The 55292-nt window shown below is 72.1% G+C and carries 52 protein-coding genes and 3 pseudogenes (1 of these 55 running past the window's edge); 24 read left to right on the plus strand and 31 right to left on the minus strand.

All coding sequences use genetic code 11. The annotated features are described in order from the left end of the window. Nucleotides 1–1089: XRE family transcriptional regulator (locus tag BZZ08_RS14265; protein ID WP_104632576.1), on the plus strand; the 1089-nt coding region annotated here is incomplete at its 5' end. Nucleotides 1090–1342: 253 nt separating this feature from the next. Continuing rightward, nucleotides 1343–4543 (plus strand): M28 family peptidase, encoded by a 3201-nt coding sequence (locus BZZ08_RS14270; protein ID WP_104632577.1) that lies wholly within the window; start codon nucleotides 1343–1345, stop codon nucleotides 4541–4543. A 91-nt stretch (nucleotides 4544–4634) separates the two neighbouring features. Here the strand turns inward: BZZ08_RS14270 and BZZ08_RS14275 are convergent, their stop codons facing one another. Further along, a complete protein-coding gene (locus BZZ08_RS14275; protein WP_104632578.1) occupies nucleotides 4635–6149 on the minus strand; it encodes an MFS transporter in 1515 nt (504 codons plus the stop codon). A 141-nt stretch (nucleotides 6150–6290) separates the two neighbouring features. Between BZZ08_RS14275 and BZZ08_RS14280 the strand changes: the two genes are divergently transcribed. Next, the gene (locus BZZ08_RS14280) at nucleotides 6291–6746 is read left to right on the plus strand and encodes an RpiB/LacA/LacB family sugar-phosphate isomerase (RefSeq protein ID WP_104632579.1); all 456 of its coding nucleotides are present in this window, start codon (nucleotides 6291–6293) and stop codon (nucleotides 6744–6746) included. Between the two features lie 15 nt (nucleotides 6747–6761). On the opposite strand, the gene rocD is transcribed toward BZZ08_RS14280, so the two are convergent. The 3 genes from rocD to BZZ08_RS14295 form a co-directional block, all read right to left on the minus strand. After that, a complete protein-coding gene (rocD, locus tag BZZ08_RS14285; RefSeq protein WP_104632580.1) occupies nucleotides 6762–7985 on the minus strand; it encodes an ornithine--oxo-acid transaminase in 1224 nt (407 codons plus the stop codon). Continuing rightward, nucleotides 7982–8830, minus strand: coding sequence for a dimethylargininase (gene ddaH / locus BZZ08_RS14290; protein WP_104632581.1), 849 nt, complete (start codon nucleotides 8828–8830; stop codon nucleotides 7982–7984). Before ddaH ends, rocD begins: the two co-directional genes overlap by 4 nt. A 125-nt stretch (nucleotides 8831–8955) precedes the next feature. Further along, on the minus strand, nucleotides 8956–9459 hold the full coding sequence (locus BZZ08_RS14295) for an Lrp/AsnC family transcriptional regulator (protein WP_104632582.1): 504 nt from the start codon (nucleotides 9457–9459) through the stop codon (nucleotides 8956–8958). 77 nt (nucleotides 9460–9536) lie between these two features. On the opposite strand from BZZ08_RS14295, the gene BZZ08_RS14300 reads away from it, so the two are divergent. From BZZ08_RS14300 to BZZ08_RS14315, 4 genes are read left to right on the plus strand one after another with little or no spacing between them, the layout of a single operon-like run. After that, complete coding sequence (locus BZZ08_RS14300) at nucleotides 9537–10298, plus strand: LytR/AlgR family response regulator transcription factor (protein WP_104632583.1); 762 nt, start codon at nucleotides 9537–9539, stop codon at nucleotides 10296–10298. Nucleotides 10299–10301: 3 nt separating this feature from the next. After that, nucleotides 10302–10661: a hypothetical protein gene (locus tag BZZ08_RS14305; RefSeq protein WP_104632584.1), complete on the plus strand. Its 360-nt coding sequence runs from the start codon at nucleotides 10302–10304 to the stop codon at nucleotides 10659–10661. A 28-nt stretch (nucleotides 10662–10689) separates the two neighbouring features. Next, the gene (locus tag BZZ08_RS14310) at nucleotides 10690–12483 is read left to right on the plus strand and encodes a sodium/solute symporter (protein WP_104632585.1); all 1794 of its coding nucleotides are present in this window, start codon (nucleotides 10690–10692) and stop codon (nucleotides 12481–12483) included. A gap of 8 nt (nucleotides 12484–12491) precedes the next feature. After that, nucleotides 12492–13718, plus strand: coding sequence for a sensor histidine kinase (locus tag BZZ08_RS14315; RefSeq protein WP_198601476.1), 1227 nt, complete (start codon nucleotides 12492–12494; stop codon nucleotides 13716–13718). Here BZZ08_RS14315 and BZZ08_RS14320 read toward each other — a convergent pair. The 5 genes from BZZ08_RS14320 to BZZ08_RS14340 form a co-directional block, all read right to left on the minus strand. Further along, nucleotides 13684–13854, minus strand: coding sequence for a hypothetical protein (locus BZZ08_RS14320; protein ID WP_104632587.1), 171 nt, complete (start codon nucleotides 13852–13854; stop codon nucleotides 13684–13686). The genes BZZ08_RS14315 and BZZ08_RS14320 overlap by 35 nt on opposite strands. Before the next feature lie 92 nt (nucleotides 13855–13946). Beyond that, nucleotides 13947–14897 (minus strand): cytochrome c oxidase assembly protein, encoded by a 951-nt coding sequence (locus tag BZZ08_RS14325; RefSeq protein WP_104632588.1) that lies wholly within the window; start codon nucleotides 14895–14897, stop codon nucleotides 13947–13949. Between the two features lie 202 nt (nucleotides 14898–15099). Next, on the minus strand, nucleotides 15100–16125 hold the full coding sequence (locus BZZ08_RS14330; protein ID WP_104632589.1) for a 6-phosphofructokinase: 1026 nt from the start codon (nucleotides 16123–16125) through the stop codon (nucleotides 15100–15102). 244 nt (nucleotides 16126–16369) lie between these two features. Continuing rightward, entirely contained in the window at nucleotides 16370–17098 is a 729-nt protein-coding gene (locus BZZ08_RS14335) for a type 1 glutamine amidotransferase (RefSeq protein WP_104632590.1), read from the minus strand. 23 nt (nucleotides 17099–17121) lie between these two features. After that, a complete protein-coding gene (locus BZZ08_RS14340; protein WP_087810636.1) occupies nucleotides 17122–18360 on the minus strand; it encodes a Mur ligase family protein in 1239 nt (412 codons plus the stop codon). Nucleotides 18361–18538: 178 nt separating this feature from the next. On the opposite strand from BZZ08_RS14340, the gene def reads away from it, so the two are divergent. Continuing rightward, nucleotides 18539–19078 carry a peptide deformylase gene (gene def / locus BZZ08_RS14345; RefSeq protein WP_198601470.1) on the plus strand — a complete coding sequence of 180 codons (540 nt, stop codon included), beginning with the start codon at nucleotides 18539–18541 and terminating at the stop codon, nucleotides 19076–19078. Nucleotides 19079–19121: 43 nt separating this feature from the next. On the opposite strand, the gene BZZ08_RS14350 is transcribed toward def, so the two are convergent. Continuing rightward, on the minus strand, nucleotides 19122–19778 hold the full coding sequence (locus BZZ08_RS14350; protein WP_076973255.1) for a TetR family transcriptional regulator: 657 nt from the start codon (nucleotides 19776–19778) through the stop codon (nucleotides 19122–19124). Nucleotides 19779–19948: 170 nt separating this feature from the next. Here BZZ08_RS14350 and BZZ08_RS14355 point away from each other — a divergent pair, with 170 nt between their 5' ends. Then, nucleotides 19949–21175 (plus strand): acyl-CoA dehydrogenase family protein, encoded by a 1227-nt coding sequence (locus tag BZZ08_RS14355; RefSeq protein WP_104632591.1) that lies wholly within the window; start codon nucleotides 19949–19951, stop codon nucleotides 21173–21175. On the opposite strand, the gene BZZ08_RS14360 is transcribed toward BZZ08_RS14355, so the two are convergent. From BZZ08_RS14360 to BZZ08_RS14395, 8 genes are all read right to left on the minus strand, one after another. Beyond that, on the minus strand, nucleotides 21172–21705 hold the full coding sequence (locus BZZ08_RS14360) for a cupin domain-containing protein (RefSeq protein WP_104632592.1): 534 nt from the start codon (nucleotides 21703–21705) through the stop codon (nucleotides 21172–21174). The two genes, BZZ08_RS14355 and BZZ08_RS14360, sit on opposite strands and share 4 nt — an antisense overlap. Continuing rightward, on the minus strand, nucleotides 21702–22916 hold the full coding sequence (locus tag BZZ08_RS14365; protein WP_104632593.1) for a cytochrome P450: 1215 nt from the start codon (nucleotides 22914–22916) through the stop codon (nucleotides 21702–21704). The genes BZZ08_RS14360 and BZZ08_RS14365 overlap by 4 nt, the downstream gene beginning before the upstream one ends. Further along, complete coding sequence (locus BZZ08_RS14370) at nucleotides 22913–24115, minus strand: 1,3,6,8-tetrahydroxynaphthalene synthase (protein ID WP_274543268.1); 1203 nt, start codon at nucleotides 24113–24115, stop codon at nucleotides 22913–22915. Before BZZ08_RS14370 ends, BZZ08_RS14365 begins: the two co-directional genes overlap by 4 nt. An 89-nt stretch (nucleotides 24116–24204) precedes the next feature. Next, entirely contained in the window at nucleotides 24205–24441 is a 237-nt protein-coding gene (locus BZZ08_RS14375) for a DUF6213 family protein (RefSeq protein ID WP_007388168.1), read from the minus strand. A 25-nt stretch (nucleotides 24442–24466) separates the two neighbouring features. Then, nucleotides 24467–25852, minus strand: a complete 1386-nt coding sequence (locus tag BZZ08_RS14380) for an NADP-dependent succinic semialdehyde dehydrogenase (protein ID WP_104632595.1) — start codon at nucleotides 25850–25852, stop codon at nucleotides 24467–24469. A 96-nt stretch (nucleotides 25853–25948) separates the two neighbouring features. Further along, entirely contained in the window at nucleotides 25949–26410 is a 462-nt protein-coding gene (locus tag BZZ08_RS14385) for an NUDIX domain-containing protein (protein WP_104632596.1), read from the minus strand. Beyond that, a complete protein-coding gene (locus BZZ08_RS14390) occupies nucleotides 26407–27945 on the minus strand; it encodes an ATP-dependent DNA ligase (protein WP_104632597.1) in 1539 nt (512 codons plus the stop codon). The genes BZZ08_RS14385 and BZZ08_RS14390 overlap by 4 nt, the downstream gene beginning before the upstream one ends. Before the next feature lie 105 nt (nucleotides 27946–28050). Then, entirely contained in the window at nucleotides 28051–29016 is a 966-nt protein-coding gene (locus BZZ08_RS14395) for an NAD(P)/FAD-dependent oxidoreductase (RefSeq protein WP_104632671.1), read from the minus strand. A gap of 77 nt (nucleotides 29017–29093) precedes the next feature. On the opposite strand from BZZ08_RS14395, the gene BZZ08_RS14400 reads away from it, so the two are divergent. The 6 genes from BZZ08_RS14400 (at nucleotide 29094) to BZZ08_RS14425 (ending at nucleotide 34339) form a co-directional block, all read left to right on the plus strand. Continuing rightward, complete coding sequence (locus BZZ08_RS14400; protein ID WP_104632598.1) at nucleotides 29094–29669, plus strand: helix-turn-helix domain-containing protein; 576 nt, start codon at nucleotides 29094–29096, stop codon at nucleotides 29667–29669. An 84-nt stretch (nucleotides 29670–29753) separates the two neighbouring features. After that, a complete protein-coding gene (locus BZZ08_RS14405) occupies nucleotides 29754–30734 on the plus strand; it encodes an NADPH:quinone oxidoreductase family protein (protein WP_104632599.1) in 981 nt (326 codons plus the stop codon). Beyond that, nucleotides 30731–31912 carry an acyl-CoA dehydrogenase family protein gene (locus tag BZZ08_RS14410; protein ID WP_104632600.1) on the plus strand — a complete coding sequence of 394 codons (1182 nt, stop codon included), beginning with the start codon at nucleotides 30731–30733 and terminating at the stop codon, nucleotides 31910–31912. Before BZZ08_RS14405 ends, BZZ08_RS14410 begins: the two co-directional genes overlap by 4 nt. Beyond that, a complete protein-coding gene (locus BZZ08_RS14415) occupies nucleotides 31909–32997 on the plus strand; it encodes an acyl-CoA dehydrogenase family protein (RefSeq protein ID WP_104632601.1) in 1089 nt (362 codons plus the stop codon). The genes BZZ08_RS14410 and BZZ08_RS14415 overlap by 4 nt, the downstream gene beginning before the upstream one ends. A 168-nt stretch (nucleotides 32998–33165) precedes the next feature. Next, nucleotides 33166–34029, plus strand: a complete 864-nt coding sequence (locus BZZ08_RS14420) for a phosphatidylinositol-specific phospholipase C/glycerophosphodiester phosphodiesterase family protein (protein ID WP_104632602.1) — start codon at nucleotides 33166–33168, stop codon at nucleotides 34027–34029. A 115-nt stretch (nucleotides 34030–34144) separates the two neighbouring features. After that, nucleotides 34145–34339 (plus strand): hypothetical protein, encoded by a 195-nt coding sequence (locus tag BZZ08_RS14425; protein ID WP_030181846.1) that lies wholly within the window; start codon nucleotides 34145–34147, stop codon nucleotides 34337–34339. Between the two features lie 46 nt (nucleotides 34340–34385). On the opposite strand, the gene BZZ08_RS14430 is transcribed toward BZZ08_RS14425, so the two are convergent. Next, nucleotides 34386–35861: an MDR family MFS transporter gene (locus BZZ08_RS14430; protein WP_104632603.1), complete on the minus strand. Its 1476-nt coding sequence runs from the start codon at nucleotides 35859–35861 to the stop codon at nucleotides 34386–34388. 102 nt (nucleotides 35862–35963) lie between these two features. Between BZZ08_RS14430 and BZZ08_RS14435 the strand changes: the two genes are divergently transcribed. Beyond that, nucleotides 35964–36533, plus strand: a complete 570-nt coding sequence (locus BZZ08_RS14435; RefSeq protein WP_104632604.1) for a TetR/AcrR family transcriptional regulator — start codon at nucleotides 35964–35966, stop codon at nucleotides 36531–36533. Nucleotides 36534–36557: 24 nt separating this feature from the next. On the opposite strand, the gene BZZ08_RS14440 is transcribed toward BZZ08_RS14435, so the two are convergent. Further along, entirely contained in the window at nucleotides 36558–36926 is a 369-nt protein-coding gene (locus BZZ08_RS14440; RefSeq protein WP_104632672.1) for a DUF779 domain-containing protein, read from the minus strand. Between the two features lie 125 nt (nucleotides 36927–37051). Between BZZ08_RS14440 and BZZ08_RS14445 the strand changes: the two genes are divergently transcribed. Together BZZ08_RS14445 and BZZ08_RS14450 are read left to right on the plus strand one after the other, a co-directional pair. Then, the gene (locus BZZ08_RS14445) at nucleotides 37052–37525 is read left to right on the plus strand and encodes a MarR family winged helix-turn-helix transcriptional regulator (protein ID WP_104632605.1); all 474 of its coding nucleotides are present in this window, start codon (nucleotides 37052–37054) and stop codon (nucleotides 37523–37525) included. A 73-nt stretch (nucleotides 37526–37598) separates the two neighbouring features. Further along, nucleotides 37599–39200, plus strand: a complete 1602-nt coding sequence (locus BZZ08_RS14450) for an MFS transporter (protein ID WP_104632606.1) — start codon at nucleotides 37599–37601, stop codon at nucleotides 39198–39200. Here BZZ08_RS14450 and BZZ08_RS14455 read toward each other — a convergent pair. From BZZ08_RS14455 to BZZ08_RS14475, 5 genes are all read right to left on the minus strand, one after another. Further along, entirely contained in the window at nucleotides 39163–39588 is a 426-nt protein-coding gene (locus tag BZZ08_RS14455; protein ID WP_104632607.1) for a luciferase domain-containing protein, read from the minus strand. The genes BZZ08_RS14450 and BZZ08_RS14455 overlap by 38 nt on opposite strands. A 126-nt stretch (nucleotides 39589–39714) precedes the next feature. Next, the gene (locus tag BZZ08_RS14460) at nucleotides 39715–40806 is read right to left on the minus strand and encodes a lytic polysaccharide monooxygenase auxiliary activity family 9 protein (protein WP_104632608.1); all 1092 of its coding nucleotides are present in this window, start codon (nucleotides 40804–40806) and stop codon (nucleotides 39715–39717) included. Between the two features lie 142 nt (nucleotides 40807–40948). Beyond that, the gene (locus BZZ08_RS14465; protein ID WP_104632609.1) at nucleotides 40949–42103 is read right to left on the minus strand and encodes a GH12 family glycosyl hydrolase domain-containing protein; all 1155 of its coding nucleotides are present in this window, start codon (nucleotides 42101–42103) and stop codon (nucleotides 40949–40951) included. Between the two features lie 210 nt (nucleotides 42104–42313). Beyond that, nucleotides 42314–43339, minus strand: a complete 1026-nt coding sequence (locus BZZ08_RS14470) for a LacI family DNA-binding transcriptional regulator (RefSeq protein WP_104632610.1) — start codon at nucleotides 43337–43339, stop codon at nucleotides 42314–42316. A gap of 375 nt (nucleotides 43340–43714) precedes the next feature. Beyond that, complete coding sequence (locus BZZ08_RS14475) at nucleotides 43715–44839, minus strand: DNA polymerase III subunit beta family protein (protein ID WP_198601471.1); 1125 nt, start codon at nucleotides 44837–44839, stop codon at nucleotides 43715–43717. Between the two features lie 131 nt (nucleotides 44840–44970). Between BZZ08_RS14475 and BZZ08_RS14480 the strand changes: the two genes are divergently transcribed. Then, nucleotides 44971–45729: a YqjF family protein gene (locus BZZ08_RS14480; protein ID WP_104632612.1), complete on the plus strand. Its 759-nt coding sequence runs from the start codon at nucleotides 44971–44973 to the stop codon at nucleotides 45727–45729. On the opposite strand, the gene abc-f is transcribed toward BZZ08_RS14480, so the two are convergent. Beyond that, nucleotides 45661–47406 carry a ribosomal protection-like ABC-F family protein gene (abc-f, locus tag BZZ08_RS14485; RefSeq protein WP_104632613.1) on the minus strand — a complete coding sequence of 582 codons (1746 nt, stop codon included), beginning with the start codon at nucleotides 47404–47406 and terminating at the stop codon, nucleotides 45661–45663. The two genes, BZZ08_RS14480 and abc-f, sit on opposite strands and share 69 nt — an antisense overlap. A 377-nt stretch (nucleotides 47407–47783) precedes the next feature. On the opposite strand from abc-f, the gene BZZ08_RS14490 reads away from it, so the two are divergent. Next, the gene (locus BZZ08_RS14490) at nucleotides 47784–48440 is read left to right on the plus strand and encodes a hydrolase (protein WP_104632614.1); all 657 of its coding nucleotides are present in this window, start codon (nucleotides 47784–47786) and stop codon (nucleotides 48438–48440) included. A gap of 154 nt (nucleotides 48441–48594) precedes the next feature. On the opposite strand, the pseudogene BZZ08_RS40095 reads toward BZZ08_RS14490, so the two are convergent. Next, a pseudogene (locus BZZ08_RS40095) lies at nucleotides 48595–48813 on the minus strand (hypothetical protein); the annotation flags it as partial. A 129-nt stretch (nucleotides 48814–48942) separates the two neighbouring features. Beyond that, nucleotides 48943–49278: an ArsR/SmtB family transcription factor gene (locus BZZ08_RS14500; protein ID WP_104632615.1), complete on the minus strand. Its 336-nt coding sequence runs from the start codon at nucleotides 49276–49278 to the stop codon at nucleotides 48943–48945. A gap of 170 nt (nucleotides 49279–49448) precedes the next feature. Between BZZ08_RS14500 and BZZ08_RS14505 the strand changes: the two genes are divergently transcribed. Beyond that, complete coding sequence (locus BZZ08_RS14505) at nucleotides 49449–50591, plus strand: FAD-dependent monooxygenase (protein ID WP_104632616.1); 1143 nt, start codon at nucleotides 49449–49451, stop codon at nucleotides 50589–50591. Between the two features lie 72 nt (nucleotides 50592–50663). Next, the gene (locus BZZ08_RS38590) at nucleotides 50664–50954 is read left to right on the plus strand and encodes a hypothetical protein (protein WP_133169197.1); all 291 of its coding nucleotides are present in this window, start codon (nucleotides 50664–50666) and stop codon (nucleotides 50952–50954) included. Nucleotides 50955–51038: 84 nt separating this feature from the next. Here the strand turns inward: BZZ08_RS38590 and BZZ08_RS14510 are convergent. Together BZZ08_RS14510 and BZZ08_RS14515 are read right to left on the minus strand one after the other, a co-directional pair. Next, nucleotides 51039–51677, minus strand: a pseudogene (locus tag BZZ08_RS14510) (LLM class flavin-dependent oxidoreductase); the annotation flags it as partial. A gap of 210 nt (nucleotides 51678–51887) precedes the next feature. Next, nucleotides 51888–52355 (minus strand): MarR family winged helix-turn-helix transcriptional regulator, encoded by a 468-nt coding sequence (locus BZZ08_RS14515; protein ID WP_104632617.1) that lies wholly within the window; start codon nucleotides 52353–52355, stop codon nucleotides 51888–51890. A 184-nt stretch (nucleotides 52356–52539) separates the two neighbouring features. Between BZZ08_RS14515 and BZZ08_RS14520 the strand changes: the two genes are divergently transcribed. Then, complete coding sequence (locus tag BZZ08_RS14520) at nucleotides 52540–52848, plus strand: GNAT family N-acetyltransferase (RefSeq protein WP_104632618.1); 309 nt, start codon at nucleotides 52540–52542, stop codon at nucleotides 52846–52848. A 200-nt stretch (nucleotides 52849–53048) separates the two neighbouring features. After that, nucleotides 53049–53727, plus strand: a pseudogene (locus BZZ08_RS14525) (thiamine pyrophosphate-dependent enzyme); the annotation flags it as partial. 63 nt (nucleotides 53728–53790) lie between these two features. On the opposite strand, the gene exaC reads toward BZZ08_RS14525, so the two are convergent. Then, nucleotides 53791–55292, minus strand: partial view of an acetaldehyde dehydrogenase ExaC gene (exaC, locus tag BZZ08_RS14530; RefSeq protein WP_104632619.1) — the 3' portion only. The gene runs 22 nt beyond the window's last position; 1502 of the gene's 1524 nt are visible here — the last part of the coding sequence; its start codon lies beyond the right edge, outside the window; the stop codon is at nucleotides 53791–53793.

Here is a 55292-nt window from a genome sequence, read left to right on the forward strand (position 1 = left end):
GACGCCCGGCTGTGGCCCGCGCGGCTGCCCGCCGAGGGGCTGGCGTGCCCGCTGCACGGCACCGCGGGGTGCGCGGTGCCCGACCCCGGTGAGTTACCGGCGCTGCTCGACGGACCTGATCCGGCGGGCGGTCCGGGCCCGGCGTGGGGCACGGGCGGCACGGCGGCGGTCGCCGAGGCGGAGGTGCTGCACGGCCTCACCGCCGTCCTGGCCTGTCTGATCCGCGAGGCGTTCCGGCGCGAGGGCCGGGTGGCGGCCGTCGAGGGACTGCTGCGGGCCCTGGCCCGCTGGGCCGGCGAGGTCAACTCCGCCGGGCGGCTGCCGTACGGGCAGTTGCGGCTCGCCGCGCAGTACGCCCAGGTCGCCGGCCGGCTGCGGATGGAGCGCGGGCAGATCGGCGTGGCGATGGCCTGGTTCGGCCACGGACTGCGCTGGGCGGACGCCGTCCGGGACGCCTCGGCCCGCGCGACCCTGCTCAGCGACATGTGCACCCTGGTCCGGCTCGACGGAGACCCCTCGTTGATGCTCGGGTACGCCCAGGGCATCGGCGCGGTGGACGCGAGACGCCGGTGGATGGCCACCCTGTCCGACCTGTACCAGGCGCGCGGCCACGCCCTGGCGGGCGACGCGGCGGAGTGCCGGCGTCACATCTCCCTGGCCCGGCGGGGCTTCACCCGTCTCGGCCCGCGGGACCACCTGGAGGCACCCTGGATGGCCGGGGCCGAGGGCGCGATGCGGGTCGACTCGGCGATCGGCGGCGCCCTGCGCGACCTCGCCGTGGCGACCGGGGACCGGATGGCGGCCCGGCGCGCGGTGGACGCCACCGCCCGCTCGCGCGCGCAGGTGCCGCCCCAGATGCGGGGCGCACGCCTGCTGCTCACCCTGCGTCTGGCGGACAGCTGGGCGTGTGCCGGTGATCCCGGCGCCGCCGTCGCCCTCGCCTCCGAGGTCCTGCCGGAGGCGGTGCGCTCGCGCGAGTCGATGGTCACCGCCGAACTGCGCGGCCTGCACAGCCGGCTCACCGGTCGGTGGGCCGACCTGCCGGAGGTCAGGGCGTACCGGGAGCGGCTGCTGGACGCGGGGGAGTGAGACGCGGGACTCCGGTTCCACGGGGGCGGCCCTCTCCCGGGGGCGCATCCGCACTTGCCGGATTTTGACAGGACCGTACCGCGCCCGCGGAGCCGTTGAATCCGGGGCGGCGGGGTGTGAGGGTTCCGCCAGCCCGCGACATGACATGCAACTGACACCCGAGGGACGCGTCTCCGCACCCCAGGCTGCGCGTCCGGCATGTCACGGCCCGGGCCGGCCCGCAAGGAGCCCCCCACTCTCACAAGGAGCCACGATGCTCAGACAGACCGCGGTGGCCGGGACAGTCCTGGCCATGACACTCGCAGGGGTGGTGGTACCGGCCTCCCTCGCCTCGGCCTCGGAGCGGTCCGCACCCCCAGCGGCGGAACCCAGCCCCGTCGAGAGGGCCGTCGCCGCCGCCGACCAGGCCGTACGCAGCGGCCTCGACGCCCTCGCCGCCGGCGGCCCCGACGAGCAGTACGACCGCCACCAGGTCACCCCCTGGGACAAGGACCTGTTCTCCGTCGCCTACGAGCGCACCTACAACGGTCTGCCGGTGGTCGGCGGCGACGCCGTCGTCCTCGCCGACGGCAAGGGCAGGGTCCGCGCCGTCCAGTCCGCCACCGAGGCCGCGATCGCCGTGCCCACGAAGGCCGCGATCAAGGCCGAGCAGGCGGTGCGGACCAGCCGCGAGCGGCTCGCCAAGGTCGACAAGGTCGACTCCAGGCGGCTGGTGGTCCGGGTCGAGGACGACGTCCAGACCCTCGCCTGGGAGACCGTGCTCGTCGGCACCACCGCGGAGCACGTGCCCAGCAGGCTGCACGTCTTCGTCGACGCCCGCACCGGCAAGGTCGTCGACAGCTACGACGACGTGAAGGCCGGCACCGGCCACAGCGAGTGGAACGGCCCCGACCCGCTGACCATCGACACCTCCCGCTCCGGCAGCCAGTACGCCCTGCGCGACACCACCCGGCCCGGCCTGCAGTGCTCGGACTACAACGGCGGCCTGTTCACCGGACCGGACGACGACTGGGGCACCGGCAACGCCGCCGGCAAGGAGACCGGCTGCGTCGACGTCATGTACGCGGCGCAGAAGGAGTCGGACATGCTCCGCGCCTGGCTCGGCCGCAACGGCCACAACGGCAACGGCGGCAGCTGGCCGGTCCTCGTCGGCCTCAACCAGCTCAACGCCTACTGGGACGGCTCACGGGTCACCATCGGCCACAACAGTGCCAACAAGTGGATCGCCGGCATGGACGTGGTGGGCCACGAGTTCGGCCACGGCCTCGACAGCTTCACCCCCGGCGGCGCCAACCACGAGAGCGGCCTGGGCGAGGCCACCGGCGACATCATGGGCGCCCTCACCGAGGCCTACGCGAACCAGCCGGCCCCCTACGACACCCCCGACTACACCGTCGGCGAGGAGATCGACCTCCAGGGCCGCGGCCCGATCCGCAACATGTACAACCCCCGGCTGGTCAACAACGACCCCAACTGCTACTCCTCCGCCATACCGAACACCGAGGAGCACGCGGCCGCCGGGCCCATGAACCACTGGTTCTACCTCCTCGCCGAGGGCTCCGACCCCGGTGGCGGCAAGCCCGCCAGCCCCACCTGCGACGGCAGCCAGGTGACCGGCATCGGCATCCAGAACGCCGGAAAGATCTTCTACGGCGGAATGCTGCTCAAGACCAGCGGCATGACCTACAAGCGCTACCGCACCGCCACCCTCACCGCGGCCAAGAACCTGGACCCGTCCTGCGGCCTGTTCGACGCCACCAAGGCGGCCTGGAACGCGATCGACATCCCGGCCCAGAGCGGCGACCCGACCTGCGCCCGGCAGGAGACCGACTTCTCACTGGCCCTGCGCCCGGCGAGCGGCGACGTCGAGGCCGGCTCGGCGGTCAACGCCACGGTCAACACCACCACCGTCACCGGCAGCGCCCAGCAGGTGTCCCTGACGGCCACCGGCACCCCGCCCGGCGTGAGCGTCGCCTTCAGCCCCTCGACGGTGACCTCCGGCTCCAGCTCGGCCATGCGGGTCTCCACCACGGCCGGCACCGCCGCGGGCACCTACTCGATCACCGTCAAGGGCACGGCCGGCAGCAAGAGCCACACCGCCCAGTACACCCTCACGGTGGGTGGCGGCACCAACCCGGGCACGCCGCCCGACGTCGACGTCGCCCAGGTGCAGGCCCATCTGGCGCAGTTCGGCTCGATCGCCGCGCAGAACGGCGGCAACCGCCGGTCCACCGGCTCCGGGTACGACGCCTCGCTCGCGTACGTGAAGGGCAGGCTCCAGGCGGCCGGCTACACCGTCACCGAGCAGACCTGCGCCTCCGGCTGCTCCGCCGGCGCGGGCAACAACCTGATCGCCGAGTGGCCGGGGGGCGACGCCGACAGCGTCTACATGTACGGCGCCCACCTCGACGGCGTCTCGGCAGGACCGGGCATCAACGACAACGGCTCCGGTTCCGCCGCGCTCCTTCAGACGGCACTCACCCTGGCCGAGAAGAACCCGGCCATGAAGAACCGCGTCCGCTTCGCCTGGTGGACCGACGAGGAGCAGGGCCTCAACGGCTCCGACTTCTACGCCCGCACCCTCTCCTCCACCGACCGCGCCAAGATCAAGGCGTACTACAACTTCGACATGGTCGCCTCCGTCAACGGCGGCTACTTCATCAACAACCTGACCTCCTCGGCCTCCGCCCCGATGCGGGAGTACTGGACCTCCCTCGGCCTCGCCCCGCAGGAGAACGTCGAGGGCCAGGGCCGCTCCGACGACTACTCGTTCCAGCAGGTCGGCATCCCCACCTCGGGCTACGCCACCGGCGCCTCCGCGGTCAAGTCGTCCACGGAGGCCGCCAAGTGGGGCGGTACCGCGGGCCGCTCCTACGACCCGTGCTACCACTCCGCCTGCGACACCACCTCCAACATCAGCGCCACCGCGCTGAACCGCAGCGCCGACGGCATCGCGTACACGATCTGGAAGACCGCGGTCGGCGACGCACCGAACCCGCGGGACGACTTCTCGATCTCCGCGAACCCGTCCTCGGGCACGGCCGAGCCGGGCGGCTCCGCGACGGTCACCGTGAACACCGCCACGACCGGCGGCGACGCCCAGACCGTGCGGCTGTCCGCGTCCGGCGCGCCGACCGGCGTGAGCGTCGGCTTCAGCCCGGACTCGGTCTCCTCCGGCCAGTCCTCGACCGCCATGGTCCGGGTCGCCGCGGGCACGGCCCCCGGCACCTACACCCTGACCCTCACGGGCACGGGCACCGTCACGCACACCACCACGTACACCCTCACCGTGTCCGGCGACGGCGGCGGCGAGACCACCTGGCAGCTGGGAGCCACCTACGCGGCCGGTGACGTGGTGAGCTACGACGGCGTGAGCTACCGGTGCGTCCAGGGCCACACCGCCTACCCCGGCTGGGAGCCGCCCAACGTCCCCGCCCTGTGGCAGCGCCTCTGACACCCGGCCGGCAAACGCCCGACACGCCGACGGGCGGTGGGGTTCGCACCGAACCCCACCGCCCCTCGGCACGCGCGCACGACGCCGGCGGTCAGAACTTCGGCGTCGGCACCTGCGCCTCGACCAGCTCCACGGCCTCCTCCTCGGTCCCCACCGACGGCGGGGAGCCCGCCAGCGGCTGCTGGGCCGTCTCCTTCATGCAGGCCACGGCCACCACACCGACGAGCGCGGCGGCCATCGAGTAGTAGGCGGGCATCATGTCGGAGCCGGTCACGCTGATCAGCGCGGTGATCACCAGCGGCGTGGTACCGCCGAAGAGGGACGCCGACAGGTTGTAGCCGACCGACAGGGACCCGTACCGGACGTTGGTCGGGAACATCGCCGGGAGCGCCGCCGACATCGTGCCCAGCAGGCAGACCAGCGACAGGCCGAGCATCAGCATGCCGCCCGAGACCGCGAGCAGACTGCCCTCCCGCACCAGCACGAAGGCCGGGGCGGACAGCACGAAGAAGCCGATCATGCCGGTCATCAGAACGGGCTTGCGGCCGAAGTGGTCGGACAGCCGGCCCACCTGGTTGATGATCAGCATCAGCAGCACCATCGTCGCCACCAGGATCATCAGACCGTGGCTCTCGCTGTAGTCCAGCTCGTCCGACAGATACGTCGGCATGTACGACAGCAGCATGTAGTCGGTGATGTTGTACGCGCCGACCAGCGCGATGCACAGCAGCAGCGACCGCCAGTGGGTGCGGAAGATCTTGGCGAGGTCGCCCCGCGCGGTGGTCTCCACCGCGGTCGCCGCCTCCGAGATGTGGACGTTGGAGTCCTCCAGCTTCAGGAAGGCAGGCGTGTCGTCCAGCCTCAACCGCAGATAGATACCCACGATGCCGAGCGGCGCCGCGACCAGGAACGGGATCCGCCAGCCCCAGGCGTCCATCGTGTCGCTGCCGAGACCCGCCGTCAGCGCGGTGACGAGACTGGCGGCACCCGTGTACCCGGCCAGCGTCCCCAGCTCCAGGAAGCTGCCGAAGAAGCCGCGCCGCTTGTCGGGCGCGTACTCGGCGATGAAGGTGGACGCGCCGCCGTACTCGCCTCCGGTGGAGAAGCCCTGGAGCAGGCGGAACAGGATCAGCAGCAGCGGCGACCAGAAGCCGATCGCGTCGTAACTGGGGATGAACCCGATGGCGGCCGTGCCGATCGCCATGAGGATCATGGTCAGCGCCAGCACCTTCTTGCGGCCGATCTTGTCGCCCATCGGGCCGAAGACCATGCCGCCGATCGGCCGCACCAGGAACGCCACGGCGAACGTGGCGAACGAGGAGAGCAGCTGCGCCGTGTCACTCCCGGAGGGGAAGAACACCCGGCCGATCGTGCCCGCCAGATAGGCGTAGATGCCGAAGTCGAACCATTCCATGGCGTTGCCGAGAGAGGCCGCCTTCACGGCTCTCTTGACCGCGGCCTCGTCCGTCACGGTGATGTCCGACCGGCGCAGTCGGGGGTTCTTCCGTCGCTTGATCGCCCGGAACAGGGCGGGGTGGCGGCGGACCGCCGCGACGTCGGTCTCCGGTCCGTTCTCGGTGGGGGACGTGGCGGCCTCCCTTTCCACGCGCAGACACTCCGTGCGGAGTCCTGCTCGGTCGTACGTCTTTCAGCTCGTACCCGTTCCCCCGATCATGCTGGGTATGGTCGTGACTTCGGTCATGTGGTTGAGCCGGTCAGGTGACTGGGCGGTGAGTACGCTTCGCACATGCGTATCTCCGTCTCCTCCGACATGGACGAACCCGTGGCCCGGCTCCTCGTCGAGGAACTGCGCGCCCGCGGCCACGAGGTGCGCGCGCACGGCGCGCTGAGTCCCGGCGCGGACCCGCGGTGGGCGGTCTGCTCCGAGCAGGCGGCGCGCGAGGTCGCCGAGGGGCGGGCCGACCAGGCCGTCGTGTGCTGCTGGACCGGCACCGGCGCGTCCATCGCCGCCAACAAGGTGCCGGGCGTCCGCGCGGCCCTGTGCGCCGACGCGTACACCGCCGACGGGGCCCGCCGCTGGAACGACGCCAACGTGCTCGCCCTGAGCCTGCGGCTGACGTCCGGGCCGCTGCTGCGGGAGATCCTCGACGCCTGGTTCGCGGGCGGGCCGAGCAAGGACGCCGAGGACCGGGACAACGTCACGCACGTCGAGCGGCTCGACCGGGGCCGAGCCGCTCGGTGAACCCCGGCCGGCGGGTCAGGTGGTCAGGACCTTCTCCAGCGTCCCGAGGGCGCCCGCCAGCTCCTCGGCCGTGACGGTCAGCGGCGGAGCCAGCCGGATCGTGGAGCCGTGGGTGTCCTTGACGAGGATGCCCTCGCGCATCAGCCGCTCACTGATCTCGCGTCCGCCGCCCAGCGACGGGTCCACGTCCACGCCCGCCCACAGCCCCCGCGCCCGGAAGCCGACGACGCCCCTGCCGACCAGGGCGGCGAGCCCCTCGCGCAGCACCGTGCCCAGCTCGGCCGCCCGGCGCTGGAACTCGCCGGTCTCCAGCAGCTCCACCACCGCCGTGCCCACCGCGGCGGCCAGCGGATTGCCACCGAACGTCGAACCGTGCTCGCCCGGGTGCAGCACCCCCAGCACCTCACGGCTGCCGACCACCGCCGACACCGGGACGATGCCGCCGCCCAGCGCCTTGCCGAGCAGCACCACGTCCGGCACCACCGACTCGTGCTCGACGGCCAGGGTGTGGCCCGTGCGGCCCAGACCCGACTGGATCTCGTCCGCGACGAACAGACAGCCCTTGCGCCGGGTCAGCTCCCGCACCCCGGCCAGATAGCCGTCGTCCGGGATCAGCCCCCCCGCCTCGCCCTGGATCGGCTCGATCAGCACGGCCGCCGTCGTCTCGTCGACGGCCGCCTCCATCGCGGCCAGGTCGTTGTAGGGAACGATCCGGAAGCCCGGGGTGAAGGGGCCGAAGCCGGAGCGGGCCGTCTCGTCGGTGGAGAAGCTCACGATCGTCGTCGTACGGCCGTGGAAGTTGTCCGCCGCCACCACGATCGTCGCCCGGTCCGCCGGGACGCCCTTGACGTCGTAGGCCCACTTGCGGGCCACCTTGATGCCGCTCTCCACCGCCTCCGCGCCGGTGTTCATGGGCAGCACCATGTCCGTGCCGGTCAGTGCGGCCAGCCGCTCGGCGAAGCCCGCGAGCCGGTCGTTGTGGAAGGCGCGCGAGGTGAGCGTGAGCCGGTCCAGCTGCCGGTGGGCGGCCTCGACCAGCGCAGGGTGGCGATGGCCGAAGTTGAGCGCCGAGTACCCGGCCAGCATGTCCAGGTAGCGGCGGCCCTCGACGTCCTCGACCCAGGCACCCTCGGCGCGGGCCACCACGACGGGCAGCGGGTGGTAGTTGTGCGCGAGGACGGGCTCCTCCGCGCGGATCAGTTCCTCGGAGCCGCGGTCGGTGCGGGCGGGTGCGGTCATGAGCGGGTCTCCCGGATCTCCTGGGTGCAGCACTTGATGCCGCCACCGGCCTTGTGGAACTCGGACAGGTCGACGGGGACCGGTACGTAGCCGAGACCGCCGAGTCGCTCGGCCAGCCCCCTGGCCTCGGGAGCGATGAACACGTGCCGTCCGTCGGACACCGAGTTGAGCCCGAACGCCAGCGCGTCCTCGCGGGTGGCGATCACCGCGTCCGGGTAGAGCCGCTCCAGCACCTCGCGGCTGCCCGGCGAGAAGGCGCCGGGGTAGTAGGCGATGTTCCCGCCGTTCCCGCCGTCCGCGGCGGTTCCGTCGTCGAGCACGAACAGCGCCGTGTCCAGGTGGTAGAAGTACGGGTCCACCAGGGTCAGCGAGATCACCGGCACGCCGAAGAACTCCTGCACCTCGCGGTGGGCCGCACGGGTGGTGCGGAACCCCGTGCCGGCCAGGATCCAGCGGCCGGCCGGGACCAGGTCGCCCTCGCCCTCGCAGACCGACTCGGGATGCTGGACCTCGAAGCCCTCCGTCTTGAACCACGCCTCGAAGGGCACGGACTCGGGCCGCCGCTCGGGCGCGTGGAAGAGGGAGCCGAACACCCGGCCCTCGACCACGACCGCGCAGTTCGCGGCGAAGACCATGTCGGGCAGGCCGGGGACGGGTGCCACGGTGTCCACGGTGTGGCCGTGGGCACGGTAGGTGTCGACCAGCGCCTGCCACTGGTCGAGGGCGCGGATGACGTCGACCGGTCGGCCGGTGCTCATCCACGGGTTGATCGCGTACTGCACGGCGAAGTGTCTGGGTTCGCAGACGAGGAAGCGCCGCCGGCGCGGCACACGGGACTCGGTCACAGAGGGGTACCTCCGCTTTTCACGGTGCGTGACGGGGTGTTGACACCACGGTAGGAAGTGTCGCCCGAGCCCGACAAGCGATGAAAGCTGCGTGTTCCCGCAGGATCGCTGCGTTGTCCGCCCGGTCAGCGCACGTCTGCTGCGCCGTCCGGGGCAAGCAGGGCGGCGCCCGCCTCAGGACTCTCCGGGATCAGGTGGGACAGCACCATCACACTGATCGTCTTCCGGATGAACGGCTCCGCACGAATCCGCTCCAGCACCTCCTCGAAGTGCTCCACGTCCCGCGCCCGCACGTGCAGCAGCGCGTCCGCGCCGCCGGTCACCGTCATCGCCGCGGTGATCTCCGGATAGCCCCGCACCACCTCCGCGAGCCGCCGGGGCGGCGCCGCCCCCTCGCAGTACACCTCCACGTACGCCTCCGTGCGCCACCCCAGCGCGGAGGGCCGCACCGTCGCCGTGAAACCGGTGATCACGTCGGTTTCGCGCAGCCGGTCCACCCGGCGCTTGACCGCCGTCGAGGACAGCCCGATCTCCGCGCCGATCTCCGCGAAGGACGTCCGGGCGTTCTCCATCAGGGCGGTGACGATCTTCCGGTCGAGTTCGTCGAACGAAGCGGGCCTGCTGTTCATGCGGGCACTGTATCCAGCGGGTACCGGCACGTCGCAGGCGTGTGCAGGCGCGCGGATCGCCCCTACACTCCACCTTCATGCTGCGTGCCCTGGCTGTCGACGACGAACGCCCCACGCTCGAGGAACTCGTGTACCTGCTGAACGCCGACCCCCGCATCGGCACGGCGGAGGGAGCGAGCGACTCGACCGAGGCGCTGCGCCGCATCAACCGGGCCCTGGAGTCGGGCCCCGACGGACCGGACGCCATCGACGTCGTCTTCCTCGACATCCAGATGCCCGGCCTCGACGGGCTGGACCTCGCCCGGCTGCTCACCGGCTTCGCCCGGCCGCCGCTGGTCGTGTTCGTCACCGCGCACGAGGACTTCGCCGTCCAGGCCTTCGACCTCGAAGCCGTCGACTACGTGCTCAAACCGGTGCGCAGGGAACGGCTGGCGGAAGCGGTGCGCCGGGCCGCCGAACAGCGCGGCACCGCCGCCGTGCCCGCCCCGCGCATACCCGTGCACGAACCCGACCCCGACCACATCACCGTGGAACTCGGCGGCGTCGCCCGCTTCGTCCCCGTCGACGACATCACCCACGTCGAGGCCCAGGGCGACTACGCCCGCCTGCACACCGAGCGGGGCAGCCACCTCGTCCGCATCCCGCTGTCCACCCTGGAGGAGCGCTGGCGCGCCCGCGGTTTCGTCCGCATCCACCGCCGCCACCTCGTCGCCCTGCGTCACATCGGCGAACTCCGCCTCGACGCCGGCACCGTCAGCGTCCTGGTCGGCACCGAGGAGCTCCAGGTCAGCCGGCGCCACGCCCGCGAACTGCGGGACCTGCTCATGCGGAGGCCGTGAGCCGTGCCCCAGGACCCCACCGAGCGCCGCGTCACCGTCACCGGCCCGCCCAGGCGCACCGGCCGCGCCTCCGGGCACTACCGCCCGCGCACCGAGATCGACGAGCAGACCACCCTCGGCCACACCTACGTCCGCTCCCTGATGCGCAGCCAACTGCGCGCCGGTCTGACCGCCCTCGCGGTCCTCGGCCTCCTCGTCGGACCGCTCCCGCTGCTGTTCGCGGCGATGCCCGACGCCCGCCGTCTGGAGTGGGCCGTCCTCGGCTTCGGCCTGTACGCCCCGCTGGTCCTCCTCGCCCGCTGGTACGTGCGCCGCGCCGAGCGCAACGAACGGGACTTCGTGCGGCTCGTCGAGGACCGGTGACCATGCCGGACGAGGCCGTGAAGGCGCCATGAACTCCAGCTATGCCATACCCGCCGTCGCCCTCGTCGTCGTGGCCACCGTCCTCGTCGGCGCCTTCGGCCTGCGCATCTCCCGCACCACCTCCGACTTCTACGTCGCCTCCCGCACCGTCGGCCCCCGCCTCAACGCCGCCGCCATCAGCGGCGAGTACCTCTCCGCCGCGTCCTTCCTCGGCATCGCGGGACTGGTCCTCGTCCAGGGCCCCGACATGCTCTGGTACCCGGTCGGCTACACCGCCGGCTACCTCGTCCTGCTCCTGTTCGTGGCCGCCCCGCTGCGCCGCTCGGGCGCCTACACGCTGCCCGACTTCGCCGAGGCCCGGCTCGCCTCCCAGGGGGTGCGGCGGCTCGCGGGGGCCTTCGTCGTCGGGGTCGGCTGGCTGTACCTGCTGCCCCAGCTCCAGGGCGCCGGGCTGACGCTGACCGTCCTCAGCGGGGCGCCCGACTGGTTCGGCGGGGTCATCGTCGCCGTCGTCGTCACCGCCATCGTCGCCGCCGGCGGCATGCGCAGCATCACCTTCGTCCAGGCCTTCCAGTTCTGGCTCAAACTCACCGCCCTGCTCGTCCCCGCCTTCTTCCTGGTGCTGGCCTGGCAGGCCGACGGTGCCCCCGGCCGCCCCTTCGACGAACCCGCCACCTTCCGCGAGCAGCGCTCCGTCCGGGTCGACGACGGCCTCACCCTCAAGCTGGAGGAGCCGCTGACCGTCTTCGTCGACGGCACCGTGGACGGCCGCGCCCACGACGGCGACCGCGTCGCGCTGCCCGCCGGCAGCCACCGCGTCGAGGCCGGCGCGCGCCTCACCTTCGCCGCGGACACCCCCGTCCCGGCCGCCGGGCACGGCGCCGACGACGCCCTGTCACCGTCCCGGGCCGAGAGCCGCACGGAACGCCCGCTGTACGCCACCTACGGCCTGATCCTGGCCACCTTCCTGGGCACCATGGGCCTGCCGCACGTCGTGGTCCGCTTCTACACCAGCCCGCACGGCGTCGCCGCCCGCCGCACCACCGTCGCCGTGCTCGGCCTGATCGGCGCCTTCTACCTGCTGCCGCCGCTCTACGGCGCCCTCGGCCGCCTCTACGCCCCCGAGCTGACCCTCACCGGCGACGCCGACGCCGCGGTCCTGCTGCTGCCCGACCGGGTGATCGGGGGAGTGGGCGGCGACCTGCTGGGCGCGCTGGTCGCGGGCGGTGCCTTCGCCGCGTTCCTGTCCACCGCGTCGGGGCTCACCATGGCCGTGGCCGGCGTCCTCACCCAGGACGTGCTGCCGTCCCGCGCCGTGCCGCACTTCCGGCTCGGCACCCTGCTCGCCATGGCCGTACCGCTGGCGGCGAGCGCGCTGGTCGGCGGGCTGCCGGTGGCCGACGCCGTCGGACTCGCCTTCGCCGTGTCCGCCTCCTCCTTCTGCCCGCTGCTCGTCCTCGGCATCTGGTGGCGGCGGCTGACCCCGCCCGGCGCGGCCGCCGGGATGCTGGTGGGCGGCGGCTCGGCCCTGCTCGCCGTCGCGGCCACCATGGGCGGCTTCCCGGGCGGCGGCGGGTCGCTGCACGCGCTGCTGGCCTGGCCCGCCCTGTGGTCGGTGCCGCTGGGCTTCCTGACCATGGTGCTGGTCTCCCTGGCCACCCCGGGCCGGGTGCCGGCCGGGACGGCGGCGATCCTGGCCCGCTTCCACCTGCCGGAGGAGCTGGGCACGGACGCGCTGCGCACGGACGCACCGCGCACGGACGCACCGCGCACGGACAATCCCGAGGCGGCGGCCGACCCGCGCAAGGAGACGGCGCGGTGAGCGGCTCCCTGGGCGGTTTCCTGGCCGGCCTGGCCGTCGCCCTGCTCCCCCTGCTGGCCGCCGGTTTCTGGCTGGGGCGGCGCACGGCCCGGCCGCAGCACCTCGGCGGCCTGGGCACCCCGGTCGAGCACGCCACCTTCCAGACCCTGCACACCGCCTCCCTGGCCACGCCCCCGCTGCGGGCGGGCCTGACCGAGGAGACCGCCGGGAAGTCGGCCCGCAAGCTGCGCTCCCTGCTGGGCACGGACGCGCTGTGCCTGACCGACCTCAAGGAGGTCCTGGTCTGGGACGGCGTGGGCACCCACCACCGCGCCGAGATCATGGACCGAATCGCCGGACCGCTGGAGTCCGGCCGCGGGGAGGCCTTCCGGCTCACCTGCGACACGCCGGACTGCACGGTGCGCTGGGCCGTCGTCGCCCCGCTGACCGTGGACGACCGGGTGCACGGCGCCCTCGTCGCCTGCGCCCCCCGCGAGTCCGCCGTCCTGGTCCGGGCCGCCGGGGAGGTGGCCCGCTGGGTCTCCGTCCAGCTGGAGCTGGCCGACCTCGACCACTCCCGCACCCGGCTCATCGAGGCCGAGATCAAGGCACTGCGCGCCCAGATCTCCCCGCACTTCATCTTCAACTCGCTCGCGGTGATCGCGTCCTTCGTGCGCACCGACCCCGAGCGCGCCCGTGAGCTGCTCCTGGAGTTCGCCGACTTCACCCGCTACTCGTTCCGCAGGCACGGCGACTTCACCACCCTCGCCGACGAACTGCACGCCATCGACCACTATCTGGCGCTGGTGCGGGCCCGCTTCGGCGACCGCCTCGCCGTCACCCTCCAGGTCGCCCCGGAGGTGCTGCCGGTCGCCCTGCCCTTCCTCTGCCTCCAGCCGCTCGTCGAGAACGCCGTCAAGCACGGCCTGGAGGGCAAGGCCGACCGGTGCCGCATCCAGATCACCGCCCAGGACGCGGGCGCCGAGGCCCTGGTCGTCATCGAGGACGACGGCGCCGGTATGGACCCGGAGCTGCTGCGCCGCATCCTCGCGCGCGAGGTGAGCCCGTCGGGCGGCATCGGGCTGTCCAACGTCGACGACCGCCTCCGCCAGGTCTACGGAGACGACCACGGCCTCGTCATCGAGACGGCCGTCGGCGCGGGCATGAAGATCACGGTCCGGCTGCCGAAGTACCAGCCGGGCGTGCACTCGGCGGGCCGGCTCAGGCGCTCCGCGTGGCCACCAGCCCCAGGGTGACCAGACCCAGCACGACCCAGCCGAACCACAGCCAGCCGTTGCTGCCGAGCGCCACCGTGTAGGCCGTCACCGCGACGAGGCCGCCGATGGTCAGCGCCCCCATCGTCTTCGTCGAACTGTCCGTGGAACCGGGCATCGCAACACCCTCCTCGTGGTCCGCTCCCCCCTATGGTGCCCCGGTTCCGGCTCCGGAGGGGTGCGGACGACGAGATGCGTGCCCGTTTGCGTTCAGCCGCCGCGTGTGTTCAGCGAGGCCAGGTAGGCGTTGTACGCCGCGAGCTCCTTGTCGCCGTCGCGGTCGGCGGCCCGGTCGCTGCGCCGGGCCTGGCGCTCCTCCGAGGCGTACCACTGGAAGAGCAGCGCGAGCAGCACCAGCACGGAGGGGACCTCGCTGAACGCCCAGGCGATGCCGCCGGCCGCGTTCTGGTCGGAGAGCGCGTCGATGCCGAGCGAGGCGGGCGGGTTCTTGAACGTCTCGACCATCGGGGAGGACGCCATCATCAGCGCGATGCCGAAGAACGCGTGGAACGGCATGCCGGCGAACAGCTCCAGCATCCGCATCAGGTAACCCGGCCGGTGCGGGCCCGGGTCCACGCCCATGATCGGCCAGAAGAACACCACACCGACGGCGAGGAAGTGCACCATCATCGCGATGTGCCCGGCCTGGGAGCCCATCAGCGTGTCGAAGAGCGGGGTGAAGTACAGCGCGTAGAGGCTCGCGATGAACAGCGGGATGGTGAACGCCGGATGCGTGACGATCCGCATGTAGCGGCTGTGCAGCAGCATCAGCAGCAGCTCGCGGGGCCCCTTGCGGCCCCGGCCCGCCGGGGGCAGCGCGCGCAGGGCCAGCGTGATCGGGGCGCCGAGCAGCAGCAGGATCGGCGACACCATGCTGATCACCATGTGCTGGACCATGTGCACGCTGAACATGACCATGCCGTAGTCGTTCAGCTTGGTGCACATCATCAGGGCGACGCTCAGCACACCGGCGACGTAGGCGACGGTCCGGCCGACGGGCCACTTGTCGCCGCGCCGCACCAGACGGACGACGCCCCAGCCGTACAGCGCCAGTCCCAGGAGACAGGCGATCAGGAAGAACGGATCCGCCGACCAGGCGAGACCCCGCCCCAGCGTGAACGGCGGCAGATCCATCGTCATGCCGTGCCCGCTGTGATCCATCCGCCCGCTCCTGTTTCGTGGGGGTTGAGCGCGTTTGAACGCCGCTTGTCCGAAGCAAGACTAGAACCGCCCCCGGCCGCATCTGCGACCGGGGGCGCCGAAAGCGCCCTGAAGGGGCGCGGGGCTGTATCGATCTGCGGCTCCGCCGCGTGGGCGCGAGCAACCCCCACGGACTACCCGCGGACGGAGTACCGCAGCAACCTCAGAGAACGCATTCCGCCTCCGCGTACCGCGCATCCGGCACCGTCTTCAAAGACTCCACCGCCTCGGCGAGCGACACCATCTCGATGTCGGTCCCGCGCAGCGCCGTCATCATGCCGAACTCCCCGCGATGCACCGCCTCCACCGCGTGCCATCCGAACCGCGTCGCCAGCACCCGGTCGTACGCCGTCGGCGTTCCACCGCGCTGGACGTGCCCGAGTATCACCGGCCGGGCCTCCTTGCCGAGCCGTTCCTCCAGCTCGATGGAGAGCTGGCGGGCGATCCCGGCGAAGCGCTCGTGACCGTAGACGTCCTTGCCGCCCTCGTCGAAGTCCATGCTCCCGGCCTTCGGCTTGGCACCCTCCGCGGCCACCACGATCGCGAACCGCTTGCCCGCCGAGAAGCGCTCGCCGACCTTCGCGGCCAGCTCGTCGATGTCGAAGGGCCGCTCCGGGACGACGACCGCGTGCGCGCCGGCCGCCATGCCCGAGTGCAGCGCGATCCAGCCGGTGTGCCGGCCCATGACCTCGACGATCAGCACCCGCTGGTGGGACTCGGCGGTGGTCTTCAGCCGGTCCAGGGCCTCGGTGGCGACGGTCACGGCCGTGTCGAAGCCGAAGGTGACGTCGGTGACCGCTATGTCGTTGTCGATGGTCTTCGGCACGCCCACGATCGGCAGGCCGTTGTCGGACAGCAGCCGGGCCGCCTTCAGGGTGCCCTCGCCGCCGATCGGGATGATCGCGTCCAGGCCGAGTTCCTCGACGTGGCCGCGGGCCCGCTCGACGCCGTCCCGCAGGTGCTCGGGACGGACCCGGGAGGAGCCGAGGATGGTGCCGCCGCGCGCCAGGATGCCGCTGACCGCGTCGAGGTCGAGCTTGAGGTAGTCGCACTCCAGGAGGCCCTTCCAGCCGTCCCGGAAACCGATGACCTCGTCGCCGTGGTCGACGACGGCACGGTGCACGACGGACCGGATGACGGCGTTCAGGCCGGGACAGTCGCCGCCGGACGTGAGGACACCAATGCGCATAGCCCGAAATACCTTCTCAACGTGGCACGGGTCCGGACCGCGCTGTCCGGCTCGATCCCCGCCACCCTAGCCGCATAGGGGGGCGGGACCGAACCGTGCGTCCGCCTACTGGACGAGCCCGCTCACCTGTGCGGACACGCCATCAGACGGGCCGGGGCCCGAGGGCTCAGGCGGGCTGCTGCGCCGCTGTGGTCACGCAGGCTGCTGCGCAGCTGTGGTCACGCAGGCTGCTGCGCAACTGTGGTCACGCAGGCTGCTGCGCAGCCGCGATGCGCTCGTTGCGGAGCGCCTCGTACCAGCGGTCGTCGGTCGGCGGCAGCGCGTTCACGTCGAGGGCCAGCTTGAGCAGCAGGTCCGCGATCTGCGGGTTGCGCGCCAGCACGGGGCCGTGCATGTAGGTGCCGAAGACCGTGTCGTTGTACGCGCCCTCGGTGCCGTCCCCCGTGCCGTTGCCGTTGCCGAAGCGGACCTGGGCGAGCGGACGGGCGCCGGGGCCGATGTGCGTGATGCCCTGGTGGTTCTCGAAGCCGGTCAGCGGCGGCAGGCCGAGGCGCGGGTCGATGTCGCCGAGGACGTCGCCGACGCACCGGGCGCCCTCGCCGCGGGTGGAGACCACGTCGAGCAGGCCGAGGCCCGGCTCGCGCTGGCCCAGGTCGTTGATGAACTCCTGGCCCAGGATCTGGTAGCCGGCGCAGACCGAGAAGAGGATCGCGCCGTTCTCCACCGCCCGGTACAGGCCGCCGTCCCGGCGCAGCCGCTCGGCCGCGAGCCGCTGCGGACGGTCCTCACCGCCGCCGATCAGGTAGATGTCGCCGGAGGTCGGGATCGGCTGGTCGCTGCGCACGTCGAGCCGGGCCACGTCGAGGCCGCGCTGGCGGGCCCGGCGTTCCACTACGAGGGCGTTGCCCTGGTCGCCGTACGTGCTGAGCAGATCCGGGTAGATCCAGACGATCCGCAGTTGGTTGTCGCTCACGAAAATCCCCTGAAGTCTCGCGGTCAGTTGCCGACGCGGCGGCGCAGGTCCTGGAAGGCGGTGTAGTTCGCGATGACCTCGATGCGTCCGGGCGGGCACAGCTGCACCGCCTGGTCGAGGTCCTCGCACACCTGGAACTGCTGGTTCGCGACCTCCAGGCGCACCGCGAGGTCCAGCTTCCGGTCGCCGACCACGCAGATCGGGTGTCCGGACAGCCGGGTGTAGTCCACGTCCCACAGCCAGGAGGTGTCGGTGCCGTCGGCGCCGCGCGCGTTCACCGAGAGGATCACCGGGGCCGGCGGCGGGTCGATCAGGGAGAAGGTCTCCAGCCAGCCCGCCGGGTTCTTGGCGAGCAGCAGCCGCAGGTCACGCCCCTGGAACTGGACCACGTCGTAGCGCCCGGCGACCGCCTGCACCTGGTACATGCGCTCCAGGGCGACCTGGGGCGGTACCCCGAAGACGGCGGCGACGGCGGCCGAGGAGGCGGCGTTGGCCTTGTTGGCGCGGCCCGGCAGCTGGAGGTGGATCGGCCAGGCGGAGCCGTGCGGGTCCAGGACGTGGTCGCCGGACAGGGCCCAGCTCGGCGTGGGACGCCGGAAGCCGCACTCGCCGCAGAACCAGTCGTCGCCGGGGCGCTGCATCACGCCGCCGCAGGACGGGCAGGACCAGGCGTCGTCCTTCCACATCTGGCCCGCGGCGACCCAGATCACGTTGGGGGACGAGGAGGCGGCCCACACCACGAGCGGGTCGTCGGCGTTGGCGACGACCACGGCCTTCGAGCCGGCCAGGCCCTCGCGCCAGTTCTCGGCGAGCATCCGGGTCTCGGCGGCGCGGTCCAGCTGGTCGCGGGAGAGGTTGAGCAGCGCGATGCACTTCGGTTCGGTGGCCTGGGCGACACCGACGAGGTACTTCTCGTCGACCTCGATGACCCCGTAGCGGGCGTCCGCGCCGCCCGCCAGCGCCGAGGTGATGCCGGCCGGCATGTTGGCGCCGAGCGCGTTGGAGACGACCGGTCCGGCCGCCTTGAGCGCCTCGGCGATGAGCCGGGTGGTGGTGGTCTTGCCGTTGGTCGCCGAGACCAGGGTCACGTCCAGGTGCCCGGCGAGCCGGTGGAGGAGGTCGGGGTCGAGTTTCAGCGCGACCCGGCCGCCGATCACCGAACCGCTGCCGCGCCCCGCGGCGCGCGATGCCGCCGCGACCGCCTTGCCCGCGGTCACGGCGATCTTGGCCCGCGGCGTGAGCGGGTCCGAGTTGCCTGCCATCAGTTCTCGATCCTCCTTGCCGTACGCGCCGCGCCTGAAGCCTGTGAAGCCTGACGGCCACGTGGTGTGGACCTCAGCCTATCGAGATCCATTCGCACTCCCGAATCGCGGCACCGGCCACCGGTTCCGGCGGTGGGCGCGCGCCGCCGGGGGACACAGGGACCTTACTCTGACCGCCATGCGACAAGGCTCCATCCCGGGCGCCCACGGGCGCGTCCGTCCCCTCGGCCTCCTCGGCGACCCCGTCCTGCACGCCCCGTGCGCGGAGGTGACGGACTTCGGTCCGGAACTCGCGGCGCTCGTGGAGGACTTGTTCGCGACCATGTACGCGGCCCACGGAGTGGGCCTGGCCGCGAACCAGATCGGCGAGGCGCTGCGCGTCTTCGTGTACGACTGCCCGGACGACGAGGACGAGCGGCACCTCGGGCATGTGGTGAATCCCCGGCTGGTGGAGACCGGCGGGGTGGTGGTGCGGGGTCCGGAGGGCTGTCTGTCGCTGCCGGGTCTGGAGGCGGGGACCGAGCGGCACGACGAGGCGGTGGTGACCGGCTTCACGGTGACCGGGGAGCCCGTCACCGTACGCGGCACCGGGTTCTTCGCCCGGTGCCTCCAGCACGAGTGCGACCACCTGGAGGGGCGGGTCTACGCCGATCGCCTGACCGGCCGGCGCCACCGGAAGCTGATGCGCCAGGTGGCGCGGGCGTCCTGGCACCGCTGAGCGCCCGCACCGGCGAGAACCGGGGCGCGCGGCGACCGGGGGCTCAGAACCCGGGGCCGCCCGCCTTGTCGCCGGCCTCGGCGAGACGGCCCCACAGCAGGTCGGCCAGGGTGCGGACCAATTCCTCCCGGGGACAGGGGCGTTCGCCCAGCCACCAGTCCCCGGCGGCGTGCATCATGCCGACGATCCCGTGCCCCCAGACCCGGGCCAGCTGCTGGGTGCCCGGCCCGACGTCGAGCCGTTCCTCGATGACCTGGGCCAGCTCCTCGCCCATGCGGCGCAGCAGCGGCGCCGAGTGCTTGCCGACGTCGAAGCCCTGCTCGGACTGGTCGCCCGGGGCGCCGGCGCTCTCCGCCGGATGCATCAGGAACCGGTACACCTGCGGGCGTGCCTCGATGGCCGCCAGATAGGTGTCCAGGGTGGCCTCGACGCGCTGCCGCCGCTCCGCCGGAGCGTCCAGGGCGGCCCGCAGCGAGGCGAGGAGGGCGTCCGTGTGCCGGACGGCGAGGGCGGCGTAGAGTCCGCCCTTGTCGCCGAAGTGGCGGTACAGGATGGGCTTGGTGATGCCCGCCTCGGCGGCGATGGCGTTCATCGAGGCGTGCGGACCGTCGCGCAGCACCACCCGGTCGGCGGCCTCGAGCAGCTCGCGCCGTCTGCGGTCGGCGGACGTCTGCTGATCGGTCCGCTGCGTGGTGTTCATGTGCTCTCCCCACCCGTGCTGTTTCGGTGACGCCTGCGCAAACTAACACTCAGGGGACGTCGGTCATCGAACGGGAGGGCGAGGGTGCCCCGGGAGTTGACTTTTCCTACCCGTGGGTAACACACTCGGTGTTACCGCAAGTAACATGCACGGGCGTCACTGGAGGGGACATGGCCGAGTTCACCATGGAGCTGAGCGACGAACAGAAGGAGGTCCGGGACTGGCTGCACGGCTTCGCGGCCGACGTCATCCGCCCCGCGGCCGCCGAATGGGACGAGCGCGAGGAGACTCCCTGGCCGGTCATCCAGGAGGCCGCCAAGGTCGGCATCTACTCCCTGGACTTCTACGCCCAGCAGTACTTCGACCCCACCGGGCTCGGCATCCCCATGGCGATGGAGGAGCTGTTCTGGGGCGACGCGGGCATCGCCCTGTCGATCGTCGGCACCGGCCTTGCCGCCGTCGGCGTCCTCGCCAACGGCACCGAGGACCAGATCGGCACCTGGATCCCCCAGATGTACGGCGACGCCAACGACGTCAAGGTGGCCGCCTTCTGCTCCTCCGAGCCCGACGCCGGCTCCGACGTCGCCTCCATGCGCACCCGCGCCGTGTACGACGAGGCCAAGGACGAGTGGGTGCTCAACGGCACCAAGACCTGGGCGACCAACGGCGGCATCGCCAACGTCCATGTGGTCGTCGCGGTCGTCGACCCGGACCTGGGCTCCAAGGGCCACGCCTCCTTCATCGTCCCGCCGGGCACGCCGGGGCTGTCCCAGGGCCAGAAGTTCAAGAAGCACGGCATCCGCGCCTCGCACACCGCCGAGGTCGTCCTCGACAACGTGCGCGTGCCCGGCTCCTGCCTGCTCGGCGGCAAGGAGAAGCTGGACGCCCGCCTTGCCCGCGCCCGGGAGAAGGCCAAGAAGGGCGGCGAGCGCGTGAAGAACGCGGCGATGGCCACCTTCGAGGCGTCCCGCCCGGCGGTCGGCGCGATGGCGGTGGGCACCGCCCGTGCCGCGTACGAGGTGGCGCTGGAGTACGCGCAGACCCGGGAGCAGTTCGGGCGCCCCATCATCGACAACCAGGGCGTCGCCTTCCAGCTCGCCGACATGCGGACGTCCATCGACGCGGCCCGGCTGCTGGTGTGGCGGGCCTCGTGGATGGCGATCAACGGCAAGCCGTTCACGGCGGCCGAGGGCTCGATGTCCAAGCTGTTCGCGAGCGAGACCGCGAAGAAGGTGACCGCCCAGGCGATCCAGATCCTGGGCGGCAACGGCTACACGCGGGAGTACCCGGTGGAGCGGATGCACCGTGACTCCGCGATCTACACGATCTTCGAGGGCACGAGCGAGATCCAGCGGTTGGTTATCGCGCGGACGCTCGCGGGGATGCCGATCCGCTAACCGTGTCGCAGCGGCGTGAGCTGCTCGATGTCGTACTTCGCCCTCAGTGCCTCGATGGCCTCGTGGTCCGGTGGGCCTCCGCCGCCGAGGATCTCCAGCAGTTCCTCGAAGTAGCGCTCGTGGTCCGGGGGCGGGCTGGCTTGGAAGAACATCTTGGCCGGCTCGTCCGTCGGGTTGGCGAAGGCGTGCGGGCAGCCGGGGGGCACGACGATGACCGTGCCGGGGGTGGCGCGCACCACCCGGTTGCCCGAACTCGACTCCCACTTCCGCCAGCTGTCCGGCGTACGGATCCTCGGCTCGAAGGCGAGCACGTCCAGCTCGCCCTCCAGCACGTAGAACAGCTCCTCGCTGCGGGTGTGCACATGGGCGCCGACGTCGAACCCCGGCGGCACGATCACCTCGAAGGTGGACGCCATGCGCGAGTGCGAACCGGTCACCTTGAAGGTCACGTGCTGGGCCGGTGCCTGCACCACCCTGCCCTGTCCCGGCGGCACCAGCAGGCCCTCGGCCGCCGCCACCAGGCCGCTCACCAGGTCACCGGAAGGGCCTCGGGCCCGCGGATCAGCGCACCCTTCTTGAAGGGCACGTCCTCGGGCGCCACCGCGAGTTTCAGCCCCGGCACCCGGTCCAGGACCGCGTCGACGAGCAGCTCCGACTCCAGCCGGGCCAGCATGCCCCCCGGGCAGTAGTGCGGGCCGAAGCCGAAGGACACGTGCGGGTTGGGGGAGCGGTCGAAGTCGATCGTGTCCGGGTCGGGGAAGACCTCCGGGTCGCGGTTGGCCGCCAGGTACGACACGTAGACCGCGTCGCCCGCGCGGATCCGCGCGCCCTTGACCTCCACGTCCTCCAGGGCGATCCGGGACAGCCCCACGGCGTTGCGATGGGGGATCCAGCGCAGCAGTTCGTCGATGGCCCGGGGACGCAGCGCCGGGTCCGAGCGCAGGCGTTCGGCCAGCTCCGGGCGGGACAGCAGCAGGTGGAACATCTGCCCGCTGTTGTTGGTGACCGCCTCGCCGCCGATCTGGAGCAGCACCGCGAGCCCGACGGCCTCCGTCAGCGTGATCTCCCCCCGCCCCACGGCGGCACCCAGCAGCGAGGTGACGTCCTCGCCGGTGCTGTCCGACCGGAGCCCGATGAGATCCGAGAAGTAGGCGTTCATCTCGTTCTTGGCCCGCTCGCTGACCTCGGCGCCGTGCGAGGAGGACAGGATCAGCTGGGTCCAGGTGTGCATGGCGTGCCGGTCGGTGGCCGGCACACCCATCAGCTCGCAGATCACCGCGATGGGGAAGGGACTCAGCAGCGCCTCGGTGAGGTCGGCGGGCGGCCCGGCCCTCAGCATGGCGTCGACCAGCTCGTCGAGCATGCCGCGGGACCGCTCGCGCACCCGTTCCACGCCCCGCGCGGTGAACGCCGCGGCCACCGAGCGGCGCAGCCGGGTGTGGTCGGGCGGGTCCAGGAAGCCGACCGCGCCGCGCGCCGGGATGAAGTGCGGGGCCAGCCGGGTGACCTGCCGGTCCATCACGGCCTCGCGGCCGAACCGGGGATCGTTGGTGACCAGGCGGACGTCGTCGTGGCGGGTCACCAGCCAGGCCCAGCCCTCGCCGTTGGGCAGCGAGATCCGGGTGACGGGACCCTCGCGCATCAACTCGGTCAGCACCGGGTCGAAGTCGCTGCCGGGCAGATCGATGGCCGGCCACTCCCGGACGGGCGGTACGGTCTGGGAAATCGTTTCTTCACTCATGTCTGCCTCACACTCCGCGACACACCCCGTGCCGCGGTCCGCGTCACGTCCTGCCGTACGCCCCGCCGCACGTCCGCGGTCTGCCAGCAGCCCAGGGACATCTCCGCGGTGATCCCGGGGCCGAAACCGGCCAGCAGCCCGCGCGCCCCGTCGGCGACGCCGCCCTCGTCGAAGAGCCGGCGCAGCGCGTCCAGGACGACGGCGCTGGCGATGTTGCCGTACTCGGTGAGCGTGGCCCGGCTGAAGCGGAACGCGTGCGGGTCCACCTGAAGGAACGTGCTGAGGTCGTCGAGGATCCGGGGGCCACCCGCGTGCACGATGTAGAAGTCCAGGTCGGAGGCGTCCCAACCGTGCTCGCGCGCCAGGTCCTTGAGCGCCGGCGCGAGCGGCTCCATGGTGGCAGGCACCCGCTTGTCCAGCAGGAAGTGGAAACCGGTCGCCTTCACGTCGTACATGATCCACTCTTCGGTCTTGGGGATCAGGTACGAGCCGTTGCGCTCCAGGTGCACTCCGGTGCCGCCCTGTCCGCGGACCACCGCGGCGGCGATGCCGTCGCCGAAGAGGCCGTTGGAGAGCAGGGACCCCACACCGAGGTCGGTGGGCTGGTAGCACAGCGAGCAGAACTCGCAGGCCACGATGAGCGCGTTGGCCTCGGGATAGGCGGTGCAGAAGTCGTGGGCCCGGTTGACCGCCGCGCCGCCGGCCGCGCAGCCCAGCTGGGCGATGGGTATCTGGCGGGTGGTGCTGTCGAAGCCCATCTCGTTGATCAGCCACGCCGTGAGCGAGGGCATCATGAAGCCCGTGCACGAGACGTAGATGATCACGTCGATGTCGGTGGTGAGCAGCTCCGCGTCGTCCAGGGCCCGCTGGACGACGGCCGGGACACGGGACTTCGCCTCCCGCTCGTAGACCTTGTTGCGGTCCTCGAAGCCGGGGTGCCTCAGCGTCTCCTCGATGGGCTGCACGATGTGCCGGGTGCGGACCCCGGTGTTCTCTATCAGCCGGAGCGCGAGCGGCAGTTGAGGATGGTCGGTGTGACGTCTGCGCGCCAGCTCCAGCGTCTCCTCCATCGTGATCACGTGCTCCGGGACGGACACCGAGGGTCTGCACAACGTCGCCATGAACCGTGCCTGCTTTCGCCTCGCGGAAGGCTTGCGCCCCCCGGCCGGAAAGTGGTGCACCTTCTCAGGGGTGCCCATCCACGATCACTCACCGGGGCGGTGATCTCTCGCCGGATTACTCCGTCTCGGGGACGGCGGGAGCGGCGTCGGCAGGGGGACCGGCGTGGTCAGGAGGAGCGGCCGCTGCTGTGGGCGATGCACGCCACGTCGATCCGGTCGGCCAGCTTGGCCAGCTCGATGGTGAGGGCCGCGACGGTGTCCTCGTCCAGGCTCTCCTCGCCGGTCTCCACCAGCCGCAGCCACCGTCCGCCGACCGTGCGCAGCAGCTTGCTCACGTCGGACGCGGCGACCTGGAGCGTGCCGCGGTCGTCGACGATCAGAGGCAGGGTCACTTCGCGGTTCACAAAGGGGATCGTAGTCGCGGAAGGCTCACGCTCCGTGCCATACGGTGGTGATGTTGCAGAACTCGCGGATTCCCTGCCCGGACAGCTCACGCCCGTAGCCCGACCGCTTGACCCCGCCGAACGGGAACGCCGGGTGGGACGCCGTCATCCCGTTGACGTACACGCCGCCCGCCTCCAGGTCCCGGACGAAACGGTCCACGTCGGCGTCGTCGCGCGTCCACACGTTGGAACTGAGCCCGAAGTCCGTGTCGTTGGCGATCAGCACCGCCTCGTCCAGGTCGGCCGCCCGGTAGAGCGTGGCGACCGGTCCGAACGCCTCCTCGCGATGGATGCGCATCTCGCGGGTGACGCCCGCCAGGACGGTCGGCGGGTAGTACCAGCCGGGACCGTCCGGGCGTTCGCCGCCGCACAGCACGCTCGCGCCGCCGCGCACCGCGTCGTCGACCAGCTCCACCAGGTCGTTCAGGCCCTGCTCGCTGGAGAGGGGGCCGACCTCGGTCTCCTCCTCCATCGGATCGCCGACCTTCAGCGCCTTCATGCCGTCGGTGAAGCGCTCGGCGAAGGCGTCGTACACGTCCGTGTGCACGATGAACCGCTTGGCGGCGATGCAGGACTGCCCGGCGTTCTGGGTGCGCGCGGTCACCGCCACCTCGGCGGCCCGCTCCACGTCGGCGGAGGGCATGACGACGAACGGGTCGCTGCCGCCCAGCTCGAGGACCGTCTTCTTGATCATCTCGCCGGCGGTGGAGGCCACCGCGCGGCCCGCGGGCTCGCTGCCGGTGAGGGTGGCGGCCCGCACCCGCTCGTCGCGCAGGATGTCGTCGACCGCGGCGGAACCGATGAGCAGGGTCTGGAAGCAGCCCTCGGGGAACCCCGCCCGGTGGAACAGGTCCTCCAGGTACAGGGCGGTCTGCGGCACGTTCGAGGCGTGCTTGAGCAGCCCGACGTTGCCCGCCATCAGCGCGGGCGCCGCGAACCTGATCACCTGCCAGAGCGGGAAGTTCCACGGCATCACCGCGAGCACCGGACCGAGCGGCCGGTAGCGGACCAGGGCCCGGGAGGCGCCGGAGTCCTTCACGTCGGCCTCGGCGGGCTCCTCGTCGGCCAGCAGCCGGGCCGCGTGGTCGGCGTACCAGCGCATCGCCTTGGCGCACTTGGCCGCCTCCGCGCGGGCCTGCTTGACGGGCTTGCCCATCTCCGTGGTGATGACCTTGCCGATCTCCTTCTGGTCCGCCTCCAGGAGGTCGGCGGCCCGGCGCATCAGCCCGGCCCGCTCGTAGAACCCCGTGGTCCGGTAGGTGCGGAAGGTGGCCTCCGCGAGCTCGATCCGGCGCTCGATCTCCTCCTCGCCCATGGCCTCGTACGTCCTGAGCGTCTCGCCGTTCGCCGGGTTCACCGTCGCGATGGGCATGGCCGACCTCCCTGGGGTGCATTCGTGCTCCGACCTTGGCGCGCGGCGCGGGGTGCCGCAACGCGGACGGGTCGCGTCGTTCCTCGTGGCCTCTCGTCAGTGCGAGTGCTCAGCCAGCCGGTCGAGAAACGCGGACTGCGCCTTCACGATCACCTCGCGGGCCCTCTCCAGCGCGAACCACGCCACCCGGTCCAGCTCGGGGAACTCCTCGGTCCGCCCCGACCTGGGCGGCCACTCCATGCGGAAGGTGCCGGGGACGACGGTGGCCGGGTCGAGGTCGGCGGCCACGGCCCAGACCGTGACGACCTTCCCGCCCGCCTGCCGCACCTCGCCGAGCGGGACCGCCTCGCCCCCGGGCGGCGGCAGCCCCAGCTCCTCCTCGAACTCGCGCCGGGCCGCCTCCCACGCGGGTTCCGCCGGGTCGTACTCGCCCTTGGGGACGGTCCACGCCCCGGCGTCCCGTCGGGTGTAGAACGGGCCGCCCATGTGGCCGAGGAGCACCTGCAGCTCCCCGCCCGGTCCGCGCCGGTACAGCAGCAGGCCCGCGCTGCGCCTCACGGGGCCACCCCGGGGTGGGCGGCGAGCAGGGTGTCCACGGTGTCCGCGTCCTCGGGGCGCTTGTCCTCGCGGTAGCGGACCACGCGGGCGAAGCGGAGGGTGACGCCGGCCGGGTAGCGGGTGGAGCGCTGGAGGCCGTCGTAGGCGATCTCGACGACGAGTTCGGGCCGTACGGTCACCCCCCAGCCGTGCTCCTCGACGGCCAGCTCCTTCAGGCGCTCGGTCTGCCAGGCCAGCAGCGCGTCGGTCATGCCCTTGAAGGTCTTGCCGAGCATCGCGAAGGAGCCGTCGGCGGCGCGGGCGCCCAGGTGGAGGTTGGAGAGCCTGCCGGTGCGGCGGCCGTGGCCCCACTCGGCGGCCAGCACCACCAGGTCGAGCGTGTGGACGGGCTTGACCTTCAGCCAGGACGCGCCACGCCGTCCCGCGCTGTAGGCGGCGTCGAGCCCCTTGACGACGACGCCCTCGTGCCCGTGCTCCAGCGACTCGGCGAGGAACTCCTCCGCGGTCCCGGTCTCCTCGGCGCCGCGCACCAGCGTGCGCCGTACCCGCAGCGGTTCGGGGACCAGCCGGGACAGCTCCGCGTGCCGTTCGGTCAGCGGCAGGTCGAGCAGGTCGCGGCCGTCCACGGACAGCGCGTCGAAGAACACCACCGAGACGGGGACCGCCCGCGCCGCCGTGGCCACGTCGGTGCGGGAACCCACCCGGCCCGCCGTCTCCTGGAAGGAGCGGGGGCGCCCGCTCGCGTCGAGGGCGATGGCCTCGCCGTCCAGGACGAACCGCTCGCCGGGCAGTGCCAGGGCCGCCTCGGTGATCTCGGGGAGCCGGTCGGTGATGTCGTCCAGGGTGCGGGTGTAGAGCCGTACGGTGCCGCCGTCCCGGTGCACCTGGACACGGATGCCGTCCAGCTTCTCCTCCACGGCCGCGGCGCCCAGCCTGCCGACCGCCTCGGCGACCGAGGACGCGCTGTGCGCCAGCATCGGCAGCACGGGCCGTCCGACGGTGAGCCGGAACCGGTCCAGGGCGCCGGGCCCGTCGGCCAGCAGGGCCTCAGCCACCGTCTGGAGCGACCCCGCGAGCATCACCGCGCGCCGTACGTCCGCCGGGGGAGCGTCCGTCGCCGCGGCCAGGCCCTCGACGGCGGCCGCGTCCAGCGCGCCCTGGCGGACCTCCCCGGTGAGCAGCCCGACCAGGAAGCGCTGCTCGTCCTCCGTGGCCGCGCCCATCAGCTCGCCGACCAGCCGGGCCCGCTCGGCCTGCGAACCGGCGCCGGAGACCGCGCCGAGCCGGGTGAGCCGGGCGTCCACGTCCCGCACCGTCAGGCTCGGCGCGTCGGCCGGCGGGACCCGGCGGCCGAGCGCCTTCCAGCCGACGCCGATCCGGCCCTGCGGGAGCCGTCCCGCCAGGTAAGGGATGACGACCGGCACGTCCGCCGCCTCCGCCTCGCGGAACAGCTCCGCGAGCAGGACGGTCTTCCGGGACCGCGCCGACGTGGCGGCGACCTCCCGGGACACCTGGGCCAACCGGGCAAGCAGCATGCAGTCATGGTGCACCGGAGCGGGCCGGCGCACACCCCGCGGCGACCGCGCGTTCCCGCGGGCGCCGCGTACCGGCGCGCGCCCGGTCCGTGCTCCGGGGCGCCCTCACCCGGCGACGGCCGCGTCCAGGTCCGACATGATCAGGTCGCCGACGACCGCCGCCGCCGCGCGGTAGCCGCCGCTCGCCGCGTGGACGACCTGCTCGGCGAAGCCCATCGCGTTGCCGGCGGTCCACACGCCCGGCACGCTGGTCCGGCCCGTCGGGTCCACCACCGGGTAGGCGCCGAACGGCGTCTCCTGCAGCTCCGCCCCCAGCCGCTCCATCAGGCCGGTCTGCGGGACCGCCTTCGGGGCGACGAAGACCACCGTGCGGTCGTGCGCCGTGCCGTCCGCCAGCCTTACCCCGGTGAGCAGGTCGTCCTCGACCCGCAGGGCGGCCACCTCGCCGGGCACCACCTTGACCCCGGCCGCGGCGAGCCGCCGCAGGTCGTCGTCGGACAGCTCCCGCTCCGCGACCGTGTGCAGGAAGAGCGTCACGTCGTCCGACCAGCCGGACACCATCAGGGCCTGGTGCACGCTGAGCGGGCTGGTGGCCAGCACGCCGAAGCGCTCGTCCCGCACCTCCCAGCCGTGGCAGAACGGGCAGTGCAGCACGTCCCGGCCGTACCGCTCGGCGACCCCGGGCACGTCCGGCAGCTCGTCCCTGAGCCCGGTGGTGACGATCAGCCGCCGGGCGTGCACGGTCTCCCCGCCGGCCAGCCGTACCGCGAAGTCCTCGTCCCGGGACACGTCCACGGCACGGTCGCGGACCAGCTCCACGCCGTAGCGCGCGATCTCCTCCCGGCCGAGCGCCAGGAACTCGGCGGGGGACATGCCGTCCCGGGTCAGGTAGCCCTGCATGTGGCCCGACGGCGCGTTGCGCGGCTCCCCGGCGTCGACCACCAGGGTGCGCAGCCGCGAGCGGCCCAGGACCAGCGCGGCGGAGAGCCCGGCCGCGCCGCCGCCGACCACCACCACGTCGTACGTGCCGGACGGGTCCTTCAGATCCTTCGGGTTCGTGTTCTGGGTCATGGTGACCACCTCCACGTAGAAGGTCGCTCGGATCCTCCGGTATTGACAAATATGTTTGCCGGAACTGCAATAAACGCATGACGACCCCAGACGATGTCCTCGCCGGTGTCGGGCCGAGGCTCCGCCAGCTGCGCAAGGAGCGCGAGGTGACCCTGGCGGCGCTGTCCGAGTCGACCGGGATCTCGGTGAGCACCCTGTCGCGGCTGGAGTCGGGTCTGCGCAAGCCGAGCCTCGAACTGCTGCTGCCGATCGCCCAGGCCCACCGGGTGCCGCTGGACGAACTGGTCGGCGCGCCACCGGTCGACGACCCCCGGGTGCGCGCCAAGCCCATCGTGCGGCACGGCCGCACCCACTGGCCGCTCACCCGCCAGGCGGGCGGCCTCCAGGCGTTCAAGGTGCTGGAGCCCCAGCGCCGGGAGGAGCCGGACCCGCGCACCCACGAGGGGTACGAGTGGCTGTACGTCCTGTCGGGACGGCTGCGGCTCGTGCTGGGCGAGCACGACGTGGTGCTGTCGGCGGGGGAGGCCGCCGAGTTCGACACCCGGGTGCCGCACTGGTTCGGGTCGACGGGGGAGGGGCCGGCCGAGTTCCTCAGCCTCTTCGGTCCGCAGGGGGAGCGGATGCACGTACGGGCACGGCCCTCGCAGGCGTGACGCCGCACCCTGTTCCCTGATCGGCAAGCGACCGCTTAGTATGCGGGTGACCCGGTCGGACGACGCAGTCGGTGGAGGCCCCGCATGCAGGCATGGCAGGTGCACGAGAACGGCGAGCCGGGCGAGGTGATGCGCCTCGCGGACGTGTCGCCGCCGACGCCGGGCGAGGGCCAGGTCCTGCTGCGGGTCCGCGCCGCGAACATCAACTTCCCGGACGCCCTGCTGTGCCGGGGCCAGTACCAGGTCCGGCCGCCGCTGCCGTTCACGCCGGGCGTGGAGATCTGCGGCGAGACCGAGGACGGGCGCCGCGTCATCGCCAACCCGGCACTGCCGCACGGCGGCTTCGCCGAGTACGCCCTCGCGGACGCGCGTGCCCTGCTGCCCGCGCCGGAGGCCCTCGACGACGCCGAGGCGGCCGCCCTGCACATCGGGTACCAGACCGGCTGGTTCGGCCTGCACCGCCGGGCCCGGCTGGAAGCAGGCGAGACCCTGCTGGTCCATGCCGCCGCGGGCGGCGTCGGGAGCGCCGCCGTACAGCTCGGCAAGGCGGCCGGTGCCACCGTCGTCGGCGTCGTCGGTGGCCCGGAGAAGGCGGCCGTCGCCCGCGAGCTGGGCTGCGACGTGGTCGTCGACCGGCACGCCGAGGACGTCGTCGCCGCCGTGAAGGAGGCCACCGGCGGCCGGGGCGCCGACGTGGTCTACGACCCCGTCGGCGGGCAGGCGTACGCCCAGTCCGCCAAGGTCGTCGCCTTCGAGGGCCGGATCGTCGTCGTGGGCTTCGCGAGCGGCACGATCCCCAGTCCCGCGCTGAACCACGCGCTGGTGAAGAACTACGCGATCCTCGGACTGCACTGGGGCCTGTACAACACCAAGAACCCCGAGCTGGTGCGGCACTGCCACGAACAGCTCACCGAGCTGGCCGCGCGGGGCGCGATCAAGCCGCTGGTGAGCGAGCGGGTGCCGCTCGCCGACGCCGCCGACGCCGTACAGCGCGTCGCCGACGGCAGGACGACCGGCCGCCTGGCCGTCGTACCGGAGAACCTGGACAAGGGAGCCGCCGCATGACCGACGCAGCGGAACTGCGCCGCCGCACGCGCGAGTTGCTCGCCGCGCATCCACCGGCCACCACGGACCGCCTGGACTTCCTCCGGGCCCGCTTCGACGCTGGACTCGCCTGGGTGCACTACCCGGAGGGGCTCGGCGGTCTCGGTGCCCCGCGCGCCCTCCAGGCCGTCGTGGACGCCGAGTTGGCGGCCGCGGACGCCCCCGACAACGACCCCCGGCGCATCGGCATCGGCCTCGGCATGGCCGCCCCGACCATCCTCCAGTACGGCACCGAGGAGCAGCAGCGCCGGCTGCTGCGTCCGCTGTGGACCGGCGAGGAGGTCTGGTGCCAGCTCTTCAGCGAGCCGGGCGCCGGGTCCGACCTGGCCGCCCTCGGCACGCGCGCCGTCCGGGACGGCGAGGACTGGGTCGTGAACGGTCAGAAGGTGTGGACCTCCAGTGCCCACCTCGCCCGCTGGGCCATCCTCATCGCCCGTACCGACCCGGACGTGCCCAAGCACCGGGGCATCACCTACTTCGTGTGCGACATGACCGACCCGGGTGTCGAGGTGCGGCCGCTGCGCCAGATCACCGGCGAGGCCGAGTTCAACGAGGTGTTCCTCACCGGCGTCCGCATCCCCGACTCCCGCCGCCTCGGCGGGATCGGCGACGGCTGGCGGGTCGCGCAGACCACGCTGAACAACGAACGCGTCGCCATCGGCGGCACGCCGATCCCCCGCGAGGGCGGCATGATCGGCAAGATCGCCGCGACCTGGCGGGAGCGCCCCGACCTGCGCACCCACGACCTGCACCAGCGGCTGCTCGGCCTGTGGGTCGAGGCCGAGGTCGCCCGCCTCACCGGCGTGCGCCTGCGCCAGCAACTGGCGGCCGGCCAGCCCGGCCCCGAGGGCGCCGGGATGAAGCTGAACTTCGCCCGGCTCAACCAGGAGATCAGCGGCCTGGAGGTCGAACTCCTCGGCGAGGAGGGCCTGCTCTACGACGACTGGACCATGCGCCGTCCCGAGCTGGTCGACTTCACCGGCCGCGACGCCGGATACCGCTACCTGCGGTCCAAGGGCAACAGCATCGAGGGCGGGACCAGCGAGGTCCTGCTGAACATCGTCGCCGAGCGCGTCCTCGGCCTGCCCGCCGAGCCGCGCACCGACAAGGACGTCGCATGGAAGGACCTCGCCCGATGAGCGCACAGCCGGAACCCGCCCTGCTCCACTCGGAGGAGGAAGAGGCGCTGCGCGCCGCCGTCCGGGACCTGCTCACCGACCACTGCGACCCGGCCGGCGTCATCACCCGCACCGAGACGGCCGCCCCGCACGACGTGTCGCTGTGGAAGTCCCTCGCCGACTCGATGGGCCTCGCGGGCCTGCTGATCCCGGAGGAACTGGGCGGCCAGGGCGCCACGCACCGGGAGGCCGCCGTCGTCCTGGAGGAGTTGGGACGCGCGGTCGCACCGGTGCCGTACCTGACGAGCGCCGTCGTCGCCACCGAGGCGCTGCTGGCCTGCCGGGCCGACGACCTGCTCGGCGAGCTGGCGTCCGCCACGACCGTCGCGGTACTGGCCGTCGGGCTGCACGTCGCAGCGGGCGGCGCCGTTCCGGGCGTGCGGCTGGAGAACGGGGCCCTGCACGGTGAGCTGACCGGCATCGCGGACGCCTCCGTCGCCGACGTGCTGCTGGTGCCCGGCGACAACGGGGGCCTGTACGCGGTCCGTGCCGCCGACACGACGGTGACCCCACAGGTCTCGCTCGACCCCACCCGGCCGCTGGCGCGCGTGACCCTCGACGGCGCCCCGGCGCGTCGCCTCGGTGACGCGGAGCCCGCCGTGCGCCAGGCCCTGCGGGCCGGTGCCGGACTGCTCGCCTCCGAACAACTGGGCCTCGCCGACTGGCTGTTGACCGAGACGGTCCGCTACCTCAAGGAACGCAAGCAGTTCAACCGCCAGGTCGGCGGCTTCCAGGCGGTCAAGCACCGGCTCGCCCGGCTGTGGCTGGAGGTGGCGGGCCTGCGCGCCGCCGCCCGCAACGCGGCAGACGCCCTGGCGACCGGCACGGACACCGAGGTGGCCGTCGCCGTGGCCCAGGCGTACGCGGCCCAGGTCGCCGTCCACGCCGCCGAGGAGGCACTGCAACTGCACGGCGGCATCGGCATGACGTGGGAACACCCGGTCCACCTGTACCTCAAGCGGGCCAAGGCCGACTCGATCGCCTACGGCGCGGCGGGCACCCACCGCGCGGCGCTGGCCGAACTGGTCGACCTGCGGGCGCCCTGACGTACCCGCCCGCGCCCGCGGGCGCGGGCGCGGGCGGTCCGGGAACCGCGCCGGTGAAGTGAACGACCGGCGGCGGTCCGGCCAACTCCCCGCACGGCTCTGCTCCCTGAGGGTCACGGGCCCCCATACTCACTGGGGTCCCGTACGGCACCTCCAGGGAGGCAGAGCATGGCCCTCACCACCCGACGCAGAGCCCTCACCACCCTCGGCGCCGCCCTCGCGGGCGCGGTCGCCCTGCCCGCCGGCACCGCGCTGGCGTCCGAAGGCAGGCACGGACCGCGCCCGCTGTGGCGCGCGCACGCCCACAACGACTACGAGCACCCCCGCCCCCTCCTCGACGCCCTCGACCACCGCTTCGGCAGCGTCGAGGCCGACATCTACCTGGTCGGCGGCCAACTCCTGGTCGCCCACGACCCGGAGGACCTGGACCCGTCCCGCACCCTGGAGTCGCTCTACCTCGACCCGCTCGCCGCCCGGGTCCGCGCGGGCCACGGCCGGGTCTACCGGCGGGACCGCGGCTCCCTGCAACTCCTGATCGACATCAAGACCGAGGGCGAGGCGACGTACCTCGCACTCGACCGCCGACTGCGGCGCTACCAGCGCCTGTTCACCTCCTACGCCCATGGACGGGTGTTCCCGGGCGCGGTCACCGCGGTGGTCTCCGGCGACCGGGCCGCCCGGGCGCCCATGGAGGCCCAGCGCACCCGCCGGGCCTTCTACGACGGCCGCCTCACCGACCTCGGCACCACCGCACCGGCCTCGTTCGTCCCGCTGATCAGCGACAACTGGACGCTCAACTTCACCTGGCAGGGCGTGGGCACCTTCCCGGCGGCCGAGCGGCGCAGACTGCGGGACATCGTGGGCGCTGCCCACGCCCGCGGGCAGCGGGTGCGCTTCTGGGCCACGCCCGACGTGGCGGGGCCCGCGCGGGACGCCGTCTGGGCCGAACTGCTCGCCGCCGGTGTCGACCATCTCAACACCGACGACCTCGCGGGCCTCGAGGCGTTCCTCGACGCCCACCGGGACGCGTAGGGCAGCGCCGTAACACCACTCGTTCGGAGGACAGGTCAGCCGCCCGGACGAACCCTCCGCTACGCCACACTTACGGCCGAACGCCGCGAAGTGGACGTGGCGGAGGAGGTTGACGATGGCCGTTTCCATCTCTGTGGTGCTCTTGCTGTCCATCCTGGCGGTGCTCTTCCTGCGCAACGGCGGACTGAAGGTCTCGCACGCCCTGGTGTGCCTGCTGCTCGGCTTCTACCTGGCGAGCACGAGCATCGCCCCGACCATCAACAGCGGACTGACCGCGACGGCGGACATCGTGAGCAGCCTCAGACCGTAGGGCGGCGGAGAGGCCGCCGCCGCGGCGGACCTCGGCGCGGCGGCGGTCAGACCTCGACCGCCGTGCCGGTCCGCGTCTTCTCGGCGGAGGGCCGGGGGCCGGGCCGGCCCGGCAGGAGCAGGCAGAGCGGGACGGCGAGGGCGGTGAGGGCCACCGACCACCAGAACGCCCGGTCGAACGCGTCGGCCAGGGCGCTCGCTCCGTGGGCGCCGAGGGAGGCGTGCTGCAGGACGACGGCGAGCACGGCGATCCCCACCGAGCCGCCGACCTGCTGGGCGATGCGGGTGAGGACACCGGCGTCGGGGATCTCCTGGTGCGGCAGCCCGACATAGGCGGCGCCCATCGGCGCGATCATGGCGGCGCCGAGCGCGACGCCGCGCACGAACAGCGCCGCCATGAGCAGCAGTTCGCCGGTGTCGGCGGTGACGAAGGCGAACGGCACCGTGGCCAGGGCGACGCAGGCGAAAGCGGTCACGGCGACCGGGCGGGGGCCGACGCGGTCCATGTACCGGCCCGACAGGCCGCGCGCGAGGAGCGCCCCGACGCCCTGCGGGATGAGCAGGAGCCCGGCGCCGAGGGCGTCCTCGCCGCGGACCTGCTGGAAGTACAGGGGCAGCAGCATCATCGGCCCGTACAGGGCGATGCCGCCCAGGAAGAGCAGGGTGCCCGAGGAGGCCACCGCCCGGTGGCGGAACAGCCGCAGGTCGACCAGGGCGCCGCCGGTGCGGGTCAGTGACCGAACCGTGAAGCCGCCGACGAGGGCGAGTCCGCCGAGCAGCGGCACGAGGACCCCGGCGCCGGTGAGGCCCGCGCTGCCCTCGACCCGGGACAGGGCGTAGACCAGGGCGGTGACGCCCGGGCAGAACAGGAACAGGCCGACGACGTCGAGACGGACGCGGGGGCCGCCGGGCTCCGGCCGGTCGTCGGGGAGGTTCCGCCGGGCCAGCCAGCCGCCGACGAGGCAGAAGGGGATGTTGACGAAGAACATCCAGCGCCAGTCGGCCAGATGCAGGACGAGGCCGCCCAGGGCCGGGCCGAGGATCGGACCGAGCGCGGTGGGCACCGTGATGATCGCCATGACCTTGCCCGGGTGGCGGCCCTTGGCGGCCTGCATGAGCAGCGTGGCCATGAGCGGCATCATGACGCCGCCCGCCAGGCCCTGGACGACCCGGAAGACGATCAGGCTCCCGGCGTTCCACGCCAGCGCGCTGAGGACCGAGCCGAGCAGGAACCCGCCCAGGGCCGCGATCCACAGCCGTCGGCCGCCGAAGCGCGACTGGGCCCACGCGGCGAGCGGGATGGTGGCGAACACCGCCAGCAGGTAGCCGGTGCTCACCCACTGGATGGTGGCCGGCGGGGCGTCGAACTCCTTTACCAGGTCGCCCAGCGCGACGCTGACGACGGTGGTGTCGAAGACGACGGCGAGCGCGCCCACGACGAGCGTGGCTCCCATGCGCCACACGGCGGGATCGATGCGATCGGGATCCGCTCCCGCGGGCGCGGTCCCGTGGGGGGTGCTCACGAACCCCACCTCCTTAGATAGAACAGCCTTTCTTACGCTCGTCAGGGTAGGGCCGCTAGGATAAGAAAGGCAACTCTTTCCCACTTGGCCGAGGAGGCGTGGATGGCTCAGCGGCGCCGCGGAGCGGCACTGGAGAAGGCGCTCCTGGACGCGGCCTGGGAGGAACTCGCCGAACGCGGTTACGCCAGGTTCACCATGGACGCCGTCGTCAGGCGCGCGGGCACCAGCCCGCCGGTGCTCTACCGCCGCTGGTCGCACCGCGACGAGCTGGCCCGGGCGGCCGTCGTCCACGCCCTGGAGGAGGCGCGCGTCGACACCCCCGACACGGGCAGCCTGCGGGGGGACGTCCTCGCCCTCATGCGGGAGATCGGCACCGCCAACGCCCGGCTCGTCATCCTCATGTACGCGCACCTGGCCGGGTACTACCAGGAGACCGGCACCAACCCCGGCGACCTGCTCGACGAGACGCGCGGGAAGTCCGCGGACGCGCTCGCGGAGGTCTACGACCGGGCCGTCGCCCGCGGCGAGGCCAGGCCGGAACGGCTCACCGAGCGCGTCAGGTCCCTCCCCTTCGACCTGCTGCGCCAGGAAATCCTCGTGACCCTCGCGCAGGTCCCCGATGACGTCGTCGAAGAGATCGTCGACACGGTCTTCCTGCCCCTGGTGCGCTGACGGCCGAGGCGGGAGGGGTCCGGGCTAGGCGTCCACGAGCCGGGAGCGGATGAGGAAGCGCACCCCTTCGGGCGCCTCCAGCGAGAAACCGCTGCCCCGGCCCGGGACGACGTCCACGATCAGCCGGGTGTGGCTCCACACCTCGTACTGACTGCGCGACATCCAGAACTCCACCGGCTCCTCCACGCCGTCGACGGCCAGCTCGCCGAGCAGCACGTCCGAGGCGCCGGTGCGGAACTCGCCGGCCGGGTAGCACATGGGGGCGCTGCCGTCGCAGCAACCGCCGGACTGGTGGAACATCAGCGGGCCGTGCGCCTCGCGGAGCCGCCGCAGCAGTACGGACGCCTCGGGGGTCAGCTCGACGCGCGGGGTCTCCTCGTATGTGTCGCCCATGCCGTGCATGCCACCACGGCGAAGGTTGCGAGTGCGTTGCGCGGGTTCGGTGGCGGGGTTCCGCGGGCTGCCTTCCCGGGGTACCTCCTTTGACATACCTATTTCCTCATATCTATTGTTCGCGGGTGACCGACTCCAGCACCCCTCGCCGGGACACCGACCGCCTGGCCTCCGGGCTCGCGGCGTGCCTTCCCGCGCTGCACAGGGCGCTGGACCGACAGGTCACCGCCCGGTACCCGCACCCCAAGCCCCCCGAGGGGCAGCTCGCCCTGCTGCGGTTCGTCGCGCAGCACGAGGGCGCCACGGTGCGCGAGGCCGCCGAGGCCCTGCTGATGAAGCCGAACAACGTCAGCGCCCTGGTCTCCCAGCTCACCGAGCAGGGAGACCTGGAGCGCCGGCAGGACAGCGCCGACAAGCGCGTCGCCCACCTCCACCTCACGGCCACGGCCCGTGAACGGGTGTCCGAGGTGCGGGAACTGGAGACCGCTTTCATCCGCCACGCCCTGACCGCCCTCACCGAGGGCCAGCAGGGCGCGCTCGGCTCCGCCCTCGGAGCCCTCGAAGCGTTGACGCGGCATCTCCACCCCGGCGTCCGCTGACACACGTGCCCGCCCTCTCGGCGCGCCGTTGACTTCCCGCACCACCCCTGAATCCGGAAGAGAAGACTCCGCCATGCCCTCCACGTCCGTGGATCCTTCCGCCATGCCCGCGGCCGAGACCGCCCCCGTCCCACGGGCGGCAGGCCGCCTGCGGTCCAATCCGTGGCTGACCCTCCTCGCCGTCGCGTTCGGCCTGTTCATGGTCCAGCTCGACGGGTCCGTCGTCGCCATCGCCAACCCCGAGATCGGCAGCGACCTGCACGCGTCCACCGCCCAGCTCCAGTGGGTGACCAACGCCTACCTGCTCGCCCTCGCCGCCACCCTCATCCTGGGCGGCAAGCTCGGCGACCGCTTCGGCCGCCGCACCTACTACCTGGTGGGTGTCGCCGGCTTCACCCTCGCCTCCGTCGCCATCGGTCTGTCCGGTTCGATCGAGGGAGTCGTCGCCTTCCGCGCCCTCCAAGGTGCCTTCGGCGGACTGCTGGTGCCCAACACCCTCGGACTGCTCCGCTCCGTCTTCCCGCCCAGGAAGTTCGGCATGGCCGTCGGCATCTGGGCCATGGTCTCCGCCGTCGCCACGGCCCTCGGCCCCATCGTCGGCGGACTCCTCGTGGAGCACGTCGACTGGGAGTCCGTCTTCTACGTCAACGCCCCCATCGGTGTCCTCGCCATCGTCTTCGGCGCCCTCGTCCTCCCGGAGAGCCGCAACGCCGGGGGCCGCGAGCGCTTCGACATACCCGGCCTCGTCCTGCTCGCCCTCGGCCTCCTGGCCGTCGTCTTCGGCGTCGTCAAGGGCGAGACCTGGGGCTGGACCTCGGCCGGCACCCTCGGTGCCATCGCCGCCGGCCTCGTCCTCCTGCTCGTGTTCGGCCGGTACGAGACCCGCGTGGAGCACCCGCTGCTGCCGATGCGCCTGTTCCGCAGCCGCGCGCTGACCATCGGCGCGGTCATCACCGCGCTGAACTTCTTCGTGATGCTCGGCGTGATCTTCTTCGTCATGCTGTACCTGCAGAACGTGCGCGGCTTCACGCCGGTCGAGGCGGGCGTGCGGACACTCCCGCTCAGCCTCGCCTCGCTGGTCGCCTCGCCCCTGGGCGCGGCCCTGACCCAGCGCTTCGGGCCCCGGCTGACCATGCCGCTGGGCATGCTGCTCCAGGCGGCCTCCTGCTTCGGCATGCTCACCTGGCAGACCGACTCCGCCTACGCCACCATGTGGCCGCCGTTCATCGCGCTCGGCCTCGGCGTCGGCATGGTGATGTCCGCCTCCTCCGACGCCATCGTGGGCAACGCCCCCGTCCGGGACGGCGGGGTGGCGGGCGGTCTCCAGGCGACCACCCTGCAGATCGGCGGCGCGCTCGGCACGTCCGTGCTGGTCTCCCTGATCAGCGCCCAGGTGCGCGGCACCCTCACCGGTGAGCTGACCGGCGCGGGCGTCCCCCCGGCCGTGGCCAACGGTCTCCAGGAGGCCGAGGACGCGGTGGCGATGGGCGTGGCGCCCGTCTCCGGCGGCATGCCGGCCGGGCTGCGGGCCGCCGTGGTGGAGGGCAGCGGGCAGGCGTTCATGAACGGCGTCCATGTGGCCGTGGCCGTCACGGGCGTCCTCTGCGTGCTCGGCGCGGCCCTCGCGGCGGCCGGACTCAGGCCTCCCCGGCCGCGGCGCGCGGAAGCACCGTGACCCGGCGGAAGTTGCACCCGTGGGAGACCGCGAGAGCCGCCGGCCCCGTCGGGCCCGGGGCGCGGTCGGCCGGCGGCCGGGACTGATGGGCCTTGAGCGCGATGCTCACCAGGCTCAGCAGCAGGTCGACGTCCGTGTCGCAGTCCAGGTGCACCGTCACCCAACGGGAGCCGGGCACCAGACGGATGGCGGTGGAGCCGCCGAGGTCGTACTGGAAGCGCTGGATGGCCCGGTGGGTGAGGTGGAGGTCCACGTCCCGGTCCGAGTGGAAGTGGACGATCTCGTCGCGGACGGAGCACAGTGCCCGTCCGGTTCCGCAACTGGCCCGACCCGCCGAGAGGTCGGGCCAGGCTTGCAGCCGCTCAAAGGCGCGCTGGGCCGGAGTCATGGCCCTATCGTCGCCCGATCACCGCTTCGCAACCAGAGGTTGAGCGATTTGTAACCGGCACGTGAGGTCGGCGGGAGCCTGCCGGGCTCCCGCCGACCGTGGTGCCCGACACGTGTCGGGCGTGCGTCAGGACGTCACGCAGCCGATCGAGTCGACCGGGAAGTCATGGCCCGTCGACGTGGCGGTGAAGCCGAAGGTCACGCTCCCGTCCGGTGGTACCACGCGGTTGTGGTCCACGTTCCGGACCGTGACCGTCCCGTCGGAGCCCTTGGACAGCGATCCGTTCCACACCCCGCCGAGCGTGGTCCCGCTGCCCGGCTTCCACTGCACGGCCCAGCCGTCGAGCGGCTCGGTGCCGTGGTTCATCACCTCGACCGAGCCCTGGAATCCACCGCTCCAGGAGTTCTCCACGGAGTACACGGCCATGCAGGAGCCGGTGTGCGTGGGCGGCGGGGTGGTCGGGTCCGTCGGGGTCGGCGTCGGGTCCGGGGTGCTGCCGGAACCGCGGATGCCGGTGACCTCTCCGTTGCCGCCGTCGAAGACGACGTCCGAGCAGGAGAAGAAGTTCTCCTGGCTGTCCGAACGCACCCACTGCATGAAGATCAGCGCGTCACCCGAGCGGCCCGAGGGCAGCGCGAGATCCCAGGAGTAGTGGCCCCCGTCGGTGCCCGGCGAGCCCTGCTGGGGCGGGTTGGTCACCGTCTGGATCAGCTCCAGGTCGTCCCAGCCCAGCTCGGACGTGGGCGACCAGCCCGGCTTGGTCAGGTACACCCGGAAGTCACCCGGGTGGGCCGCCCAGTTGCTGTACTGCACTGGGATCGTCGCCCCCGACGTCAGATGCGTGCGGGGCCAGTCCGAGCGGGCGGCGTTGTAGGCGGAGAAGTCGTACGGGGAACGGTCACCGGCGCTGCACAGGGTGCCGTCCGGCACGTAACCGGCGCCGCGGCCGCCCGCGTTGGAGTCGAGCACGGCGAACCAGTTGTACAGGGCCGTCGCGCCGCTCTGGTCGAGCGCGGCCCGACACGCCGGGTTGGTCGGGTCGAGGGCGCCGGTGCCGGTCTTGGCGTCCAGCTGGCACAGGTAGGTGCGGGAGCCGGGCATCATCGCCACGCCGTGCGCCTCGGCCCGCCCCTGCCCGAGCAGGAGGGTCACGCCGAGCGAGCCGAGCAGGGTGGCCAGTACCGCCGCCAGGGATAGGAATCTGGTGCGTCGAACCATAGGGGTCTCCTGGTTCCGGTCCGTAGGTGAGCTGTGAGGTGCGAGCTGATGGATGATCCGTTCATGACAAGATCGGAGATGGAACCCCCGCCCGTCCGGGGCGGGCGCTTCGACCGGACGGGCGGGGAGGCGGTGGGGGCCGTTACGCCGTGGTGCAGGCGGTGTCGTTCAGCCGGAAACCGGCCGGCTCGGCGAACGCGCCGCCGTAGGTGCCCTGGAAGCCGAACGACAGGCTGCCGCCGGGTGCGATCCGGGCGTTGTGGCTCGCGCCGGTCGCCGTGACGGCGCCCGTGGACGGCGTCACGGAGGCGTTCCAGGCGTTGGTGATCCGCTGGCCGGAGGGCAGGGTGAAGGCCAGTCGCCAGCCGTCGACGGGGGCCGTACCGGTGTTGGTGAGGGTGACGTCGGCGGTGAAGCCGTCCTGCCAGACGTTCGTGCCGTACGACACCGCGCACGCCGACGCGTCACCCGGGTCGCCGGGATCGGGGTCCGGGCCGCCCGGGGTGCCGCCGGTCTCGACGGTGGAGGAGAAGGAGTTCACGGCCAGTCCCGCACCGTTCTGCCAGGGCTCGAACCCGGCCTGAACACTCGTCAGGTACCAGTCGTCCTCGGCGAGTCCGCGCGCGACCGTCGCCCGGACGAAGTCCATGACGTCGAAGCTCCAGCCGGTGATCGCCGACGGCGCCACGAACGACAGCACGTCGTTGGAGCCGTTGCCGCCGCTCCAGACCTCCCAGCTCCGTCCGCCGACGGTGGCCGTGCCCACCGGGGAGCCGATGGGCTGGATCGGGCCCACCCTGTTGAACCAGATCATGATCTCGGTCCGGTTGACCCCGTCGGTCCGGGCCGTCGGGTCCAGCCAGATGTCGTACGAGGCGTTGTAGACGGCGCCGTCGACGAAGCCGTACGAGATGCCGGACGGCGCCCGGGAGACGGTGTCGAGCCGGGCGGGGAGGTTGGTGCCCGGCGAACAGGTCGTGTAATGGCAGCCGTTGAAGACCGACGGGTACGACTTCGGTGCCCCGTTGGTCGGCACCGAGCCGTCGGCCTGCGTGACCCGGAAGCCGGTGTCGGTGGCGGTGACGCACTGGGTGGCGCTGGAGCCCCAGCGGTTGTTCTGGACGACGTACCGTCCCTGGATCGTCGTCGTCCCGAACGGTTCGCACAGGGTGGTGTCCGCCTGGGCCGGCGCCGCGGCGGTCACGAGTGACGCGAGGAGGGTGAAGATCGCCAAGGCCGCGCCCAGGGCGCCTAAGAGGCCGCGAGGGGTGCGGGCTTGGGGCCGTAGCGTTCGCATGGGGCCTCTCCGGGAGGGGTGGGGGGAAGGAGGGGCCGGTGCGGGAGCGCTCCCAACTCCCCACTGATGGGAGCGCTCCCACTTACCGGTTGATGGGGACTGTAGAAGCGGTTCATGTTCCTGACAAGACTGTGCGCGCCAGAGTTGTCGAACGAATCTCGAAGCCGCAGGTGAGACAGGCCCCGTCGGGAGCGCTCCCGACGGCCACGCTCAGGCGGAGTCCCGGAGCACCAGTTCCGTACGGAGGATGACGTGCCGCCAGGCGGCGGCGGAGTCCTCCATCTCCTCCTGAAGCAGCCGCACCATCGTGCGGCCGATCTCCCCCAGCGGCTGTCGGACCGTCGTCAGCGGCGGGTCCGTGGGACGGGCCGGGTGGAAGTCGTCGAAGCCGATCACGGCGACGTCCCGCGGCACCCGCCGGCCCGCGGCGCGCAACGCGTTGAGCGCCCCGGCGGCCAGCGTGTCCGAGGCGGCGAAGACCGCGTCCAGGTCCGGGTGCCGGGCGAGCAGCTCGGTCATCGCCCGCTGCCCGCTCTCCTCGGTGAAGTCGCCCCCCTCGACCACCAGCGACGCCCCGGCCGCCGCGCCCGCCAGCCCCAGGGCCTCCCGGTACCCGCGCAGGCGGCACTGGGCGACGTACATGTCGAGCGGTCCGCTGATCGCCCCGATCGTGCGGCGCCCGGTGTCCAGCAGATGCGTGACCGCGCCGCGCGCTCCGCCCGTGTTGTCGGCGTCGACGTAGGTGACGCTCTCCTCGCCGGAACGCCGCCCCAGCATGACGGTGGGCAGTCCCGCCTCGGCGAGCATGTCCGGCAGCGGGTCCTCGGCGTGCACGGACATCAGCAGCACCCCGTCGACCCGGCCACCGCGCGCGTACTCCACGAAGCGCCGCCGCTCGGTGTCCGTGCGGACCAGGGTGAGCAGCAGTTGCAACGAGGTGTCGGTGAGGGCGTCGCCGACGGCGTGGACGATCTCGGTGAAGAACGGCTCTCCGAACAGCCGCCAGTCCGGCTCCGTCATCACCAGCGCGACGGCGTCGGCACGGTGCCCCGCCAGGGAACGGGCCGCCAGATTCGGCACGTACCCCAGCTCGGCGATGGCCCGCTGCACGGCGCGGCGCGTCGAGTCCCGCACACCAGTGGCGTTGTTGATCACCCTCGACACGGTGCCTCGGCCCACGCCCGCGAGGGCGGCCACCTCCTCCAGCGTCGGCGTACCGGGACGCTGCCTGCCCATGTCGGCCCGCCTTCCCCACGAGATCATCCCGAATACTACGGCGAGCCGTCCGGGCTCGGCGGGCCGATCGCGAGGGAGCGGCAGACCGAGCGGTCCGTCGCTCGGTGATCGCGGAAACGGCGAGGTCGCCGAGACGTGAAGTGGCGGGACTCGCGCCCCACGCGGCAGCGCACAGGGCGCGGTCGACCAGGTCGACGAGGTCGAGGCCGCGCTCGGGGTCGGCGTCCCGCGGAAAGCCCGTGACCTCGACGTCGGCGCCGTTGACCAGAAGGTGGCGCAAGGTGGACCACCAGGAGGGGCCGGGCCACACCCGGGCGAGCACGGCGAGGGGCACGGGCCGCGGGGAGGGTCCTCGGTGGAAGGCGCTCGGCCCCGTCAGTCGTCCAGGCGGACCGGCATCAGCAGCGAGAACGTGTCCTCGTCGTCCGTCCGACGGATCGCCAGCGGTGCCGTGGGGGCGGCGCCGAACTCCAGCACGAGCCGGTCCCGGCCCGCGGCGGCGAGCGCGTCCAGCAGGAACCCGCGGTCGACGCCGACCCTGTCCACGCTCCTGTCCACGTCCACGTCCACGTCCACGTCCACGTCCCCGTCGTCGTCCCCGCAGACGGTCACCGTGCCGTCGGCGACCGTCGCCAGCACACTGACGTCACGCGCGGACCGGCCGGGCTCGCGCTCCTCGGCCGGCCGGACGGGACCGGACTCCAAGGCCCTTTGGAACGCGGGCACGTCGACGACGACCCGCCGCCCGGGCGGCAGCTGGACGAGACGGCGGTAGTCGGGGAAGTCATGGGCCAGGCGCTGTCCCGAAGCCTGGCGCTCGCCTGCCTCCAGCGTCACGCGGTCACCCTCCACGGCGAGGCGGGCGGGTCCGTCGTCGGCCAGCAGCGCGCGCATCGCGTCGACGAGCGGCGCGGGCACGACGACGTGTTCGCGCGAGCCCCCGTGCCCGACGGCATCCGTGCGCGCGACGGCCATCCGGTACCGGTCGGTCGCCACGACGTGGAGCCCGTCGCCCTCGACGTCGAACAGCACCCCGCCGAGCATCGGCAGCTCAGGGTCCTTGCCGGCGGCGAACCGGACCGCGTCGAGCGCGGCCGCCAGTGCGGAGGCGGGCAGGGACAGGCGGACGGTGCCGGTACGCGGTGAGGCGGTCATGGGATTCTCCCGGTGATCGAGTAGGGCTCGGAGCGTGGAGAACTCGCCGCGGGCCTCGTCCAGCCCCCGCTCGAGACGGCGCAGATGCGCCTGGAGAAGCCTCCGCACCAGGTCCGTGTCGGCTCCGGACCAGCCGGCCAGTACCAGCCGGATGTCCGCCAACGGCATGCCGGCCCGCCGCAGCCGGACCAGCAGCCTGGCCTCGTCGAGCTGCTCGGGGGCGTACCAGCGGTAGCCACTGGCCGGATCGACCCAGGCGGGGACCAGCACACCGGCCCGGTCGTAGAACCGCAGGGCGCTCACGCCCAGTCCGCTGTCGCGGGCCATCTCCCCGATGCTGCGCATCTCGCTCTCCACGTCCCGCACTCTGATCCCTCGACCAGGTCGAGGGTCAATCACGGGACGATTCCCGCGGTAGCCGACCGGCCGGCCGGTCGGCCGGTCGGCACGGCCGGTCCGTCTGCCATTCTTGCGCCGTGCAGAAGCCCAGCGCCGTCACCCCGGACGCCCCCACGCCGATACGGCTGCCGCTCCTCACCCAGGAGTGGCTCGACCTCGCCTTCATCCACTGGGCCGTCGAGCCCGGCGCCGTGGCGGGGCTGATGCCGCGCGGCACCGTCCCCGACACGCACGACGGGCTCACGTACGTCGGGCTCGTCGCGTTCCGCATGCACCGGGTCGGATGGTTCCGGCTGCCCGGGGTCCCCTACTTCGGCTCGTTCCCGGAGACGAACGTGCGTCTGTACAGCGTGGACGCGCACGGGCGGCGCGGCGTGGTCTTCCGGTCGATGGACGCCTCGCGGCTGGTGCCGGTGCTGATGGGGCGGGTGGGTTTCCGGCTGCCCTACCTGTGGTCCCGCATGACCGTCCGCTCCGTGGGCGACACCGTCACCTACACCAGCTCGCGCCGCTGGCCGGGACCGCGCGGTGCCCACAGCCGCATCACCCTGCGGACCGGCGAGCGCATCCAGGAGCCCACGCCCCTGGAGCACTTCCTCACCGCCCGCTGGGGCATGCACAACATGTTCTTCGGCGGGGCGGCGTATCTGCCCAACCACCACCCCCGCTGGCCCCTGCACCGGGCCCGGCTCCTGTCCTGCGACGAGGACCTGGTCGCGAGTGCCGGGGTGCCCGCCCCCACAGCCGACCCGGTCAGCGTCCTCTACTCACCCGGGGTCAGGGTCCGTCTCGGCCGCCCCGCCCGGCCGGTCACCGCCGTACCGGTCGGCCCTTGACCCGAGGCGGGACGGCGACGTCACTTCCACACGGCCGGCGCACAGTTCCAGCCGTTCGGCTTCGAAGCGGGCACGGAAGCCGCGGTCGTGCGAGACCGCCACCACCGCCCCCGGGTACGCCGCGAGCGCTGCCTGGAGGTCCTCGACCAGGTCGAGGGCGATGTGGTTGGTCGGTTCGTCGAGGACCAGGAGGTCGGCGGGCCGGGTCACCAGGGCCGCGATCTGCAGCCGCCGCTGCTGCCCCTTGGACAGTGCGGCGACCGGCACCCGCAGATCCTCCTCGCGGAACAGGCCCAGGGAGAGGAGCTGTTCGGCGTACTCGTCCGGCGGCCCGGGCCGCCCGGCGGCGAACGCGGCCAGCAGCGGCAGCCGCGTGGTGTGCCCGGGCAGTTCCTGAGGGAGGTAGCCGATCCGGGCGGGGCGGCGCGCGGTGCCCGCATCGGGACGCAGATCACCCGCGAGGACGCGAAGCAGCGTCGTCTTTCCGGCGCCGTTCTCGCCCGTGACGAGGAGGCGTGCTCCGGGCTCGATCACCAGGAGGCCGTCCAGACGCAGCCGTTCCCCGACCCGTACGTGCTCCAGCTCGGCGAGCGGGCCCTGGGGCGGGGCTCCGTCGGCCGGCGACAGCGGTGTCGTGAACCGGAGCGGTTCCGGCGGCGCCGCCACCGGGTCGCGCCGCAGCTGGGCAAGGCGCTCCCGCACCGTGCGCACCTGCCCGCCGAGCTTCGCCTCGCTGGACCGGCGGTGCTTGCCGAACCCCTGCTTCGGGTCGCGGCCGGTGGTGGCGAGCCGTCTGCTCGCGGCCGCCAGCAGTTCCTCCATGCGGTTCACCTCCTCGGCCCAGTCCGCGTACCGCTGCTCGGCTCCGCGCCGGACGGCGGCCTTCGCGGCGCGGTAGCCGGTCCAGCCGTCGCCGTACCGGTGCACGGTGCGCTCGTCCCGGTCGACCTCGAGGATCGTGGTGGCGAGGCGCTCCAGGAAGCCGCGGTCATGGGTGACCGCGACGACGGTGCCGCGGTGTGCGCGCAGGCGCTCCTCCAGCCAGCGCACGGCCGCCTCGTCGAGGTGGTTCGTCGGTTCGTCCAGGAGCAGCAGTTCGGGGGCGGCGGCCAGGACACAGGCGAGCGCGAGGCGCGACTGCTCGCCGCCGGACAGTGAGCCCAGCACGCGGTCACGGGTGATCCGGGCCAGCCCGAGTCCGTACAGGGCGGCGTCCACACGGGCGTCCGCCTCGTATCCACCGCGTTCCTCGTAGGCGGTCAGCAGTGTGCCGTACGAGGCGAGTCCCTCGTCGGACGCGTCGGCGAGGGACTCCTCCGCCGCACGGAGCCTTCGCTCCATCCCGCGCAGCTCGGACAGGGCGAGGTCGACGGCGTCCTGCACGGTGGCGTCCGCAGCGAGGTCCAGCGTCTGGGCGAGGTGGCCGGTGCCGCCGGGGAAGCGGACGGTGATCTCCCCGCTGTCCGGGGTCTCGGCGGCGGCCAGCAGCCGCAGCAAGGTGGACTTGCCGGAACCGTTCTCACCGATGACGGCGGCCCTCTCGCCCGGCCGGACGGTGAAGGAGACCTGGTCGAGGACGGTCCGGGTGCCGTACGACTTGGTGACGGACTTGACGGACAGCTGGGCCACGGCGGTGGGGACGTGGGTGGGCAGGGTGGTACGGGCGCGGTCGCGCATAGGGCTTTTCCCAGGGCGTACGAAGGGTCAACGGGCAGCAGAAACGGCGGCATCGGCCGTGCCCGGACTCAGACGAAGAAGAGGAAAGCCATGACCTCACTATAACAAGACGGACCGTCTCGCCTCAACCCGTGGTGCGCGGCCTTGGGACGGAACGACCGCCCCTCGTCACGCAGTCGCTCCGACCGGCTCACCCGAACGCCTCATGGCCCGACGCTAGTTGACGCATCAATCACCGGCGCCTAGCGTAGATGACGCGTCAACCAATTGGTTGCGGGTCGTCAGCCCGGCCATCCCGTAGCTGCCCGACTGGGTGGCATCGAGAGGTCGGTGCGCTGCGGAGACCCGCGGACGCGAAGTTCCAGAAGGGGAGTCTCGTGAGTACGGAGAACAAGGCCGGCCTCGGCGCGCTGCTGACGCCCGAGGAGAGCGTTCTCGCCCTCATCGACCATCAGCCGTTCCAGGTCGCCAACCTGCACAGTCACGAACCGACGATGGTCATCAACAACGCCGTCGGGCTCGCCAAGGCCGCCAAGGTGTTCGGCGTTCCGACCATTCTGACCACTGTCCTGGAGGAGCGTGGCGGCCTCATTCTCCCGGGTCTGCAGGAGGTGTTCCCGGAGCAGAAGCCGATCAACAGGACCTTCATCAACACCTGGCAGGACGAGCGGGTCGTCAATGCCGTCAGGGCGACGGGACGCAAGAAGCTGATCATTGCCGGCCTCTGGACGGAGATCTGCGTGGCCATGCCGGCGATACAGGCGGCGGGGGAGGGTTTCGAGGTCTTCGCCGTCACGGACGCGTCGGGCGGTGTGTCGAGGGAGGCCCACGACATGGCGGTGCAGCGCATGATCCAGGCGGGCGTGGTCCCGATCACCTGGATGGCCGTGCTGGGCGAGTGGCAGCGTGACTGGGCCCGCGAGAAGACCGTGCAGGGTGTCGCCGAGGTCCAGGCGCAGCACGGCGGCGCCAGCGGTGTAGCCTTCGCCTGGGAGATGCAGCTCCTGGCCACGTCCGCCGGAGACCCAGCCTGACGGCACCGCCGTCCCTGGGCCGGTGCGCCCCCTTCGTTCTCACCGCTTCCGGCCGGAGACGGCCGGAAGCGCTCCAGCGGCCGGGCCGAGGGGCCCATCCAGCGCCATTTCCCTGTCAGTTCGGCGCGGCATGGTCCCCTCGGCGGCCGGTCACTCCACCGCTGCTCTGGGCGTAGGTATGGCCGCGTCGTAGAGGAGCCGGCACGAGCAGTGCCTGCCGTCCGGCGGCCAGCCGGCGCCATCGTGTCCCTTGCGCAAGACGACGTGCGGTCACCTCACGGGCGAGGAAGCGCAGAGCGGAGGTGGACAGATCGACCCCGGCTGGGTGACAAGCTGGCGGAAAGCTCCTGGCGGGATGGCTTGGACTCGACACGCACCCGTCTGCCAGGAGCTTCGCTGTGCCCGGACCCGCCCTCACCCGGCTATCTGCGAGCCGGGCGCGGGCTGGATTCGGCCGAGCTCGCGGCTCAACTCGGACTCCCCCCGGTGTGCTCGGCTGTGCTCAGCGAGGAGCAGTACCGCCCGGGGACTCTCCGCCCAGGAGCGTGAGCAGCCCGGGGAATCTCTTCTCGATGTCCGCGCGTCGTAGTCGGATGCCCTTGCGGTTGCCGTAGTCGATCTCGTCAATGAGACCTGCCTCGCGCAGGACTCGGAAGTGGTGGGTCTGGGTCTGCTTCGAGATCGGAAGATTGAACGAGTTGCAGCCCCGCTCGCTGTCGCCGCGGTCGGCGGCCAACTCCGTCATCACCGAACGACGGTGCTCGTCGGCGAGGGCGCGAAACACCGCACCCAGATCGAGCGCATCGACCTCCGGGCCGACCAGGTTCCTCCCGGCCACGCCGCACCTCCTTCAGGTATGACTTGCATCGTACCTGAAGGACGTGCTTCTCTGAGGTACGAAATTGATCGTACCTTGGACCGGTTGCGCCTCCCCGTGCCGCCGCTCCCTCAGGCCCGGCCCGGCACTCGCCGGGGACCTGGTCATCGACACTCCGAGAGGTCATCGTCATGAAGAAGCCCGAGGTGCTGATAGTCGGTGCCGGAATCGCAGGGCCCGCACTCGCGTACTGGCTCTCCCGGAACGGATACCGGCCGACGGTCGTCGAACACGCCCGGCAGCTGCGCTCCGGTGGTAGCGCGATCGTCGTGAAGGGGCCCGCGATCCCGGTCGCCGAGCGCATGGGCGTCCTCCCGCAGCTCCGCGAGCTCGCCACCCGCAATCGGTCGCTGACCCTGCTCGACCCCGGCGGCAGGCGGATCCTTCAGCTCCCGCTCACCTCGGACAAGGCGCCGACGGTCGAGGTGACCCGAGCCGACCTGTCCGAAGTGCTCCACCGGTCGGCGCAGACCGAGGCCGAGTTCTTGTTCGACGACACGGTCACCGCTCTCGACCAGGACGAAGGTGGGGTGGACGTCACCTTCCGGCGGTCCGCGCCACGGCGCTTCGACCTAATCATCGGTGCCGACGGGATGCACTCCACCGTACGGCGCCTGGTATTCGGCCCCGAGCGGCAGTTCGCGAGCGATTTGGGCCTGTACGGCGCGACCGTCCCGCTGGAACCCGACGCCATCGAGGACCCGACCGAGATGACGATGCTGACCGTGCCGAACCGGATGCTGGTCCTCCACCCCTCGCGGACCACCCCGCTCGCGATCTTCACCTTCCGGGCCGCACAGCCGGCGCCCCACGACCGCAAGAACGTCGCCCTTCACAAGCGGACCGTGGCCGACGCCTACGCCGACGTGCGGTGGCGGGCACCCGAACTCGTGGCAGCCTTCCTCGACCACCCGGCTCCGTTCTTCGACCCCCTGACCACCGTCCGGGTGCCCTCGTGGTCCCGCGGACGGGTCGTACTGCTCGGGGACGCAGCAGCGGCGACAGCCCTGCTGGGCGACGGGTCCAGCATGGCGATGGCGGGCGCGTACGCCCTCGCAGAAGAGCTCGCCGCCCAACCCGGTGATCACGCCCGCGCCTTCGCCGCCTATGAGTCACGGCTCCGCCGTGAGGTAGGTCCGCGGCAGCGACGCGTCGGTCTGCTCTCCAGGCTCATGGTGCCCCGCACCCGGACGGGCCTCGCGGTGCGCAATACGGTGGGCCGCGCGGTCGGTCGCACGAACCGGATCGCCTCTCGCGAAGCCGCGAACCGGTAGACCGGGCCCGCACCGTCCGCTCACCGGTCGGTGCGCAGGTCCGCGGCAGCTCTCAGCCGGGTCGGCGCCGCCATGTCCGACGAGCGCGGCTCGGCGTGGCGGGTCATCACCGATGCGGCAGATCGACTGCTGTCGGCCCCACCCACCGTTCCCGGCGCTCCCCACAACAAGGGCGCTGCCGGTGACTACCCCCCGCGACGCGGAGGCGAGGTGCTGGACGGACAAGGCGTATCGAGGCGCCAGGGCACCACCCGGGCGCCCGTCCGCGATCGGCGTCTCAAGCTGCGGCAACGTCGGCACAACAGCACCCAGGCCGGAATCCGTTGCCTCGGCGAGCAAGCCCTGGCCGCCCTGAAGGACTGACGCCTCCCGCGGAGTTCCGCTGTAGCACCAACCGGGTCACCGCCATCGTGACGACCATCCCCGCCCTTCGTCACGCCTCAGCCGCGACCCGCGGGCCACCTCGGCGTCGAATTCCTCCCGCCGCAGCGGCGGCCAGCCGCGCTGCCTCCCGATCCGGTCACGGATCTCCTTGTACCCGGGGTAGAAGAGCTCCTCGGCCTCTCCGTCGGTGGCGGCGACGAAGCCGGGCGAAGGCGTGCCGATCGGCTGTGCGGTCGTGCCGAATTCGTCACTGGCACGCCGGTACAGATCCACGTAGGGAGCGAACCGGTCGGGAGCGCCGCCGATGACGGCGAGCATGAGCCGGAAGCCGTACCGCGCGGTGGGGAGCACGGACTGCGGTGTCCCGCCCACCCCCACCCAGGTGTTGAGACGTCCCGAATCCGTCTTCGGGTACACGTCCGCATCGTGCAGGGCGGCACGCGTGGTGCCTTCCCAGGTGACCGGTTTCTCGTCGAGGAGCCGGTGGAGAAGGTCGATCTTCTCCTCGAACAGCACCTCGTAGTCCTTGAGGTCGTACCCGAACAGGGGGAACGACTCGGTGAAGGAACCGCGTCCGAGGATCACCTCGGCGCGGCCGTTGGAGAGCGCGTCGACCGTGGCGAACCGCTGGAACACGCGCACGGGGTCGTCCGAGGACAGCACGGTCACGCCCGACGCGAGCCGGATGCGCGGGACGTCCGTCATCGCCGCCGATCTAGTTGACATGTGAACCATGAAACCCAAGTGGTTTGCACGTCAACTAGATAGAGTCATCGATGCCCCCAATCACGCTGCCCCAGGGTCCAGGGGGAAGCTCGGCGGAGCTTGAGCCCTCTCAGTCCTGGTGCGGGGGAGAGGGGGAACCCTCACCGGCTCGGCGTTCCCGGGTGCCGGGCCGCTCCTCTCGCCCGGTCAGTCCGGCTGCTTCTCCATGTGGTCCAGGATGCGCTGGGAGAGGCGGCCGAGTGTGTTGAGCTGGTTCGGGGTCAGGGCGTCGATGAAGAGGCGGCGGACGTGCTCGACGTGCTGGGGCGCGGCCTCCTCGATCGCCTTGTAGCCGGCCGGGGTGGCGACGACGAACGCACCGCGTCCGTCGTCGGGGCACTCCTCCCTGGCCACGAGCCCGCGTTTCGCCATCCGCGTGACCTGGTGGGACATCCGGCTCTTCTCCCACTCCACGAGTTTGGCCAGATCCAGGAAGCGCATCCGCCCGTTGCCTCTTTCGGTGAGGCTGACGAGCACGGTGTAGTCGGCCGCTGACATCCCGGAGTCGATGTGGACGCGTCGGGACAGTCGTCCGATGAGTGTCTCCTGCATGCGGATGAAGCTGTCCCAGGCGGCCTTCTGCTCGGGGTCGAGCCAGCGCGGCTGTGCGTCCATGGGGGCAGTCTAACGAAATCGTTGACAGCTCATCTACCGGCTGTGGCCGCGACGCGGCCCTCAGTGCGGCCGCGCGCGGACCATGACCAGGTAAGTTGATGCATCAACTGTGTCGGGCTAGGCTGATGTCCGGCCGACGGGACCCCGCCGAATCGAGCGGGACCGGGCCCCACGAGGAGGACACATGACGGTCGCAGTGAGCGACGTGCCCGAGGCGAAGCGCTACGAGGCCCGTGTCGACGGAGAGTCCAAGGTGGCGGGCGTCGCGGAATACATCCGTACGACGGAACTCGTGGCGTTCGTGCACACCGAGGTCGAGGCGGAGTACGAGGGCAGGGGGATCGGGTCGGCGCTGGTGCGCACAGCCCTTGACGAGGCGCGGGCCGCGGACCTGCGGGTGCTGGCCACCTGCCCCTTCTTCGCGGGCTGGATCAGCCGGCACCCCGAGTACCAGGACCTGCTGTACCAGTCCCGCAGCCAGGTCAGTGACTGAGAAGCCGAGCGCGGGAGCGACGGAGGCCGGCATGAGCGGCGCATCCGAGCGAAGGGCGTACCGGACGGAGTCGGTCACGGTGACCTTCGAGGCAGGGCACTGTCTCCACGCCCGCATGCGTCCAATTCCCGCACCGGCTCTGCCGAACGCCGTCGTCACACCGCGCCGGAACCCACCGACCCGCTGACCCCGGCAGGCTCGCGGACACCCACGACGTCCGGCTGCGCATCCCGATCCACTCCGAGTACGCGGCCTCGGCCCTGGACGAACTCGCCGACGACGACGCGGTGTTCACCGTGGACACCGGCATGTCCAACGATTGGGCGGCGCGCTACTTGACCCCCAACGGACGGCGCCGGTGATCGGCTCGTTCCTGCACGGCACGATGGCCAACGCGCTGCCGCACGCGATCGGCGCGCAGTTCGCCTACGCGGGCCGCCGGGTGGTCTCGATGTCGGGCGACGGTGGGGGGAGAGTTGCTCACCGTGAAGCTGCACGCCTGCCGGTGAAGACGATCGTCTTCAACAATTCCCCCTGGGCATGGCCAAGTTGGAGATGCTGGTCGAGGGACTGCTCGAGCACGAGACCGACCACGAGGCGGTGGACTACGCGGCGATCGCCCGCAGCGCGGGCATCGAGGCGATCCGCATCGAGCACCCCGGGGAGGTCGCCGAAGGACTCAAGCGGGCGCTCGCTCACGACGGACCGTTCCTGGTCGACCGGGTGACCGACGCCAACGCGCTGTCGATCCCGCCGCACATCTCGGCCGCCCAGATCAAGGGATTCGCCTTCGCCGCGGGCCGCACCGTGCTCGACGGGGGCGTCGGCAGGATGCTCGACCTGGCCCGCGCCAACCTGCGGAACGTCCCACGCCCCTGAGATGGTCACAGGACTTTCGGTGCCACCGGGGGCGACCAGGCCCCCGGTGGTCGACCTGAGCGCCTAGAAGAACCCGAGCTTACGAGGGCTGTAGGAACAGAGGATGTTCTTGGTCTGCTGGTAGTGCTCCAGCATCATCTTGTGGTTCTCCCGGCCGATGCCCGACTGCTTGTAGCCACCGAAGGCGGCGTGCGCCGGGTAGGCGTGGTAGCAGTTCGTCCACACGCGTCCCGCCTGGATCGCGCGGCCGGCGCGGTAGGCGGTGTTCATGTCGCGGGTCCACACACCGGCGCCGAGGCCGTACAGGGTGTCGTTGGCGGTCTTGATCGCGTCGTCGAAGTCGTCGAAGGACGTCACCGACACGACCGGGCCGAAGATCTCCTCCTGGAAGATCCGCATGCGGTTGTGTCCCTCGAAGATCGTCGGCTGGACGTAGTAGCCGCCCTTCAACTCGCCGTCGTGCTCGATCCGCTCACCGCCGGTGAGTACCTTGGCGCCCTCCTGGCGGCCGATGTCCAGGTAGGAGAGGATCTTCTCCAACTGGTCGTTGGAGGCCTGCGCGCCGATCATCGTGTCGGTGTCCAGCGGGTGGCCCGGCTTGATCAGCTCGGTGCGGGCGACGGCGGCCTCCATGAACTCGGCGTAGCTGCCGCGCTGGACGAGCGCCCGGGACGGGCAGGTGCAGACCTCGCCCTGGTTGAGCGCGAACATCGTGAAGCCCTCGAGCGCCTTGTCGCGGAAGTCGTCGTCCCGCGCCCAGACGTCGTCGAAGAAGATGTTCGGCGACTTGCCGCCCAGCTCCAGCGTGACCGGTTTGATGTTCTCCGAGGCGTACTGCATGATCAGCCGCCCGGTGGTGGTCTCCCCGGTGAACGCCACCTTCGCCACCCGGGGGCTCGACGCCAGCGGTTTGCCCGCCTCCACGCCGAAGCCGTTGACGACGTTCAGGACGCCGGGCGGCAGCAGGTCCGCGACCAGGCTCAGCCAGTAGTGGATCGAGGCCGGGGTCTGCTCCGCGGGCTTCAGGACCACCGCGTTTCCGGCGGCGAGGGCGGGCGCGAGCTTCCAGGCCGCCATCAGGATCGGGAAGTTCCACGGGATGATCTGCGCGACGACTCCCAGGGGCTCGTGGAAGTGGTAGGCCACGGTGTCGTCGTCGATCTCGCCGAGCGAGCCCTCCTGGGCGCGGATCGCGCCCGCGAAGTAGCGGAAGTGGTCGATGGCGAGCGGGATGTCCGCCGCCAGCGTCTCGCGCACCGGCTTGCCGTTCTCCCAGCTCTCGGCGACCGCCAGGCGCTCCAGGTTCGCCTCCATACGGTCAGCGATCTTCAACAGGATGTCGGAACGCTCGGTCACCGAGGTACGGCCCCAGCCCGGAGCGGCCTCGTGCGCGGCGTCGAGCGCCAGCTCCACGTCGTCCGCCGTGCCGCGCGCGATCTCGGTGAACGGCAGGCCGTTCACCGGGGACGGGTTCTCGAAGTACTGTCCGCGCGCCGGCGGCACGTACTCGCCGCCGATGAAGTGGTCGTAGCGCGACTGATAGGAGACGATCGCGCCCTCGGTGC

It is taken from the genome of Streptomyces sp. MH60, assembly GCF_002939385.1.
Classification (GTDB): Bacteria; Actinomycetota; Actinomycetes; order Streptomycetales; family Streptomycetaceae; genus Streptomyces.

Bases quoted from the DNA above. Each gene is read 5' to 3' on its own strand.
- BZZ08_RS14370 (WP_274543268.1), bottom strand. From the start codon at position 24,115: ATGGGCACCCCTGAGAAGGTGCACCACTTTCCGGCCGGGGGGCGCAAG.
- BZZ08_RS14415 (WP_104632601.1), top strand. From the start codon at position 31,909: ATGAGCGCACAGCCGGAACCCGCCCTGCTCCACTCGGAGGAGGAAGAG.
- BZZ08_RS14505 (WP_104632616.1), top strand. From the start codon at position 49,449: ATGAAGAAGCCCGAGGTGCTGATAGTCGGTGCCGGAATCGCAGGGCCC.
- BZZ08_RS14350 (WP_076973255.1), bottom strand. From the start codon at position 19,778: ATGAACACCACGCAGCGGACCGATCAGCAGACGTCCGCCGACCGCAGA.
- BZZ08_RS14325 (WP_104632588.1), bottom strand. From the start codon at position 14,897: ATGGATCACAGCGGGCACGGCATGACGATGGATCTGCCGCCGTTCACG.
- BZZ08_RS14365 (WP_104632593.1), bottom strand. From the start codon at position 22,916: ATGAGTGAAGAAACGATTTCCCAGACCGTACCGCCCGTCCGGGAGTGG.
- BZZ08_RS14455 (WP_104632607.1), bottom strand. From the start codon at position 39,588: ATGACTCCGGCCCAGCGCGCCTTTGAGCGGCTGCAAGCCTGGCCCGAC.
- BZZ08_RS14435 (WP_104632604.1), top strand. From the start codon at position 35,964: ATGGCTCAGCGGCGCCGCGGAGCGGCACTGGAGAAGGCGCTCCTGGAC.
- BZZ08_RS14520 (WP_104632618.1), top strand. From the start codon at position 52,540: ATGACGGTCGCAGTGAGCGACGTGCCCGAGGCGAAGCGCTACGAGGCC.
- BZZ08_RS14400 (WP_104632598.1), top strand. From the start codon at position 29,094: ATGACGACCCCAGACGATGTCCTCGCCGGTGTCGGGCCGAGGCTCCGC.
- BZZ08_RS14330 (WP_104632589.1), bottom strand. From the start codon at position 16,125: ATGCGCATTGGTGTCCTCACGTCCGGCGGCGACTGTCCCGGCCTGAAC.
- abc-f (WP_104632613.1), bottom strand. From the start codon at position 47,406: ATGCGCGACCGCGCCCGTACCACCCTGCCCACCCACGTCCCCACCGCC.
- BZZ08_RS14450 (WP_104632606.1), top strand. From the start codon at position 37,599: ATGCCCTCCACGTCCGTGGATCCTTCCGCCATGCCCGCGGCCGAGACC.
- BZZ08_RS14390 (WP_104632597.1), bottom strand. From the start codon at position 27,945: ATGCTGCTTGCCCGGTTGGCCCAGGTGTCCCGGGAGGTCGCCGCCACG.
- rocD (WP_104632580.1), bottom strand. From the start codon at position 7,985: ATGACCGCACCCGCCCGCACCGACCGCGGCTCCGAGGAACTGATCCGC.
- BZZ08_RS38590 (WP_133169197.1), top strand. From the start codon at position 50,664: ATGTCCGACGAGCGCGGCTCGGCGTGGCGGGTCATCACCGATGCGGCA.
- BZZ08_RS14420 (WP_104632602.1), top strand. From the start codon at position 33,166: ATGGCCCTCACCACCCGACGCAGAGCCCTCACCACCCTCGGCGCCGCC.
- BZZ08_RS14280 (WP_104632579.1), top strand. From the start codon at position 6,291: ATGCGTATCTCCGTCTCCTCCGACATGGACGAACCCGTGGCCCGGCTC.
- BZZ08_RS14395 (WP_104632671.1), bottom strand. From the start codon at position 29,016: ATGACCCAGAACACGAACCCGAAGGATCTGAAGGACCCGTCCGGCACG.
- BZZ08_RS14440 (WP_104632672.1), bottom strand. From the start codon at position 36,926: ATGGGCGACACATACGAGGAGACCCCGCGCGTCGAGCTGACCCCCGAG.
- BZZ08_RS14475 (WP_198601471.1), bottom strand. From the start codon at position 44,839: ATGCGCAGCATCGGGGAGATGGCCCGCGACAGCGGACTGGGCGTGAGC.
- BZZ08_RS14465 (WP_104632609.1), bottom strand. From the start codon at position 42,103: ATGCGAACGCTACGGCCCCAAGCCCGCACCCCTCGCGGCCTCTTAGGC.
- BZZ08_RS14355 (WP_104632591.1), top strand. From the start codon at position 19,949: ATGGCCGAGTTCACCATGGAGCTGAGCGACGAACAGAAGGAGGTCCGG.
- BZZ08_RS14310 (WP_104632585.1), top strand. From the start codon at position 10,690: ATGAACTCCAGCTATGCCATACCCGCCGTCGCCCTCGTCGTCGTGGCC.
- def (WP_198601470.1), top strand. From the start codon at position 18,539: ATGCGACAAGGCTCCATCCCGGGCGCCCACGGGCGCGTCCGTCCCCTC.
- BZZ08_RS14295 (WP_104632582.1), bottom strand. From the start codon at position 9,459: ATGAACAGCAGGCCCGCTTCGTTCGACGAACTCGACCGGAAGATCGTC.
- BZZ08_RS14340 (WP_087810636.1), bottom strand. From the start codon at position 18,360: ATGGCAGGCAACTCGGACCCGCTCACGCCGCGGGCCAAGATCGCCGTG.
- BZZ08_RS14460 (WP_104632608.1), bottom strand. From the start codon at position 40,806: ATGGTTCGACGCACCAGATTCCTATCCCTGGCGGCGGTACTGGCCACC.
- BZZ08_RS14300 (WP_104632583.1), top strand. From the start codon at position 9,537: ATGCTGCGTGCCCTGGCTGTCGACGACGAACGCCCCACGCTCGAGGAA.
- BZZ08_RS14470 (WP_104632610.1), bottom strand. From the start codon at position 43,339: ATGGGCAGGCAGCGTCCCGGTACGCCGACGCTGGAGGAGGTGGCCGCC.
- BZZ08_RS14425 (WP_030181846.1), top strand. From the start codon at position 34,145: ATGGCCGTTTCCATCTCTGTGGTGCTCTTGCTGTCCATCCTGGCGGTG.
- BZZ08_RS14380 (WP_104632595.1), bottom strand. From the start codon at position 25,852: ATGCCCATCGCGACGGTGAACCCGGCGAACGGCGAGACGCTCAGGACG.
- BZZ08_RS14410 (WP_104632600.1), top strand. From the start codon at position 30,731: ATGACCGACGCAGCGGAACTGCGCCGCCGCACGCGCGAGTTGCTCGCC.
- BZZ08_RS14405 (WP_104632599.1), top strand. From the start codon at position 29,754: ATGCAGGCATGGCAGGTGCACGAGAACGGCGAGCCGGGCGAGGTGATG.
- BZZ08_RS14270 (WP_104632577.1), top strand. From the start codon at position 1,343: ATGCTCAGACAGACCGCGGTGGCCGGGACAGTCCTGGCCATGACACTC.
- BZZ08_RS14320 (WP_104632587.1), bottom strand. From the start codon at position 13,854: ATGCCCGGTTCCACGGACAGTTCGACGAAGACGATGGGGGCGCTGACC.
- BZZ08_RS14515 (WP_104632617.1), bottom strand. From the start codon at position 52,355: ATGGACGCACAGCCGCGCTGGCTCGACCCCGAGCAGAAGGCCGCCTGG.